General features: G+C 68.5%; 53 protein-coding genes and 2 pseudogenes (1 of these 55 cut by a window edge). 25 read left to right on the top strand and 30 right to left on the bottom strand.

Annotated features, from left to right (window positions below):
• The 4 genes from ACTIE5_RS12585 to ACTIE5_RS12570 all read left to right on the top strand — a co-directional run.
• Positions 1 to 501 carry the end of an ABCB family ABC transporter ATP-binding protein/permease gene (locus ACTIE5_RS12585; protein ID WP_439550050.1) on the top strand. Its footprint begins 1,329 nt before the window's first position, so only the last 501 of its 1,830 coding nucleotides appear in the window; the start codon falls outside the window, past its left edge; the stop codon is at positions 499 to 501.
• 77 nt (positions 502 to 578) lie between these two features.
• A complete protein-coding gene (locus ACTIE5_RS12580; protein ID WP_439550049.1) occupies positions 579 to 851 on the top strand; it encodes a hypothetical protein in 273 nt (90 codons plus the stop codon).
• A 135-nt stretch (positions 852 to 986) separates the two neighbouring features.
• A complete protein-coding gene (gene rpmB / locus ACTIE5_RS12575) occupies positions 987 to 1,286 on the top strand; it encodes a 50S ribosomal protein L28 (RefSeq protein WP_439550048.1) in 300 nt (99 codons plus the stop codon).
• Positions 1,287 to 1,543: 257 nt separating this feature from the next.
• Entirely contained in the window at positions 1,544 to 2,272 is a 729-nt protein-coding gene (locus tag ACTIE5_RS12570) for a sensor histidine kinase (RefSeq protein WP_439550047.1), read from the top strand.
• Here the strand turns inward: ACTIE5_RS12570 and ACTIE5_RS12565 are convergent, their stop codons facing one another.
• From ACTIE5_RS12565 to ACTIE5_RS12545, 5 genes are all read right to left on the bottom strand, one after another.
• Positions 2,273 to 3,229 carry an esterase-like activity of phytase family protein gene (locus ACTIE5_RS12565; RefSeq protein WP_439550046.1) on the bottom strand — a complete coding sequence of 319 codons (957 nt, stop codon included), beginning with the start codon at positions 3,227 to 3,229 and terminating at the stop codon, positions 2,273 to 2,275. It abuts the gene before it with no gap.
• 10 nt (positions 3,230 to 3,239) lie between these two features.
• Positions 3,240 to 5,108, bottom strand: a complete 1,869-nt coding sequence (gene cobT, locus ACTIE5_RS12560; protein WP_439550045.1) for a cobaltochelatase subunit CobT — start codon at positions 5,106 to 5,108, stop codon at positions 3,240 to 3,242.
• Positions 5,109 to 5,119: 11 nt separating this feature from the next.
• Entirely contained in the window at positions 5,120 to 5,587 is a 468-nt protein-coding gene (locus ACTIE5_RS12555) for a DUF29 domain-containing protein (RefSeq protein WP_439550044.1), read from the bottom strand.
• Between the two features lie 20 nt (positions 5,588 to 5,607).
• Positions 5,608 to 6,618, bottom strand: a complete 1,011-nt coding sequence (cobS, locus tag ACTIE5_RS12550) for a cobaltochelatase subunit CobS (RefSeq protein WP_439550043.1) — start codon at positions 6,616 to 6,618, stop codon at positions 5,608 to 5,610.
• Positions 6,619 to 6,680: 62 nt separating this feature from the next.
• On the bottom strand, positions 6,681 to 7,295 hold the full coding sequence (locus ACTIE5_RS12545) for a DnaJ domain-containing protein (RefSeq protein ID WP_439550042.1): 615 nt from the start codon (positions 7,293 to 7,295) through the stop codon (positions 6,681 to 6,683).
• An 88-nt stretch (positions 7,296 to 7,383) separates the two neighbouring features.
• Here ACTIE5_RS12545 and ACTIE5_RS12540 point away from each other — a divergent pair, with 88 nt between their 5' ends.
• Positions 7,384 to 7,680: a BolA family protein gene (locus tag ACTIE5_RS12540; protein WP_439550041.1), complete on the top strand. Its 297-nt coding sequence runs from the start codon at positions 7,384 to 7,386 to the stop codon at positions 7,678 to 7,680.
• A gap of 1 nt (position 7,681) precedes the next feature.
• Here the strand turns inward: ACTIE5_RS12540 and ACTIE5_RS12535 are convergent, their stop codons facing one another.
• Positions 7,682 to 8,260 carry a DUF2889 domain-containing protein gene (locus ACTIE5_RS12535; protein ID WP_439550040.1) on the bottom strand — a complete coding sequence of 193 codons (579 nt, stop codon included), beginning with the start codon at positions 8,258 to 8,260 and terminating at the stop codon, positions 7,682 to 7,684.
• 90 nt (positions 8,261 to 8,350) lie between these two features.
• Entirely contained in the window at positions 8,351 to 10,114 is a 1,764-nt protein-coding gene (gene aroB, locus ACTIE5_RS12530) for a 3-dehydroquinate synthase (RefSeq protein WP_439550388.1), read from the bottom strand.
• Between the two features lie 31 nt (positions 10,115 to 10,145).
• Between aroB and ACTIE5_RS12525 the strand changes: the two genes are divergently transcribed.
• Together ACTIE5_RS12525 and ACTIE5_RS12520 are read left to right on the top strand one after the other, a co-directional pair.
• On the top strand, positions 10,146 to 10,292 hold the full coding sequence (locus tag ACTIE5_RS12525) for a hypothetical protein (protein ID WP_439550039.1): 147 nt from the start codon (positions 10,146 to 10,148) through the stop codon (positions 10,290 to 10,292).
• 10 nt (positions 10,293 to 10,302) lie between these two features.
• Positions 10,303 to 11,193 carry a site-specific tyrosine recombinase XerD gene (locus ACTIE5_RS12520; RefSeq protein WP_439550038.1) on the top strand — a complete coding sequence of 297 codons (891 nt, stop codon included), beginning with the start codon at positions 10,303 to 10,305 and terminating at the stop codon, positions 11,191 to 11,193.
• 7 nt (positions 11,194 to 11,200) lie between these two features.
• On the opposite strand, the gene ACTIE5_RS12515 is transcribed toward ACTIE5_RS12520, so the two are convergent.
• Genes ACTIE5_RS12515 through ACTIE5_RS12505 form a run of 3 tightly spaced genes read right to left on the bottom strand, consistent with a single transcriptional unit; the run spans position 11,201 to position 13,100 of the window.
• Positions 11,201 to 11,575, bottom strand: a complete 375-nt coding sequence (locus ACTIE5_RS12515; RefSeq protein ID WP_439550037.1) for a hypothetical protein — start codon at positions 11,573 to 11,575, stop codon at positions 11,201 to 11,203.
• Positions 11,576 to 11,577: 2 nt separating this feature from the next.
• On the bottom strand, positions 11,578 to 12,336 hold the full coding sequence (locus tag ACTIE5_RS12510) for an SDR family NAD(P)-dependent oxidoreductase (RefSeq protein ID WP_439550036.1): 759 nt from the start codon (positions 12,334 to 12,336) through the stop codon (positions 11,578 to 11,580).
• Between the two features lie 41 nt (positions 12,337 to 12,377).
• Positions 12,378 to 13,100 carry a M48 family metallopeptidase gene (locus ACTIE5_RS12505; protein ID WP_439550035.1) on the bottom strand — a complete coding sequence of 241 codons (723 nt, stop codon included), beginning with the start codon at positions 13,098 to 13,100 and terminating at the stop codon, positions 12,378 to 12,380.
• 75 nt (positions 13,101 to 13,175) lie between these two features.
• On the opposite strand from ACTIE5_RS12505, the gene ACTIE5_RS12500 reads away from it, so the two are divergent.
• Entirely contained in the window at positions 13,176 to 14,060 is an 885-nt protein-coding gene (locus tag ACTIE5_RS12500; protein ID WP_439550034.1) for a DMT family transporter, read from the top strand.
• Here ACTIE5_RS12500 and ACTIE5_RS12495 read toward each other — a convergent pair.
• From ACTIE5_RS12495 to ACTIE5_RS12485, 3 genes are read right to left on the bottom strand one after another with little or no spacing between them, the layout of a single operon-like run.
• Positions 14,048 to 14,362, bottom strand: a complete 315-nt coding sequence (locus ACTIE5_RS12495) for a cupin domain-containing protein (RefSeq protein WP_439550033.1) — start codon at positions 14,360 to 14,362, stop codon at positions 14,048 to 14,050. The two genes, ACTIE5_RS12500 and ACTIE5_RS12495, sit on opposite strands and share 13 nt — an antisense overlap.
• Positions 14,359 to 15,297: a dihydrodipicolinate synthase family protein gene (locus tag ACTIE5_RS12490; RefSeq protein ID WP_439550032.1), complete on the bottom strand. Its 939-nt coding sequence runs from the start codon at positions 15,295 to 15,297 to the stop codon at positions 14,359 to 14,361. Before ACTIE5_RS12490 ends, ACTIE5_RS12495 begins: the two co-directional genes overlap by 4 nt.
• 19 nt (positions 15,298 to 15,316) lie before the next feature.
• On the bottom strand, positions 15,317 to 15,817 hold the full coding sequence (locus tag ACTIE5_RS12485; protein WP_439550031.1) for a YcgN family cysteine cluster protein: 501 nt from the start codon (positions 15,815 to 15,817) through the stop codon (positions 15,317 to 15,319).
• 43 nt (positions 15,818 to 15,860) lie between these two features.
• On the opposite strand from ACTIE5_RS12485, the gene ACTIE5_RS12480 reads away from it, so the two are divergent.
• Together ACTIE5_RS12480 and ACTIE5_RS12475 are read left to right on the top strand one after the other, a co-directional pair.
• Positions 15,861 to 16,415, top strand: coding sequence for a hypothetical protein (locus ACTIE5_RS12480; protein WP_439550030.1), 555 nt, complete (start codon positions 15,861 to 15,863; stop codon positions 16,413 to 16,415).
• A complete protein-coding gene (locus ACTIE5_RS12475) occupies positions 16,415 to 17,530 on the top strand; it encodes a hypothetical protein (protein WP_439550029.1) in 1,116 nt (371 codons plus the stop codon). The genes ACTIE5_RS12480 and ACTIE5_RS12475 overlap by 1 nt, the downstream gene beginning before the upstream one ends.
• Here the strand turns inward: ACTIE5_RS12475 and ACTIE5_RS12470 are convergent.
• Positions 17,514 to 17,768: a DUF3297 family protein gene (locus ACTIE5_RS12470; RefSeq protein WP_439550028.1), complete on the bottom strand. Its 255-nt coding sequence runs from the start codon at positions 17,766 to 17,768 to the stop codon at positions 17,514 to 17,516. The genes ACTIE5_RS12475 and ACTIE5_RS12470 overlap by 17 nt on opposite strands.
• A 39-nt stretch (positions 17,769 to 17,807) precedes the next feature.
• Positions 17,808 to 18,428: a hypothetical protein gene (locus ACTIE5_RS12465; RefSeq protein ID WP_439550027.1), complete on the bottom strand. Its 621-nt coding sequence runs from the start codon at positions 18,426 to 18,428 to the stop codon at positions 17,808 to 17,810.
• A gap of 100 nt (positions 18,429 to 18,528) precedes the next feature.
• Between ACTIE5_RS12465 and ACTIE5_RS12460 the strand changes: the two genes are divergently transcribed.
• From ACTIE5_RS12460 to ACTIE5_RS12440, 5 genes are all read left to right on the top strand, one after another.
• The gene (locus ACTIE5_RS12460) at positions 18,529 to 19,755 is read left to right on the top strand and encodes a metallophosphoesterase family protein (protein WP_439550026.1); all 1,227 of its coding nucleotides are present in this window, start codon (positions 18,529 to 18,531) and stop codon (positions 19,753 to 19,755) included.
• Entirely contained in the window at positions 19,752 to 23,198 is a 3,447-nt protein-coding gene (locus ACTIE5_RS12455; protein ID WP_439550025.1) for an AAA family ATPase, read from the top strand. Before ACTIE5_RS12460 ends, ACTIE5_RS12455 begins: the two co-directional genes overlap by 4 nt.
• Before the next feature lie 60 nt (positions 23,199 to 23,258).
• Positions 23,259 to 24,794 (top strand): UxaA family hydrolase, encoded by a 1,536-nt coding sequence (locus ACTIE5_RS12450; protein ID WP_439550024.1) that lies wholly within the window; start codon positions 23,259 to 23,261, stop codon positions 24,792 to 24,794.
• A 286-nt stretch (positions 24,795 to 25,080) separates the two neighbouring features.
• On the top strand, positions 25,081 to 25,242 hold the full coding sequence (locus ACTIE5_RS12445; protein ID WP_439550023.1) for a hypothetical protein: 162 nt from the start codon (positions 25,081 to 25,083) through the stop codon (positions 25,240 to 25,242).
• Between the two features lie 194 nt (positions 25,243 to 25,436).
• Positions 25,437 to 25,565, top strand: a complete 129-nt coding sequence (locus ACTIE5_RS12440; protein WP_439550022.1) for a hypothetical protein — start codon at positions 25,437 to 25,439, stop codon at positions 25,563 to 25,565.
• On the opposite strand, the gene ACTIE5_RS12435 is transcribed toward ACTIE5_RS12440, so the two are convergent.
• The 6 genes from ACTIE5_RS12435 to ACTIE5_RS12410 form a co-directional block, all read right to left on the bottom strand.
• On the bottom strand, positions 25,562 to 25,879 hold the full coding sequence (locus ACTIE5_RS12435; RefSeq protein ID WP_439550021.1) for a YdhR family protein: 318 nt from the start codon (positions 25,877 to 25,879) through the stop codon (positions 25,562 to 25,564). The genes ACTIE5_RS12440 and ACTIE5_RS12435 overlap by 4 nt on opposite strands.
• 4 nt (positions 25,880 to 25,883) lie before the next feature.
• Entirely contained in the window at positions 25,884 to 26,075 is a 192-nt protein-coding gene (locus ACTIE5_RS12430) for a hypothetical protein (protein ID WP_439550020.1), read from the bottom strand.
• Between the two features lie 16 nt (positions 26,076 to 26,091).
• A complete protein-coding gene (locus tag ACTIE5_RS12425; RefSeq protein ID WP_439550019.1) occupies positions 26,092 to 26,937 on the bottom strand; it encodes a fumarylacetoacetate hydrolase family protein in 846 nt (281 codons plus the stop codon).
• Between the two features lie 41 nt (positions 26,938 to 26,978).
• Positions 26,979 to 27,728 (bottom strand): SDR family oxidoreductase, encoded by a 750-nt coding sequence (locus tag ACTIE5_RS12420; RefSeq protein WP_439550018.1) that lies wholly within the window; start codon positions 27,726 to 27,728, stop codon positions 26,979 to 26,981.
• Between the two features lie 25 nt (positions 27,729 to 27,753).
• Complete coding sequence (locus tag ACTIE5_RS12415; RefSeq protein WP_439550017.1) at positions 27,754 to 29,544, bottom strand: IlvD/Edd family dehydratase; 1,791 nt, start codon at positions 29,542 to 29,544, stop codon at positions 27,754 to 27,756.
• A gap of 159 nt (positions 29,545 to 29,703) precedes the next feature.
• Positions 29,704 to 30,747 (bottom strand): alpha/beta hydrolase, encoded by a 1,044-nt coding sequence (locus tag ACTIE5_RS12410; RefSeq protein WP_439550016.1) that lies wholly within the window; start codon positions 30,745 to 30,747, stop codon positions 29,704 to 29,706.
• 106 nt (positions 30,748 to 30,853) lie between these two features.
• On the opposite strand from ACTIE5_RS12410, the gene ACTIE5_RS12405 reads away from it, so the two are divergent.
• From ACTIE5_RS12405 to ACTIE5_RS12390, 4 genes are all read left to right on the top strand, one after another.
• The gene (locus ACTIE5_RS12405) at positions 30,854 to 32,284 is read left to right on the top strand and encodes an MATE family efflux transporter (RefSeq protein WP_439550015.1); all 1,431 of its coding nucleotides are present in this window, start codon (positions 30,854 to 30,856) and stop codon (positions 32,282 to 32,284) included.
• Positions 32,272 to 32,745 carry a hotdog fold thioesterase gene (locus tag ACTIE5_RS12400; RefSeq protein WP_439550014.1) on the top strand — a complete coding sequence of 158 codons (474 nt, stop codon included), beginning with the start codon at positions 32,272 to 32,274 and terminating at the stop codon, positions 32,743 to 32,745. The genes ACTIE5_RS12405 and ACTIE5_RS12400 overlap by 13 nt, the downstream gene beginning before the upstream one ends.
• Entirely contained in the window at positions 32,742 to 33,746 is a 1,005-nt protein-coding gene (locus ACTIE5_RS12395; protein ID WP_439550013.1) for an asparaginase, read from the top strand. Before ACTIE5_RS12400 ends, ACTIE5_RS12395 begins: the two co-directional genes overlap by 4 nt.
• Positions 33,747 to 33,888: 142 nt before the next feature.
• Complete coding sequence (locus ACTIE5_RS12390; protein ID WP_439550012.1) at positions 33,889 to 35,091, top strand: acyltransferase family protein; 1,203 nt, start codon at positions 33,889 to 33,891, stop codon at positions 35,089 to 35,091.
• Here ACTIE5_RS12390 and ACTIE5_RS12385 read toward each other — a convergent pair whose 3' ends face one another.
• On the bottom strand, positions 35,092 to 35,949 hold the full coding sequence (locus ACTIE5_RS12385; protein ID WP_439550011.1) for an EipB family protein: 858 nt from the start codon (positions 35,947 to 35,949) through the stop codon (positions 35,092 to 35,094). It lies immediately after the preceding gene.
• A 31-nt stretch (positions 35,950 to 35,980) separates the two neighbouring features.
• Positions 35,981 to 37,798 (bottom strand): aspartate--tRNA ligase, encoded by a 1,818-nt coding sequence (gene aspS / locus ACTIE5_RS12380; RefSeq protein ID WP_439550010.1) that lies wholly within the window; start codon positions 37,796 to 37,798, stop codon positions 35,981 to 35,983.
• A 125-nt stretch (positions 37,799 to 37,923) separates the two neighbouring features.
• On the opposite strand from aspS, the gene rnd reads away from it, so the two are divergent.
• A complete protein-coding gene (rnd, locus tag ACTIE5_RS12375; RefSeq protein WP_439550009.1) occupies positions 37,924 to 39,105 on the top strand; it encodes a ribonuclease D in 1,182 nt (393 codons plus the stop codon).
• A gap of 146 nt (positions 39,106 to 39,251) precedes the next feature.
• The gene (locus ACTIE5_RS12370; RefSeq protein ID WP_439550398.1) at positions 39,252 to 39,563 is read left to right on the top strand and encodes a hypothetical protein; all 312 of its coding nucleotides are present in this window, start codon (positions 39,252 to 39,254) and stop codon (positions 39,561 to 39,563) included.
• Positions 39,564 to 39,611: 48 nt separating this feature from the next.
• Here ACTIE5_RS12370 and ACTIE5_RS12365 read toward each other — a convergent pair.
• Positions 39,612 to 39,815: pseudogene (locus ACTIE5_RS12365) on the bottom strand (transposase); the annotation flags it as partial.
• Between the two features lie 69 nt (positions 39,816 to 39,884).
• A complete protein-coding gene (locus ACTIE5_RS12360) occupies positions 39,885 to 43,589 on the bottom strand; it encodes an NACHT domain-containing protein (protein ID WP_439550008.1) in 3,705 nt (1,234 codons plus the stop codon).
• 191 nt (positions 43,590 to 43,780) lie between these two features.
• Between ACTIE5_RS12360 and ACTIE5_RS12355 the strand changes: the two genes are divergently transcribed.
• Positions 43,781 to 44,023: a hypothetical protein gene (locus ACTIE5_RS12355; protein ID WP_439550007.1), complete on the top strand. Its 243-nt coding sequence runs from the start codon at positions 43,781 to 43,783 to the stop codon at positions 44,021 to 44,023.
• Positions 43,977 to 44,291 (top strand): annotated as a pseudogene (locus tag ACTIE5_RS12350) (putative toxin-antitoxin system toxin component, PIN family); the annotation flags it as partial. The gene ACTIE5_RS12355 and the pseudogene ACTIE5_RS12350, both read left to right, overlap by 47 nt.
• A 428-nt stretch (positions 44,292 to 44,719) precedes the next feature.
• Here ACTIE5_RS12350 and ACTIE5_RS12345 read toward each other — a convergent pair.
• Genes ACTIE5_RS12345 through ACTIE5_RS12335 form a run of 3 tightly spaced genes read right to left on the bottom strand, consistent with a single transcriptional unit; the run spans position 44,720 to position 49,146 of the window.
• On the bottom strand, positions 44,720 to 46,225 hold the full coding sequence (locus ACTIE5_RS12345; protein WP_439550006.1) for a Ppx/GppA phosphatase family protein: 1,506 nt from the start codon (positions 46,223 to 46,225) through the stop codon (positions 44,720 to 44,722).
• Between the two features lie 17 nt (positions 46,226 to 46,242).
• Positions 46,243 to 48,402 carry an RNA degradosome polyphosphate kinase gene (locus tag ACTIE5_RS12340; RefSeq protein ID WP_439550005.1) on the bottom strand — a complete coding sequence of 720 codons (2,160 nt, stop codon included), beginning with the start codon at positions 48,400 to 48,402 and terminating at the stop codon, positions 46,243 to 46,245.
• 9 nt (positions 48,403 to 48,411) lie between these two features.
• Positions 48,412 to 49,146 carry an HdaA/DnaA family protein gene (locus ACTIE5_RS12335; protein WP_439550004.1) on the bottom strand — a complete coding sequence of 245 codons (735 nt, stop codon included), beginning with the start codon at positions 49,144 to 49,146 and terminating at the stop codon, positions 48,412 to 48,414.
• A gap of 415 nt (positions 49,147 to 49,561) precedes the next feature.
• Here ACTIE5_RS12335 and ACTIE5_RS12330 point away from each other — a divergent pair, with 415 nt between their 5' ends.
• Complete coding sequence (locus tag ACTIE5_RS12330; RefSeq protein ID WP_439550003.1) at positions 49,562 to 50,491, top strand: thymidylate synthase; 930 nt, start codon at positions 49,562 to 49,564, stop codon at positions 50,489 to 50,491.
• 3 nt (positions 50,492 to 50,494) lie between these two features.
• Complete coding sequence (locus ACTIE5_RS12325; RefSeq protein ID WP_439550002.1) at positions 50,495 to 51,436, top strand: hypothetical protein; 942 nt, start codon at positions 50,495 to 50,497, stop codon at positions 51,434 to 51,436.
• On the opposite strand, the gene ACTIE5_RS12320 is transcribed toward ACTIE5_RS12325, so the two are convergent.
• Complete coding sequence (locus ACTIE5_RS12320; RefSeq protein WP_439550001.1) at positions 51,426 to 52,538, bottom strand: helix-turn-helix transcriptional regulator; 1,113 nt, start codon at positions 52,536 to 52,538, stop codon at positions 51,426 to 51,428. The two genes, ACTIE5_RS12325 and ACTIE5_RS12320, sit on opposite strands and share 11 nt — an antisense overlap.
• A 745-nt stretch (positions 52,539 to 53,283) precedes the next feature.
• On the bottom strand, positions 53,284 to 54,452 hold a 1,169-nt coding region (locus tag ACTIE5_RS12315; protein WP_439550000.1), incomplete at its 5' end, for a hypothetical protein.

Below are 54,452 nucleotides of genomic sequence, written 5' to 3'. Positions count from 1 at the left end.
CGGCCGAGTGCCAGCCAGGAGGAGGTGGAGAACGCCGCCCGCCTGGCGCAGGTGCATGATTTCGTCCTCCGCCTGCCGGATGGCTACGACACCAAGGTGGGCGAACGCGGCCTGAAGCTGTCGGGCGGCGAGAAGCAGCGCGTGGCGATCGCCCGCACCCTGCTGAAGAACCCCCGCCTGCTGATCCTGGACGAGGCCACCAGCGCCCTGGACACGCGGACGGAACAGGACATCCAGGCCGCCTTGCGCGATGCCGCCCGCGGCCGCACCACCCTGGTGATCGCGCATCGCCTGTCCACGGTGGTGGATGCGGATGAGATCCTGGTGCTGCAGGACGGCCAGGTGGCCGAACGAGGGTCGCATGGCCAGCTGATCACGGCGGATGGCCTCTACGCCGCCATGTGGCGCCGGCAGTCGGAGGCGGTGGCGGCGGCGGAAGCCGCAGCGGCGGCCCAGGCTGCGGCGGAAGGCACGGCGGGGGCGCTGGCGGCGCCCGCCTGAGCCACCGCTTTCCCCGGAAGGGCTTTCCCTCGGGCGAGTCCCTGCCTATGTCGCCTTGAACTAAAGGAACCCGCCGCATGCAGTTCGACCCCCAGGGCGTGGCCCCGGAAGACCTCAGCCACGCCGGTTCGGTGGTCGACAAGGCCATCGAGTACATGATCGAGCAGGGCATCGCGCCCATCTCCATCGCCTCTGCCCTGCTGGGCGGGGCGCTCGGCATGCTGTCCCGCACCATGGATGACCGTGCGGTGGCGGGCGTGCTGCGCAGCGCGCTGGCCTCGGTCGAGTCCGGGGAGCTGGAGGAGATGCGCCGCGCGGCCGGCGCGCCGCCCCATGCGGCCAATCTCTGAAGCCCAATCCCTGACTCAGACTTGACGCCGCGGGGCCTATCCGCGATATGGCCCCCTCTCCGGACCACTCCGCGTGCGGCAGCCTGGCCACTCCGTCCCAGGCACCCGTGCGCGCGCTTTCTCGGGATACATGTCATGGCCCGCCGCTGCGGAATCACCGGCAAGGGCGTGCTGACGGGTAACAACGTCAGCCACGCCAACAACAAGACCCGTCGCCGCTTCCTGCCCAACCTGCAGGAAACGTCGTTCTACTCCGATATCCTTGGCACGCCGGTGCGTATGCGCCTGTCCGTCAACGGTATCCGGACGGTGGAGCACAATGGCGGCTTCGACGCCTTCCTGCTCGGCACCCCGAACCGCGACCTGCCGGTCGAGGCCCAGGTGCTGAAGCGTCGTCTGGCTCGTGCCCAGGCGAAGAAGGCCGTCGCCGCCTGACCATCGAAGGGCGCGGCATCACGCCGCGCCATTCACGGCTTGTCCGGTTGCCTTGACGGCGCCGGACCCCGCCGGACCAGAGCGACCGCGGCGTCCTCACGAAAGCGTCAACTCACTTTGACGTTTTTGCGTGACACAGCCCGGGCATAGGGCTCCAACGTTTACCGTTTGGAAACCGAAGCGGTCCCACTCTGGTCGGGATGACGCCCGAGTCCCTCCTTCCGATCGCACTGGTCCTGGTTGTCGTGGCGATAGCCGTGGCACTGCGTGTGCGGTCCGTCCTGATCGACGCGCGCAATCGCGTCGCGGCTTCCGAAAGGCTGGCCGCCGCACGGGGCCGATGCCTCTCCCTCGCCGCGCAGGAACTGCGGGGGCCCGGCCTGGCGCTGATGGCCCAGGCCGCGCAGATGCTGCCGGGACCGCGCCGGGAAGGGGAGGAAACGCCCCTTGAAGGCGTTGCCCAGCAACTGCTCCGGCTGGCGGATGACCTGGCCGATTTCGCCACCGAACCCTCCCCCCGCACACTCCATGAGGCACCGGCCCTGCTCGGCCCGGTGGTGGATGCCGCCATCGCCGCGGTCGCCGCGCAGATCCGCCCGGGCCGCCGCCACTGGCAGGTCGACCCCGGCCTTCGCAGCCTGACCGTGAAGGCGGATCGCCGCGCCCTGGAAGGCGCGCTGGCCGCCCTGCTGCGTCGCGCCGCACGCCATTCCCGCGACGGCGACGTGGTGGCGCTGCGCCATGTGCTGGGCGCCGAGACCGTCGCCATCGTCGTCGAGGATGAGGGCGATGGACTGCCCGCGCATGACCTGGTGATGGACGCCGCCGGCCCGGTCGCCGGGACGCGAGGCCTGGACCTTGGCCTGACCCTTGCGCGGTCCCTGGCCGCGGCCCATGGCGGCGATATCCGGCTGGAAAGCGCGCCGGGCATCGGCGCCCGCGCCTGGCTCACCCTGCCGCGCGAACGCCTGATGGAAGTCGCCTGATCAGCCCAGCAGTTCCAGGACAAGCAGCAGCGTCCGCTGCAGCCGGTTCTCGTTGTCGTCGGAGATGAGGGCCAGCAGCGTCCGGCCATCCCGCCGCAGCACCGCCAGACCCTCGTAATTGTCGCTGGGGATGGGGGCGGACAGGCGCAGCAATTCCTCCCCCTCCAGCACGGCGCCGATGGCGGGGTTGGCGAGTTGCGCAGCCGGCACGCGGACCAGGCGGCCGGAAAAACCGCCGAAGATCGAGAAGCTGCGCTCCACCACCAGCAGTGCCCCATCCGGCAGCGCGGCCGCATCCACGGGCAGCAGGTTGGCGCCGGGGCGATAGGCGATGGGGCGCCAGGCACCGGGTCGGCCGATCCAGGCCGAGGTCAGGCTGGCATCCGGGCCGGGGGGAAACTCCTCCGCGATCGCCACCAGGCGGCCATCCGGCAGCACCGCCAGCGATTCCAGCCCCGCATTGGCCGGCGCCAGTTCCAGCCGCGGCGGCGCCTCCACATAGGTGCCGGGCGATGAAAGCGTCCGGTAGGCGCGGATGCGGTGCCAGCGTTCGAACCCCACCAGCCAGGTGCCGTCGGACAGGCGAACGAGCGACTCGGAATCGCCGGCATGGCCCCGCGCCAGCGGCTGCCCGGCGCCATCGCGCAGCGGCCCGGCCCGCAGCAGGCTCAGCGAGACCGGCCGCAGCCCCGCATCCAGCGCCAGCCGCATCTCCGCGAATCGGCCGAGGTCGGAAACCATCGTCAGGGTGAGGTCATCCGCCAGATGCAGCGCGGACAAGCCGCCGAAGCCCAGCACCCGCGTATCGATCTCAAGCCCGCCCAGGAGGCGGATGGGCCCGCCCGGCGGCAGGGCCGCCAGGTCCAGCGGGCGGCTCAGCGCGCCCGCCTCCGCCCCCGGCATGCAGCCGGGCAGGCAGGCCAGCGCCGAGGCCAGCAGGCCGCGGCGGCTGATCATGCCCGATGCGTCAGGCGACGAGCGGCGAACGCTCCGCCGCGGCCCTCTGCCAGGCCATCGCCGCATCCTCGTCGAAGAGTTCGGCGAGCTTCTTCATCATGGTACCGCCAAGTTCCTCGGCATCCACGATGGTGACGGCGCGGCGGTAGTAGCGGGTGACGTCGTGGCCGATGCCGATGGCGATCAGCTCCACCGCCTCCCGCCCCTCGATCTCCCCGATCACCTTGCGCAGGTGGCGTTCCAGGTAGTTGCCCGGGTTCACCGACAGCGTGCTGTCATCCACCGGCGCGCCATCACTGATCACCATCAGGATGCGGCGGTGTTCGGACCGCTGGAGCAGGCGCTTATAGGCCCATTCCAGCGCCTCGCCGTCGATGTTCTCCTTCAGCAGCCCCTCGCGCAGCATCAGGCCGAGGTTCTTGCGCGCGCGCCGCCAGGGGGCATCGGCCGCCTTGTAGACGACGTGGCGGAGGTCATTCAGGCGCCCCGGGTTGCGCGGCTTGCCTTCCTGCACCCAGCGTTCGCGAGACTGGCCGCCCTTCCAGGCGCGGGTGGTGAAGCCCAGGATTTCCGTCTTCACCGCGCAGCGTTCGAGCGTGCGGGCCAGGATGTCGCAGCACATGGCGGCCACCGTGATCGGCCGGCCGCGCATGGACCCCGAATTGTCGATCAGCAGCGTCACCACCGTATCGCGGAAGTCGGCCTCGCGCTCCCGCTTGTAGGACAGCGAGAGCATCGGGTTGACCACCACGCGGGCGAGGCGGGAGACATCGAGGATCCCCTCCTCGAGGTCGAATTCCCAGGCGCGCTGCTGCTGTGCCATCAGCCGGCGCTGCAGGCGGTTCGCGAGCTTGGAGACGACGCCCTGGAGGTGCGACAGCTGCTGGTCGAGCTGCTGGCGGAGCCTGGCCAGCTCCTCGGCATCGCAGAGGTCGTCGGCGTCCACCACCTCATCGAAATTGCGGTTGTAGGCGCGGTAGACGGAGGCATCGTCGGTCTGCGGCACCTCCTTCCGCTGCTGCGGGCCGCCCGGGCGGTCATCGCCCTCGGCGGCGGCGCCTTCCTCCTCGCCCTCCTCGGTCTCATCCTCGGCGGCGTCGCCCTGCATGGTCTCGGGCTGGGCGCCGAGCATGCTTTCGGTGTCCTGGGCCTGGGCCTCGCCCTCCCCGGACTGGTCCTGCTGGGAGGAGGTCTCGCCCCCCTCCCCTTCTTCCTCATCCTGCTCGGCCTCGGCCTCGACCTCGGCCTCCGCCAGATCGAGCGCCGCCAGCAGCTTGCGCGCGGCCTTGCCGAAGGCGTCCTGGTTGCCCTGGGCGGCGGCCATTTCCGCGAGTGCGGATTCGCCCTTCTCGCCGACCGATTCGCGCCAGAGGTCGAGCACGCGGCGGGCGGCGGCGGGGACGGGTTCGCCGGACAGGCGTTCGCGCGCCAACAGGCCCAGCGCCGCGGGCAGCGGCAGCTGGTCCTTCCGCGTCATGCGGTCGTAGCCCTCGGCCTCGCACTGTTCCGACAGGCGGGCGCGGAGATTGGCGGCGACGCCGGCCATGTGCTGGCTGCCGATGACCTCGACGCGCACATCCTCCAGCGCGTCGAACACCTCCCGCGCCTCACGCCGCTGCGGCACGCGGGCGTTGTGCACGCCTTCGTCGTGGTGGCGGAGCTTGAGGGCGATGGCATCCGCGGCGCCGCGGAGCTTCGCCATCTCGGAAGGCGGCAAAGCGCGCGTCGGCAGCGGCAGGCGGGCGCGCTTGCCGGCCAGGCCCGAAGGGCCGGGCTGGTAGGCCACCTGCACTTCCGGCACCTGCGCCATGGCGCGCAGCGCCCCGGCGGTGGCGCGCTTGAATTCCTCCTGCCGGGTCTGATCCTTGGTATTCGCCATGGGGCTGCCTGTCACTTCACGCGCTGGGGGAGGTCGAAGGGCGGCGTCCAGGCAAGGGCGTCGTCCAGGCTCCACGGGTTCTGGGCGGGGATGGCCGAAAGGTCCATGCGGGTCTCCGCCGCCGCGGATCGCCGCGCCCGTTCCCAGGCGCGGGGCAGTTTCTCCTCCACCGCGCGGCGGAGGGAGGGCGAATCGAGCATGTCCTGCAACTCGTTCTGGGCATTCACCACGCTGATCGCCCAGGAGCTTGTCGCCCGCTGCGGCTGCACGGTGAATTTCAGCATGTGCATGAGAAGGCGCTCCATCTGGGAGAGCGCCTCCCGGACATCACGCTTGGCCATGCCTTCGAGAAGCGCCGCCAGATGGTCACGATCGATCGCGGAGAGGCGTCCGGCCCGCAGCGCCTCCGCCTGGCCGAGAAGCCAGGCGTGCTCATCGGCATCGGGGTCCGTCCCCAGGCCAAAGAGGCGACCGTCCATGACGCTCTCCCTTCAGGCGCCTACCCCGCCTTGCGGAGCAGGCTGCCGCTCGGCAGTTCCTCGTTGAAGCAGCGCTGGTAGTATTCGGCCACCGTGCCGCGCTCGGCCTCGTCGCACTTGTTGAGGAAGCTGAGGCGGAAGGCGAAGCCGATATCGCCGAAGATCTTGGCGTTCTCGGCCCAGGTGATGACGGTGCGCGGCGACATGACGGTGGAGATGTCGCCGGCGATGAAGCCCGCGCGCGTCAGATCGGCCAGCGCCACCATGGCTTCCGTCTGGCGCTTCGCCTTGGCGTCCTTGTCGTCCAGGCCGAGCTTGGCCATGACGATCTGCGTCTCCTGCGCATGCGGCAGGTAGTTCAGCGTCGCGACGATGTTCCAGCGGTCCATCTGGCCCTGGTTGATCTGCTGCGTGCCGTGATAGAGGCCGGTCGTGTCGCCGAGGCCGACGGTGTTGGCCGTGGCGAACAGGCGGAAGCCGCGATGCGGGCGGATGACCTTGTTCTGGTCCAGCAGCGTCAGCTTGCCTTCGACTTCCAGCACGCGCTGGATCACGAACATCACGTCCGGGCGGCCGGCGTCATACTCGTCGAAGACCAGCGCGCAGGGGTGCTGCAGCGCCCAGGGCAGGATGCCTTCGCGGAATTCCGTGATCTGCTTGCCATCCTTCAGGACGATGGCGTCCTTGCCGATCAGGTCGATGCGGCTGATGTGGCTGTCCAGGTTCACGCGGATGCAGGGCCAGTTCAGCCGCGCCGCCACCTGTTCGATATGCGTGGACTTGCCGGTGCCGTGATAGCCCTGGACCATCACGCGGCGGTTATGCGCGAAGCCCGCGAGGATCGCGAGCGTCGTCTCCCGGTCGAAGCGGTAGGAGCTGTCGACCTCGGGCACATGTTCGGTGCGCAGCGAGAAGGCAGGGACCGTGAGGTCGCTGTCGATGCCGAAGACCTCTCGCACATTGACGGTGGTGTCGGGCATGTCGATCGCGGCGGTGGGGCGGCTCTCGGTAGGGCTGGCGACCTTGGTCATCTCTGGGTCCGGCTGTGGCATTAGGTTGATCCTAGGGCGGTGGCGGCGGCGCGGCTACCCACTCAACCCGCCTTGGGAGCGGGGGCAGGGGCGGCGCGGCCCGGCAAGGCGCGACGGAGCAGGCTGTAGGCGCGGCTGATGTCCTTCAGCCGTTCCTCCCCCTGCCGGTCGCCGCCATTGGCGTCGGGGTGGTAGCGCTTGGCGAGTTCCTTGTAGCGCCCGCGCAGGCTCACGGCATCGATGGGCCAAGTGAGGCCGAGAACGTCGAGCGCCGCGCGCAGTTCGGGCGGCGGCTCATCCGGCCGGGGCGCGGCGCGGCGGCGCTGCGCGTGCAGCGGCGTGTCCTTCAGCATCCCGAGCGGGTCGCGGAACATCTCCGGGTGGTCGAAGGGGTTGGCGCCACCGAGGCGGCCGAGCGGCCAGGTGGGGCGCTGCCAGCCGGCATCGCTGCGGATATTCGCCTCGATCTCCCCGGGCGCCATGCCTTTGTAATAGTCCCAGGCACGATTGTATTCGCGCACATGCTCCAGGCAGAACCAGCGGTACTGGTTCAGGGAGGCGCGATCCCGCGGCGCGCGGAAGCCCCCGGGCTCCGCGCAGCCCGGCGATTCACAGGGACGCGCGGGCGCTTCCGGTTCCGCGGTCGCCAATCCGATACGGTCGCCTCGTCGCGCCATGCGGGACTTATGGTCGCGGCATCCGGGGCGCGCAAGGCAGGGCGGACATGCCTTGCGCGGGGCTTTCCGCGGCGGCAGGAAGCACCACATGCAAGCCATGAACGAGCCGAACCGCGCCGCCCGGATCGAGGCCGCGATCCGCAGCGCCTTCGCCCCCACCGACATCACCGTCCAGGACGACAGCGCCCTTCACGCCGGCCATGCCGGGGCGCGGCCGGGGGGGGAGACGCATTACACGCTGCGCATCGTGGCCGACGCCTTCACAGGCCAGAACCGCGTCGCGCGGTCCCGCGCCGTGCATGCCGCGCTGGCGCCGGAGTTCGAGGCCGGTCTGCACGCCCTCTCGCTCCGGCTGCTGACGCCAGAGGAAGCGGCGCGAAGCTAGCCTACTCCTCCATCGCCGCCTGGTGCCGCGCCACCACCGGGCTGTCCGGCGCGTAGGCGAGGCAGGAGCCGATCGGCAGCTTGCGGATGGGGCCAGGGGCGGGCAGGCCCGCCTCCTTCAGGCGCGCCGCTTCCTCCCGCGCCTTGCGCCATTTCAGCGGGCCGATGGTCTGGAACGCGACCGTCGCCATCTGCGCCAGCAATTCGCGAAGGTGGGTGCAGCCGACGCTCCCGCCCACCCTGTCCTTCACCGCGCGATTGAAGCCGACGCCGATGGAAACGCCGGCAAGTGCGGAAAAATTGGGTGCGGCGCCGGGGCAGACGGCGTAGGGGGCGAAGTCGGTGGAGGCTTCGCAGGCGCGGATCACCATGTCCTCCCCCACCACTAGGCGCAGCCACATGCCGTGCAGGGGCTCCCCGGCGGGGATGGCGCCGCGGTCCATGTTCTCGAAGGGGTAGGTCTTGGTGTCCACCAGATGGGCTTCGATGTCGTAGAGGCCGTCCGCGCGCGCGAAACCCTGCATCTCGATCGTTCGGGTGTGGATGAGGCGACGATCGGTTTCGGGCGCGGACAGCGGCATGGGGGTCCCCCGGCGATGGTGCGGTGCGGGATGACCCTAGCGGCTGGGGGACGGGGCGGGAATGCCGGGGTGGGAATAGCGGGACGCCGCCTACTCCCCGCACCCCTCATCCCGCAGCAGCGTCTGCACCGCGAGCGGCGGCACCTCGCTCGTAGTGAAGCAGTCGCCCGGCGCGCGCAGCAGGATGAAGCGCATGGCCCCTTCCCGCGCCTTCTTGTCCTTGCGCATGCGCCCCATCAGCGCCTCCGCCGAGAATTTGCGCTTCAGGTCGCCGATCCGCGCCGGCAGCCCGACTTCCTGTAGGTGGGAGATCACCCGCCCCGGCAGTTCCTGGCTGCAATGGCCGAGGCGCGCGGAGAGCGCGGCGGCGAGGCCGAGGCCGACGGCCACGCCCTCCCCGTGCAGCAATTCGCCGCCATAGCCGCATTCCGCTTCCAGCGCGTGGCCGAAGGTGTGGCCGAGGTTGAGCAGCGCGCGGCCGCCTTCCTCACTCTCCTCCCGTTCATCCGCCGCGACGACGGCGGATTTCAGCCGGCAGGATTCCATCACGGCATGGGCCAGCGCCGCGGGGTCCCCGGCCACGGCGCGGGCGCCCTCGGCCTCGCACCATGCCCAGAGTTCGCCCTGCAGCAGCCCGTGCTTCGCCACTTCCGCGTAGCCCGCGCGGAGTTCGCGGGGCGGCAGGGTGCCCAGCACGCCGGTATCGGCCAGCACCAGGCGGGGCTGGTGGAAGGCGCCGACCAGATTCTTGCCGAGCGAGAGGTTGATGCCCGTCTTGCCGCCCACCGAGCTGTCGACCTGCGCCAGCAGGGTGGTGGGTATCTGGATGAAGGTCAGCCCGCGCAGCGCCACCGCGGCCGCGAAGCCCGCGAGGTCCCCCACCACGCCACCGCCCAGCGCCACCACCGCGGTGCGGCGATCCGCTCCGGCGGCCAGTGCCGCTTCCAGCACGCATTGCAGTTGGCCGAAGGATTTGCTGGCCTCCCCGGGCGGGACGGTGATGGCGGAGACGATGGTGATCCCGGCCTCCGCCAGCCCCGCGGTCAGGGTGGGCAAATGCAGCGCGGCGACGGTTTCGTCAGTGATGACGACGACGCGCCGCGCCGGCAGGACGGGGGCGATCAGCGCCCCGGCGCGGGCCACCAGGCCCTCACCCACCAATATGTCATAGGCCCGGTCGCCGAGCCGCACCGGCAGGCGGGAGGGGTCGCGATGGGCGGCCAGCGCCTCCATCACCCGGCGGGTCGTCGTCTCGGGCGGTTCGTCGGTGCAGTCCACGATCACGGGGGCCTCGGCAAAGGTGGGGTGGCGCGCCGTCATCAGGCGCTCCAGCACCTCACGCGGGTCCTTGTTGAGGAAGAGGGGCCGGTGTTCGCGGCCCGCGACGCGGCGGAGCAGGGTGGCGATGGTGCAGCGCAGCCAGACCGCGACGGCGCCGGAGGAAGCGACCGCCGCCCGCGTGCGGGCATCGGAAAAGGCGCCGCCGCCGGTGGCCAGCACCAAAGGCGGCCCGGCCAGCAGGCGCGCGATGACGCGGCGTTCGCCATCCCTGAAATGCGGCTCCCCGTATCGCGTGAAGATCTCGGTGATCGGCAGGCCGGCGGCGGCCTCGATCTCGGTATCCGCATCGATGAAGGGCAGGCCCAGCTTCGTGGCCAGGCGGCGGCCGATGGAGGATTTGCCGGCCCCGGGCATGCCGACCAGCACAATGCTGCGAGCGGCGGCGGGATGGGGGTCGGCGCGCACGGCATCCTCCGCACCGAAGGGCGCGGCGGGGGCCGGGGGGGCGCTGGCATCCAGGGACGGCCAGGCCGAAAGGGCGGTGTTGCGTGACACGATGCGCGAGGCTAGCACAGCCAAGCCCGCGCGAGGATCCGCCCTTCCGATGTTCCGCCACCCCCTTCTGCTGCTGGTCGTGCTGCTGGTCGGGGTGGTCGTGCTCGGGCTGCTGGCGGTCGGCGCCTTCCCGCCCACCGTGACGCCGCAGCCGGTGGAGCGGACCGTGCCGGCGGAGCGCTTCGGCACACGCTGAGCCGCCTCGGATGGCCTGGGACCGGCACGCGGAAGCGTTCCTGGAGATGCTGGCCGCGGAACGCGGCGCGGCGCGCAACACCATCAGCGCCTATGCGGCGGACCTTGAGGATTTCGGCGTGCATTGCCGGCAGCAGGGCGTCGCGCCGGCGGAAGCGGGGGTGGAGGTGCTGAGGTCCTACCGCCGCGGCATGTCGGACGCCGGCTTGGCGGCGCGGACGGCGGCGCGCCGGCTTTCCGCCCTGCGACAATATTTCCGCTTCCTGGCGCGGGAGGGGGTGCGGGCGGATGACCCGACCGAATTGCTGGAAGGCCCCCGCCTGCCCGCCAGCCTGCCCAAGGCGCTGAGCGAGGCCGATGTGACGGCGCTGCTGGAGGGTGCCGCGGGGCTGCCCGGCGCGCGGGGATACCTGGCCGTGGCGCTGGTGGAACTTCTCTACAGCAGCGGGCTGCGCGTCAGCGAATTGATCGCACTCCCCGCCAATGCGCTGCGGCCGGGCCAGCCGCTGGTGGCGGTGACGGGCAAGGGCAACAAGGAAAGGCTGGTGCCGATTTCCGCCCGCGCGCGGGAAGCGGCGCTGGCGACGATGAAGGAACTGCCGAAGGGCGCGAAGCCTTCGCGCTGGCTGTTTCCCTCCCGCGCCGCGGGTGGGCACATCACGCGGCAGAATGTCGGGCTGATCCTGAAGGATGCGGCGATCGCGGCGGGGCTGGACCAGGACAGGGTCAGCCCGCATGTGCTGCGCCACAGCTTCGCCTCCCACCTGCTGGGGAACGGCGCCGACCTCCGAAGCCTGCAGATCCTGCTGGGCCACGCGGATATCGCGACGACGCAGATCTACACCAAGGTGCTGGAGGAAAGGCTGAAGCGCCTGGTGGAGGAACACCACCCGCTGGCGTGAGGGAGCCTCACAGCCGCCCGATCAGGTCCCCGAAGCCCCAGATCAGCGTGCCCAAGATCAGCAGCGCGAAGCCCGCCTTTTCCATGATCTGGCGGTCGAGGTCGCGTTGCAGGCGCTTGAAGCTTTCCAGCCGCACGGTGCGTTCCGCGCCGTCCACGCGCTCCATGTCCTGCAGCAGCGCCATCAAATCGGCCCGCGCAATCAGCACCTTCCGGCTGGCCAGCACCAGGCCGAGTGCGGTGATGATGGCGCCCGATCGCGCGAACCACATCCAATCCGTCGTCGCGATCGACAGCCAGATGCCGGCGGCCATGGCGGCGATGGTGGCGGCCGTGAAGCCGCGCACCACACGCCGCAGCGCGCGGGATCCCTGTTCGGTCACCCTCAGCCCTTGTGGACGCGGAGCGGCCCGAAACTCTGCGCCACCGGCATCAGCTGCATCGTGTTGATGTTGACGCGGGCGGGGCGGGAGACGGACCAGTGGACGGCATCCGCGATATCCTCCGGCGTCAGCGGATCCGTGCCCGCATAGGGGGCGGCGGCCTTGGCGGCATCGCCCTTGAAGCGCACGGCGCTGAATTCCGTGCCGCCCACCAGGCCGGGCTCGATCTCCGTCACGCGGATCTGCGTGCCGAAGAGATCGGCGCGGAGGTTGTGGCTGAACTGGCGGACGAAGGCCTTGGTGGCGCCATAGACGTTGCCGCCGGGATAGGGCCATTCGCCGGCGGTGGAGCCGATATTGACGATGTGCCCGCGATCCCGCGCCACCATCCCCGGCAGCACGGCGCGCGTCACATACATCAGCCCCTTGCAGTTGGTGTCGACCATCGCGTCCCAGTCATCGAGGTCGGCGCCCTGCGCGAGGTCGAGCCCCGCGGCCAGGCCGGCATTGTTCACCACCACGTCGATCGTCCGGAAGCTGCCGGGCAGCGCCTCGATTTCCGCCAGCACGGCCTTCCGGTCCCGCACATCCAGCGGCACGGAATGGCAGCGTGTGGGCCCCAGTTCCTCCACCAGCGAGGCCAGGCGATCGCCGCGCCGGCCGGTCGCGATGATGCGCCAGCCATCGGCGGCGAAGCGGCGGGCGATGGCCAGGCCGAAGCCCGCGGTCGCGCCGGTGACGAGGATGGTGCGCTCGGTCATGGCCGTTCCCTGTCGTTGCGGCGACCGATGTCGCCCCGGTTTCAGCCGACGCGCAAGAGCGCCGGCCCCTCCTGCCGCAGCCATTCAACCGCATCGTCGCGATTGGGCGTGAGGCGCGAGACATGCGCCCAGAAGCGGGCGGAGTGGTTGAGTTCCTTCAGATGCGCGACCTCATGCGCCACGACGTAGTCCAGCACCCATTCCGGGGCCATCACCAGGCGCCAGGAGAAGGCGAGCGTGCCATCCGGCGCGCAGCTGCCCCAGCGGCTGCGCGTGTCCTTCAGCCGCAGCGCGCGCGGCTTGACGCCGAGTGCCGCGGCATGCGGGCCGATGAGGCTGCGGATGCGCCGCCTTGCCTCCGCCCGCATGAAGTCGCCGACGCGGCGGCGCAGGAAGGCGGGATCGCCGGCGACGATGATGCTGTGACCATCGAGGAAGGCGCCGCCCAGCGCCGCGGGATCATGGCGGATGCGATGCGGCGCGCCGCCCAGCAGCACCGTGGCATCGGCCTCGAACGGCACGGCCGGGGCCAGGGCGGCCAGGCGTTCCATCACCCAGTCGCCGTGTTCCCGCAGCAGCGCCAGGCCGGCGCGGCGGCCCTTGCCCGGCGGCAGGATGACGACGACGGCGCCATGCTTCGGGCAGATGCGCATGGAGACGCGGCGCGCGCGGGTGGAAGCCTGCCAGCGCACCAGGCAACGGGCAGGCAGCGCCAGGTGGCCCTTCGCGGCGGGCAGCGTGATCAATTCCGATTCGGGGAGCATCGAACCACCATGGCGCGAAGGGCCTTCGCGATTCAACCGCTTGACATACTTCGCTGCACTACTGTGTTGACGGGCATGCCCCAACGCCTTTCCATCGCGCTCGCGCTCCTCGCCCTCGGCGCCATCTGGGGGCTGACACCGGCGATGGCGAAACTCGCGATGGCGCAAGGGATGAAGCCACTCGGCGTCGCCACCATCGCGGCGGTGATCAGCGCCATCACGCTGCTGGCGGTCTGCGCGCGCAGTCGCGACATGCCGCGATGGACCCGGCCGCATTGGGTGCATTACGTCAGCGGCGGCTTCATCGGGCTGGCCTGCGCGAACCTCTTCGCCTTCACGGGGCTGAGCCGCGCGCCGGCCGGATTGTTCGCGCTGCTGGTGCCGCTGTCGGGGCTGCTCAGCACGCTGTTCTTCGCCATGGCGGGGATAGAGCGCGCGACGCCGCGCATCATGCTGGGCGCGGCGCTTTGCGTGGCGGGCGTCGGGCTGGCGATGGCGCCGGGCGCCGCGCTGCCCGATCCCGCGCTGCTGCCCTGGGCGGCGCTGATGGTGCTGACGCCGGTCTGCTACGCGCTGTCCAACCTGCTGTCGGTGAAGCTCGCCGTGCCGGGAAGCTCGCCACTGGCGCAGGCGGCGGGGACGCTGGTGGGTGCGTCGGGATCGGTGCTGCTGATGGCGCTGGCCCTCGGCCATCTGGGTCCGCCGCCGAGCGCGGGCATCGCGATGCTGCTGCTGGTGCAGGGCGTGATCACGGCGGTGGCCTACCTGATCTATTTCCGCCTGCTGGTCAGCGCGGGGGGCATGGTGACCAGCCAGGTCTCCTACCTCATCACGCTGGCCGGCCTGATCTACGGCTTCCTGCTGTTCGACGAGGTGCCGGGCTGGCTGACCCTGCCGGCCGCGGCGCTCATCTTCTCAGGGCTGGCGCTGGTGACGCTCACGAAGCGTCAGCCGGCATAGGCCTTCAGCTCGACCTCGACGAAGGACAGCTTCGCGGTGCCGGCATTGACCACGTTGTGCTCGGTGCCGAAGGCGCGGGCGTAGCTGACGCCGGCCTTGAGTTCCGCCGTCATCGTCTGGCCGCCCGGCAGTTCCAGCAGCAGCGTGCCGTCGGTGACGGGCGTGACCACATAGGACATGCCGTGGCGGTGCCAGCCGGTCTCCGCGCCGGGATCGAAATCCCAGCGCGTGACCTTCACCTTGTCGTCGTCGATCTGCACCGTGCCGGTGGCCGGCGCGCGGCAGGTGAGCGGCGTGCTCATTCAGCCGCGGCCTTCATGCCCATGCCCGCCAGCGGCAGCGCGCCGGCGGCCTGCATCGCATCCCATGCCTTCTGACCTTCATCGCCGGCGAGCGGCAGGTGCGGCGGGCGGATGGTGCGCCAGCCATCATGGCCGGTGCTGCGGGCGATGATCTCACGCAGGCCGGGGATCAGCGCCACGGCCGTCGCGGCCTTGCGGGTCGCGTCCAGCACGGCCTGCGCCGCATCAGCCTCGGCGCCCGTGCGCTTCTGGTAGACGATCTGGCCGAAGCGGGCGTTGACGTTGGCGGCGGCGGTGATGCAGCCGGCGCCGCCCTCGGCCAGGATCTTCTGCACGAAATTGTCGGCGCCCGAATAGACCTCGAACCCGTCCTTCGCGAAGTGGTCGATCATCGCCTTCATGTTGGCGTAGTCGCCCGACGAATCCTTCACGCCCTTGATGACACCCGGGAAGGCCTTCAGCAGGCGGCCGATCAGGTCGAGGCTGAAGGGCACCGCCGATTGCTGCGGGAAGTGATAGAGATAGAGGGCGATGCCGCCGCCGACGCGGTTCACGACCTCGGAGAAATAGGCGAAGAGCCCGTCATCCGTCGGCGCCTTGTAGTAGAAGGGCGGCAGCACCAGCACGCCGCGGCAGCCCTGCGCCTTCGCATGCTTGGTCAGTTCGACGGTATCCATGAGCGAGGCGCAGCCGGTGCCCGGCATCAGGCGCGTCGCGGGCACGCCGCGGGCCACGATGCCTTCCAGGATCATCTTGCGCTCATCGAAGCCGAAGCTGTTGGCCTCGCCGGTGGTGCCGAGGATGCCGAGGCCGTTGCAGCCATTGGCCAGCAGCCACTTGCAATGCGCGGCATAGGTATCGAGGTCCGGCGAGAGGTCGGGGTTCATCGCCGTCAGGGCGGCGGCGTTGATGCCGCCGAAAAGCGCGTCCTTCATGATATCCGGGTCCTTCCCTTCAAAGTTCGGTATCCGATCCGCCTCGAAGTGGCGGAATCGGCCGCGCCGCCTTGGGCACGCGGCCCGGCCAGGCGACGATGTGGTCTTCCAGCGCGCCGGCCTCCCGTTCCGCGAGCGCGCGGCCGCGGACGGAAACCCCGGCCTTGTGCACCGTCTCCGGATCGCCGGAGACGAGGGGGTGCCACCAGGGCAGGTCGCGGCCTTCCGCCAGCAGGCGATAGGCACAGGTCGGCGGCAGCCAGTCGATCGTCGCCACCTTGGCCGGCGTCAGCTTCACGCAGTCAGGCACACGGGCCTTGCGGTTCGCGTAGTCGCTGCACTGGCAGGACTGGCTGTCCAGCAGGCGGCAGGCGACATGAGTCCAGAGGAGTTCTTCCGTCTCCCCGTCCCGCAACTTGTGCAGGCAGCAGCGGCCGCAGCCATCGCACAGGCTTTCCCATTCCGGGCGCGTCATCGCGCCGAGGGTCTTCCTGCGCCAGAAGGGATCGGTGGCCGCCATCGGGGCACCCTAGCCCGAATGGTCGCGCTGGCAAGGCCGCTGCTTGACGGCAGCCGCCCGGCGCGGGCAGGTCTCCCCTGCGATGACGGCGCCCAATCCCTGGACGGCCCGGCCCGGAGGCGGGGCCACCTGGCCGCCGCCCCATTTCCGCAAGCGCTTCGCGCTGGCGCTGCTGGCCTGTCTGCTGATGCTGGCGTCCAGCCTGGCGGAGAAGGTGACGATCTGGCAGGGCACCGAAACCACGGTCGCGACCGTCGTGCCGCTGCGCAAGGCGAATGGAGAGCCGGTCACGCGGGACGAGGATCTGCCCGCCTGGCTGCCCGTTCCGCTGTTCACGCTGCGCTTCGAAACGCGCGACGGCGCGGTGGTGGAGGCGGAGAACGCATCGCTCCGGCACTGGCCGTCGCTCGGTGCCCGGATATCGATCCGCTACGACCCGCGCGCCCCGGTGCGGAGCGTGGTGCAGGGCTCCCACTGGGACCTGCTGGTGGAGGCGATCGGGATCCTCGGCCTGGGCTGGATCCTGGTCCCGCCGCTGTGGCGGGCGATGTGGGGCGCGCGGCTGCGCTTCTGGCCGCTCTGGCCCTGGCGCGACTGATGCTGGCCCGCCGCGCGCTGCTGGCGGGGCTGGGGGGCCTCGCGATGCCGGCCCAGGCGCAGGCGCGGCCGGTTGCCATCGGTGCCATCCGCTGGGATGCCTGGTATGCGCCGGGTTCCGTGCCGACCATGGCGGTGGAACGCGCGCTGAGCCCGCCCGCCTGGCGCCACCGCGCGCCCTTCTTCGCGGAGGTGCCGGAGGATGGCGGGCCGGTGCGGATGCCGCCGCCGGACCAGGCGGTGATGGACCGGCAGATCGACTGGGCCGCGGAAGCCGGGATCGATTACTGGGCCTTCGTCAGCTACCCCGAAGCCGCGTCGATGAGCGCGGGATTCCAGCTGTATCGCGCCAGCGCGCGACGCCACCGCGTGAAGTTCGCCCTGGTCTGCGAGGCCGTGCGCTGGGGGCGGCGCGATGCGCCCGGGGAGGCGCTGTCCACCCATCCCGCCCTGCTGGCGGACCCCGACTGCCAGCGCGTGGCCGGGAGGCCGCTGTATTTCCTGGGCTTCCTCTCGGATGAGTTGATCGTCGAGGCCTGGGGCGGGATCGCGGGGCTGCGCGCGGCGGTGGACGGCTTCCGCCAGCGGGCGCGCGCGGCGGGCGCGGGGGATCCCTTCATCGTGCTGATGACGCCGGTGCCCGACCAGGCGCGGCGCTGGGTGAGGCTGCTCGGCCTGGATGGCGTCTCCGCCTATGCCTGGCAGGCCGGGGCGCGGGCGGCACCCTATGCGGCGCTGGCGCAGGTGGCGGAACGCGGCTGGGCGGCGCAGGCGGCACTCGGCCTGCCCGTGGTGCCGACGGCGATGACGGGCTGGGACCGGCGGCCGAGGGTGCAGAACCCCGTGCCGTGGGAAGCCTGGCAACGGCCCGGAGAGGGCATGGAAAGGTTCTACGCACCGCCGACGCCGGCGGAACTGACGGCGCATTTGCGGCGCGCCATCGCCTTCGCGGCGACGCAGGCCCCGCGCACGGCGCTGATCTATGCCTGGAACGAGAATGACGAGGGCGGGTGGCTGGCGCCGACCCATCCCCTCGATGCCTCCCGCCTGCGGGCGCTGCGGGACGCGGCCTGCCGGCCGGCGCCCGCGGATCGCTGCGTCAGGCTTCCGGGGTAGGGGCGTCGCGGAAATAGGGCTCGACGGTGCCCTTGAGCTTGAGGGTCAGCGGCATGCCGCGACGGTCCACGGCCTTGCCGACGGATACCCGCACCCAGCCTTCGCTGACGCAGTATTCCTCGACATTGGTCTTCTCGGCACCGTTGAACTTGATGCCGACGCCGCGGGCCAGCAGCGCCTCCTGGTAGAAGGGGCTGCGCGGATCGACGGAGAGGCGGTCGGGCAGGGTATCGGTCATGCCGCCCCACTAACCCCGCGGGCGCCTGATGCCAAGGGCTCAGGCCACGCGGCGGAGTTCGGCCAGGAAGCGTTCGGCCGCCAGTTCGGGCGGCCAGGGGCGCCAGGGATCGCCGCCATGGATCGCGGCCAGGGGGTCCGTTGCCATCACGGCGGCGCGGATGCCAAGCGTGTCGCGCACCTCCGCCACCGACCAGCCCGCGACATGCACCGCCTCCGCCGCCGCCATCGTGATGTCGAGCTTCTTGTGGAGCTTCTTCTGCTCGGGCTCCCAGGCCGGCAGGGCGTAGCGGGTGGCGATCACCGCCGACAGACGCTCCTGCAACTCATGAAAACCGGGGCCGAGGAAGGGCTTGAGGGGGGAGATGCAGTCGAAATTGGTCAGCCCCTCCTCCGCGTCATGCAGCAATTCGCGCCTGGCCTCCGCGCGGGTCGGCGCGGGTTTCGCGGCCCGGCGCAGCGCCAGCACGGCCAGCGAATGCTGTGCGACGGAAAGCGGCGCGCCGGGCCACACCGAATGCCCGCCCCAGCGGAAGGTGCGCGCCAGGCCGGTGGCCAGATCCTCATCCGTCCAGTCGAAGGGGGTGGGCGCCAGCAAATCCAGCCGCCGGCCAGATGGCAGGCGGACCCAGGCGCGCGCCTCCTTCACCTTCGAAATCATGCGGAGCTCCCGTGCCGATGCCGGCCCTTGATAGCGGGGTTGCACCAGCCGCCAAGCCGCGCGATGAAAACACAAGAAAATCCACCGTAACGGGGCCGGCATGAAATTCCTGCACGCGGCCGATATCCACCTCGACTCGCCGCTCGCCGGCCTGCACGCACGGCAGGACCTGCCCGCCGGCCTGCTGCGCGACAGCACGCGCCGCGCCTTCATCGCCCTGGTCGACCTGGCGATCGCGGAGGACGTGGCCTTCATCGTCATCGCCGGCGATCTCTATGACGGGGACTGGAAGGATTTCTCCACCGGGCTGTTCTTCGCCGAGCAGATGAAGCGCCTGGCGCCGCGCCCGTGTTTCCTGCTGCGCGGCAATCACGACGCGAAGTCGATCATCACCAAGGACCTCCGCCTGCCCGGCAATGTCCGCGAATTCTCCACGCGCACCTGCCAGACGCATGATGTGGCGGAGCTCGGCGTGGCACTGCACGGCCATTCCTTCCCGAACCGCGCGGTGCCGGAGGATATTTCCGCGGGCTACTGCGAACCCCTCCGCGGGCGCCTCAACATCGGCGTGCTGCACACCTCCGCCCAGGATGCCGGGGAGCACGAGACCTATGCCCCCTGCGAACCCGGGCAGTTGCGGCTGAAGGGCTATGACTACTGGGCGCTCGGCCACATCCATGCGCGGCGGGTGCTGCATGAACGCCCCTGGATCGTCTTCCCCGGCAACACCCAGGGCCGCCACATCAGGGAGACCGGCGCCAAGGGATGCAGCCTGGTGACGGTGGAGGATGGGCGCGTGGTGGCGGTGGAGCACCGCAACCTCGACACGCTGCGCTGGGCGCTGCTCGACGTGGATGCGGAAGGCGCCGACATCGTCACGCTGACCGGGCGGATCGGCGATGCGGTGCAGGAAGCGATCGCCGCGGCCGATGACCTGCCCGTGCTGGCCCGCCTGGTTCTGCGGGGGGAAACCGACCTGCACGCCGCGCTGGCGAGCGATGGCGAACGCCTGGCCGCGGAATGCCGCGGTGCCGCCATCGCGGCGGGCGGGCGCTTGTGGGTGGAGGCGGTGCGGGTGCGGACCTCGGCGCCGAAAAGCCGGGCGGAGGGGATGCTCGACCCGCTGCGCGCCGCCTTCGCGGCGGGGCTGTCCGACCCCACCCGGGTGCAGGCGCTGCTGGCGGAAATGGCGGCGCTGCGCGCCAAGGTGCCGCCGCCGGGGCGGGACGCGCTGGACGTGCCGGCCGATGAGGAAGGGCTTGGCCGATTGCTGGAGGAAGCCTGGCAGGTGGCGGAAGCCGCCATCACGGCGGAGGAACGGGGATGAGGCTCCTCACGCTCGACCTGCTGCGCTACGGACATTTATCCGATGTGCGGATCGACTTCCCGGCGGATGCGGCGCTGACCGTGGTGCTGGGCGCCAACGAGGCGGGCAAATCCACCGCGCTGTCGGCGATCGGCGATGCGCTGTTCGGCTTCCCCGAACGGTCCCCCTTCGCCTTCCTTCACCAGGGCACGGCGCTGCGCATCGGCTTCACCGTGGCGGCGCGGGACGGGCGGCGCGGCGCCTTCATCCGCCGCAAGGGACGGCGCGACACGCTGCTGGATTCCGATGGCACGGCGGCGCCGGAGGAAGCGCTGCTGCGCCTGATGGGCGGCGCCGACCGCAAGCTGTTCGAGACCGCCCATGGCCTGGACAGCGCCACGCTCCGTCGGGGCGCGGAAGCGCTGCTGGGCAGCGGCGGGGAGGCCGGGGAGAGCCTGCTGGCCGGCATGGGCCTGCCGCATCTCCGCAACGCGCTCAAGCGCCTCGATGACGAAGCCAAGGCCCTGCATGGCGATGGCCGCGGCCGCCGCGCGCTGTCCGTCGCCACCGAGGCCTGGAACGAGGCCCGCCGCCAGGCCGAGGAAGCCGCCATCCGCCCGCGCGAATGGGCGGAGGCGGAGGCGGCGCTGGCCAATATCCGCGCGCGGATCGAGGCCGACACGACAGCCGCCGCCGCCCTGGCGGCGGAGGCCGCGCGGCTGCAACGGCTGCGGCGCGTGCTGCCGATCCTGGCGCCCCTCGCCCGGCAGCGGCAGGACCTGGCCCTGGTCGCCGATGCCCCCCGCCTGCCCGCCGATGCCGCCACCCGCCTGGCCGCCGGCCAGGACGCGCTGCGCCAGGGGGCGGAGGATGCGCGGCGGGAAGCGGCGGAGGGCGCGCGCCTGCGGGCGGAACGCGACGCCATCGCGCCCGATGCCGCGGTGCTGGCCCTGCAGGACCGGATCGATGCCCTGGCCGCGCAGCGGGTGGCGATGACGGAGGCCGAACGCGACCTGCCTGGCGTGCTGCGCCAAGTGGCGGGGTATCGCGCCGCGGTGGCGGAGGCCGCGGGGACGATCGGCAGCGAAGCGCCGCCGGAAGCCCTGCGCGATGCCCTGCCCTCCCCCGCCGCGCGGGACCGCGCGCAGAAGTTGATCCGCCGCCGCACCGAATACGCCACCGCGCTGCGCAGCGCGGAGGATGCGCTGCGGGAGGCGACGCGCCGGCGGGACCTGGTGGCGGCGCAGTTGGCCGCAGCACCGGCGCCGCCCACCGCCGGGCCGCTGAAGCGCGCGATCGAGGCCGCTCAGGCCGAGGGCAAGGTGGAACAGGAATGGCTGGCGGCGGAGCGCGCGCTGGCAGCGGCCACAGCCCAGGCAAGCGCCGCGCTGGCCGCGCTGCCGCTGTGGTCCGGCGATGCCGCCGCCCTCGCCGCCTGCCCGCTGCCACTGCGGCCGATGGCGGAAGCCGCGAGCGCGCGGCTGCAATCCACCGCGGAGGCGCTGGACGCCGCGCGCCGCGCCGCCACCGCCCTGGCGGCGGAGGTGGCGGCGCTGGAGGAGGCGGTGGAGCATCTGGCGAGGGGCGAGGTGGTGCCGACGCGGGACGTGATCGCCGCCGCCCGTGCGCGCCGCGACGCGGCCTGGGTGGAATTCCGCGACGGCGCCGCCGATGAAGCGCCACGCTACGAAACCCTGCGCGACGAGGCTGACCGCCTGGCCGATGCCCGCGCCGACGACGCACAACGCGTGAACGATTACGCGGCCAAGCAGGCCCGCCTGGCGCTGCTGCGCGGCCGCCAGGCGGAAGCCGCCGCGGCGATCGAGGCCGCCGGCACGGAGGCCACGGCCGCGCAGGCCGCCTGGGCCGCGCTGTGGTCCCCCGCCGGCATCACCCCCGACACCCCCGCCGCCATGGCGGAATGGCGACGGGCGCGGGAGGAGGTGTTGCGCCTGGCGGCGCTGCGGGCCGAGGCCCTGGCGCGCCGGGACGGGCTGGCCGAACGCCGCGACCAGGCCCGCGCCGCGCTGCGGCCCCTGCTGCCGGGCGCCGCGCCGGATGCCTCCCTCTCCGCGCTGCTGGCGCTGTCACTCGATGCGATGGAACAGGCGGAGGCGGCGGCGCAGGCGCATCGGCGCCTGTCGGACCGGCTGTCCCAGGCCGGGGACCAGGTGACGGAGGCGCAATCACGGCTGCGCGCCGCGACGGCCGATTTGGCGGGGTTCGAGCCCGAATGGGGCGCCGCCGCGCAGGCGCTCTCCCTGCCCGAGGGTTCGGGGGCGGAGGCGGTGGAGGCGGCACTCGGCGCCTGGACCCGGATCGCGGAGGCCGCGCGGGCCTGGCGGAACGATGAGGCGCGCGTCGCGGCCATGCAGGCGGCCCTCTCCGCCTTCGGGCAGGAAGCGGCGGCGCTGGGCGCGGCGGCGGGGGAGGCAGCGGAAGCCACATCGATCCTCGCCGCCCGGCTGGCACGACGCCTGGCGGAAGCGCGGCTGGCAGCGGGCAGCGTGGCGGCACTCGGCAAGCGCATCGCCGAACGGGATGAAGCGGTGACGAAGGCGCTGGCGCGGCAGGAGGCGGCAGGGGCGGCGCTGCGGGACCTCGGCGACCAGGCGGGCACGGAGGAGATCCCGGCGCTGGAGGAGGCGATCCGCCGCGCCGCCGCGCGGGATGCGCTGGCTGCCTCCGTCGTGGGGCTGGAGGCAGAGTTGCTGCGCCAGGGCGACGGGCAGCCCGAGGAGGCGCTGCGGGCGGAGGCCGAGGCGGTGGACCCCGACCAGGCAGCGGCGCGGATCGCGGCCATCGAGGCGGAGCAAGCGGCGCTGCGCGACCGGCTGACGGCATCGGGCGCCGCGCGGCAGGAGGCGGAAAGCCGCCGCGCCGCCCTGGAAGCGGGGCGGGACGCGGCGGCCCATGCGCAGGAGGCCAGGCACCATTTGGCGGAGGCGCAGCACGCCGCGGAACGCTACGCCCGGCTGCATGTGGCGCGCACGCTGCTCCAGGCGGGGATCGAGCGCATCCGGCAGGAAAGCCAGGGCCCGCTGCTGCGCGCGGCCAGCGCGCATTTCGCCCAGCTGACGGAAGGCCGCTACGCCGGCCTGACGGTGGATGAGGATGAGGCGCGCCGGACCCTGATCCGTGCCCGGCGCGGCGATGGCAGCGAATGCCCGGTGGACGGGCTGAGCGAGGGCACCCGGGACCAGCTGTTCCTGGCGCTGCGCGTCGCGGCGGTGGAAGCCCAGGCCGCGCGGGCGGAGCCCCTGCCCTTCATCGCGGACGATCTGCTGGCCACCTTCGATGACCGCCGGGCCAGCGCGGGCTTGGCGCTGCTGGCGGGGCTGGGCGCCACGACCCAGGCCATCCTGTTCACCCACCACGCGCATCTGGCGGCGCTGGCCGCGCGGCTGCCTGGGGTGGTGGTGCGGGAATTGCCATCACCGGAAGGGATGCGGCCGGCGGCGTGACACGGGACGCTTGGCGTCCGGCCCCGCTGGCGTAAGCTGGCGCCAAAGAGGAACGCTGCCATGGACGCTCGCACCCTGCCCCCCGTCATCCGCCTCGGCGACGATGATACCGTCCTGATCGCCCGCATCGGCCTGCCCCCCGGCACGCCGGTGATGGAAGGCGTCGCGGTGCGGGACCGGCGGGTCCCACCCGGCCACAAGGTGGCGGTGCGCGCCCATGCCGTGGGGGATGCGATCCGGCGCTACGGCCAGATCATCGGCTTCGCGACGGAGGTGATCCAGCCCGGGGATTGGGTGCACACCCATAACTGCGCCATGGGCGACTTCGCCAAGGATTACGGCTGGGGCGTGGATGCGAAGCCGACGGCGCTGATCACCCCCGCCGCCACCTTCCAGGGCTTCCGCCGCGCGGATGGGCGGGCGGCGACGCGGAACTACATCGGCATCGTGACCAGCGTGAACTGCTCCGCCCATGTGGCGGAGCTGATCGCGGATGCCTTCAAGAAGAACCCGTTCACCGGCACGGACCCGCTGGCCGATTTCCCCAATGTGGACGGGGTGGTGGCGCTGACCCACAAGACGGGCTGCGGCATGACGATGGGGGAGCCGCTGAAGCTGCTGCGCCGGACACTCGCCGGCTTCGCGCGGCACGTGAATTTCAGCCACGTCATCGCCATCGGCCTGGGCTGCGAGGTCAACCAGCTCGGCCCGATGCTGGAGGAACAGCGCCTGGCCGGCCGGTTGCGGAACATGGACATCCAGGAGATGGGCGGCACGCGGAAGACCGTGGAAGCCGGCATCGCCTTCGTCCGCGAAGTCCTGGCCGAGGCCAACCAGGCGGTGCGGGAGACGATCCCCGCCAGCGAACTGACCATCGCCCTGCAATGCGGGGGATCGGACGGCTATTCCGGCATCACGGCCAACCCCGCGCTGGGCGTGGCATCGGACCTGCTGGTGCGCCATGGCGGCACGGTGATCCTGTCCGAGACGCCGGAGACCTATGGCGCCGAGCACCTGCTGACGCGCCGCGCCGTGTCGCGCGAAGTGGGGGAGAAGCTGGTCGGCCTGATGCGCTGGTGGGAGGAATACACGGAGCGCGAGGGCGCCGAGATGAACGCCAACCCCTCGCCCGGGAACAAGGCGGGCGGGCTGACGACCATCCTGGAGAAGTCGCTCGGCGCCATGGCCAAGGCGGGCAGCACCAACCTGGTTGAAGTCTATCGCTATGCGGAGCCAGTGACCGCGAAGGGCTTCGTCTTCATGGACACGCCGGGCTACGACCCGGTGGCGGCAACGGGCCAGGTGGCGGGGGGTGCCAACCTGGTCTGCTTCACCACCGGGCGCGGGAGCGTCTTCGGCTGCAAGCCGGCACCCTCCATCAAGCTCGCGACCAACTCCGCGATGTATGAGCGCATGTCGGAAGACATGGACATCAATTGCGGCGGCATCGTCACGGGGGAGGAGAGCGTCGCGGAATGCGGCCAGCGCATCTTCGAGCTGATCCTGCGGGTGGCGAGCGGGGAGCGGACGATGAGCGAGGCGTACGACTTCGGGGGGGCCGAGTTCGCGCCCTGGACACTGGGTGCGACCATGTGAGCGCGGCAGGCCGCTACAGGCCGGAATTCCTCGCGGCGCTTGACCTGCTGGCGAAGGCCTCCGCCCTGATGCTGGCCGAGGGCCGTTCCCCGCCCATCCTGGTAGGCGGCGCGGTAGTGGAGTTCGACACACTCGGCGCCATCACTTCCGGGGAGCTCGAGCTGGTTTCGGCGGATGATGGGCGCTGGACAAGGCGCTGCACGCCGTTGGTTTCCGGCGGGAGGATCGGCCGGGCCGGCGCCTGGGCGGCTACTTCCACCCAGACATCCCGATTGCCGTCGATTGCGTGTCCTCCCGCTACTATGACGGGCTCGGGGACCGCACGCGCATCCGCCTGATCGGCATGCCGTCCGGGGAGGTGATGATGGCCCCGATCGAGGAGATCATCATCGATCGCTACGGCCAGTGGGAGGCATCGGACCGGCGGGATCGCGACATGGCGGAGTAGCTTCGCGCCCTGATGTCGCTTGCACTCAGCCTTGACGAAATCTACGTGAAACGCCGCATTGTGCAGGATACGGGCGGCGAGCCTGATTTTGCCGCTCTAACCCACCCCGGCCCCATGGAAGGGGAGACGCCATGAACCGAATCACCCCCGCCGAACGCCGGGCGTAGATCCTGCAGAAGCTGGCCGAGGGCGTCGTGATCCCGCCCGCGGAGGCGATGATGAATTCCGGGCGTCGCCGCACGCCGGAGAAGCGGGAGATGCTCCAGCTCCTCAAGGAACTGGCGGAGGAACGCGGGCAGAAGCCCTGGCCGGCGAAGTTCTAGCCCGGCGGCACCGGCGCGCCGTTGATGGCACTCAGCGTCGCGTTGATGGTGCGGTATTCCGCGACCATCTCCTGCACGCCGCGCTTCGCGAGGCGCACCCGGTGCGCCTCGACATAGGTTTCCGCCAGGGCGCGGCTTTCGAACAGGTAGACGCCGCCGGCGCGGCCGGCCGCACGGTCCTCGGTCCAGATCTTCCACAGGAAGCCGGGAGCCCGGCCGATCTCCTCCGCCATCGGCTTCAGCGCCGCCGTTCGTTCGGCGCTGAAGTCGTGGTTGGCGAAGTCGACGAAGATGACGACCGGGCCGTCAGCCATGGGATCAGGGTGCCGGCGGCGCTGCCGGCGCGTTGAGGTCGAGGAACTTCATCGGCCGCCAGCCGGAGACGTTGTTCGCCTCGAAGCTCAGCTTCCAGGAACGGCCATTCACGCTGTCCACCAGGACGACGAACATCCCCGTGCCCACCGGGCAGGCGACGACCTGGTAACGCCCGTTCTCGCTGTTGTCGGCCATGCTCTCAATTCCCCTGTCAGCTGTAGGCGATGGTGCGCTGGGTCTGCTCGCCCAGGCCCTGGATGGACAGCTTCATCGTCTGCCCCGCCTTCAGGAACATCGGCGGCTTCTTGCCGAGCCCCACGCCGGGCGGCGTGCCGGTGGAGATGACATCGCCGGGATGCAGCGTGATGAAGTGGGAGACGTAGTGCACGAGGTGCCGGACGCCGAAGATCATGGTCCGGGTGGACCCGTCCTGCATGCGGACGCCGTCCACATCCAGCGTCATCGCCAGATCCTGCGGATCGGCCACTTCGTCCTTCGTCACCAGCCAGGGGCCAAGGGGGCCGAAGGTGTCGCAGCCCTTGCCCTTGTCCCAGGACCCGCCGCGCTCGATCTGCCATTCGCGCTCGGAGACGTCGTTGCAGACGGCATAGCCGGCGACATGGTTCATCGCCTCATCTTCCGACACGCACTTGGCGGTGCTGCCGATGATGATGGCGAGTTCGACCTCCCAATCCGTCTTCACGGAGTTCTTCGGGATCATCACGTCGTCATTCGGACCGCAGAGCGCGCCGAGGGACTTCAGGAAGACGATCGGCTCCTTCGGGATGGCGGCCCCCGTCTCCGCCGCATGGTCGGCGTAGTTCAGCCCGATGCAGACGAAGTTCTTCATGCCGGAGACCGGCGGGCCGAGGCGCGGGCTGCCGGAAACCGCCGGCAGGCTGGCCGGGTCCAGCGCGGCCAGCTTCGAGAGACCGGCGGGGGAGAGCGCATCCCCCGCCAGGTCCGGGATCACGCCCGACAGGTCGCGGATGGTGCCCGAGGCATCGAGCAGGCCGGGTTTTTCCTGGCCCATGGGGCCGTAGCGGAGGAGCTTCATGGGGGACGCCTATAGAAGAAAGTTGCGGGGGCGCGAAGAGGCTACAGGGTCCAGCCGCCATCGATGACGATGGCCTGGCCGGTCACGAAGGCGCTTTCGTCGCTGGCGAGGTAGGTGGCCAGCGCCGCCATCTCCTCCGCCGTCGCCAGCCTGCCCATGGCCTGGCGGGCCACGAAGGCCGCGCGCGCGGCCTCCACGCTGCCGGCCACCGCGGCATTGGCGGCGATGCGGTCACCGAGGCTCGGCGTATCCACCGTGCCGGGGCAGATCGCGTTGCAGCGGATGCCCTGGGTCACGTACTCCGTCGCCACCGACTTGGTCAGCCCGATCACCGCGGCCTTGGTGGTGCCATAGAGGAACCGGTTCGGCGCCCCTTTGATCGACGAGCAGGCCGAAGACATGTTGACGATGGTGCCGCGGCTTCGCGCCAGCATCCCCGGCAGCACCGCCTTCACCATCCGCCACATCGACCGGACATTGAGGTCGAAGGCGAAATCCCATTCCTCATCGGTCGCGGTCAGCACCGTGTTCTGATGCACGAAGCCCGCGCAGTTGAAGAGGATGTCGACCTCCCCCATCGCCGCCACCGCATCGGTGATGGCGGCGGGGTCGAGCACATCGAGCGCGCGGGTCGTCAGCCCCGGCGCCTTGAGGTCCGCGAGCTTGGCCGCGTCCTTGTCCGTCGCGACCACCATCGCGCCTTCCGCGGCGAAGGCGAGCGCGGTGGCGCGCCCGATCCCCTGCGCCGCCGCCGTCACCAGGCAGCGTTTTCCCGAGAGCCGTCCAGCCATGTCCGTTAATCCCCAGCCCGTGCCATCAGTGGTTGTGGCGTGATTCGCCGCGTGTTTCGAGGATGTTGAGGAACAGCGTCGCCGGTTCCAGGCAGCCGCCGGTGCCGAGCTGGCCGACCATGGAGCGGTAGATCTCCTCCCACGGCGTCTTGTGCAGCAGGTCCGGCGCCTTCCAGGCGGCGCGGCGGGCTTCCATCTCCTCGGCCGGGATCAGCACATCCACGCGGCGGGTCTTCAGGTCGATGCGGATGGGGTCGCCATGCTTCAGCAGCGCGAGCCCCCCGCCCACCGCCGCTTCCGGCGTGACGTTGAGGATCGACGGGCTGCCGGAGGTGCCGGATTGCCGCCCGTCACCCATGGTCGGCAGCGCCATGATGCCCTGTTTGATCAGGGCGGCCGGCGGCTGCATGTTCACGACCTCCGCCGCACCCGGGTAGCCCACGGCGCCGCAATTGCGGACCACGAGCACCGTCTTGTCGTCGATGCCGAGCGAGGGGTCCTCGATCCGGGCGTGGTAGTCCTCCGGCCCCTCGAACACCGCCACCTTGCCTTCGAAGACGTCGGGGGTCTCGGACAGGAAGCGCTCGCGGAAGGCCTTGTCGATGACGCTGATCTTCATCACGGCGCTGTCGAACAGATTGCCCGTCAGCACGATGAAGCCGGCGTGCTCCTTCATCGGCTTGCCGAAGCTGCGGATCACCTCGCGGTCGGGTTCGCCGACGCCTTCCAGGTTCTCGGCGACGGTCTTGCCGGTGACGGTCATGACATCGCCATGCAGGATGCCGGCGTTCAGCAGTTCCTTCATCACGGCCGGCACGCCGCCGGCGCGGTAGAAGGCCTCGCCCAGGAAGCGCCCGGCGGGCTGGCAATCCACCAGCAGCGGCACGGCGGCGCCGGCGCGCTGCCAGTCGGCCAAATCATGCTCCACGCCCATGTGGCGGGCGATGGCGATCATGTGGATGGGGCAGTTGGAGGACGCGCCGATGGCGGAGGCCACCATCACCGCATTCTCGAACGCCTTCTTCGTCATGACGTCGGAGGGGCGGAGATTCTCGCGCACCATGTCCACCGCGCGCACGCCGGTCATGTAGGCCATCTGCGCGCGCTGGCGGTACGGGCCGGGGATGGCGGCACTCCCCGTCAGCGTCATGCCGACAGCCTCGGCCAGCGAGTTCATCGACAGCGCCGTCCCCATGGTCGAGCAATGCCCGACCGAGGTGGAGGACGCCGCCACCATTTCAATGAAACCCTCATAGTCGATCTCGCCGGCGGCCAGGCGCTTGCGCGCTTCCCAGACGATGGTGCCGGAACCGGCCAGGCGACCATGCCACCAGCCATCCAGCATCGGCCCGCCCGGCAGCGCCACGGCCGGGATGTTCATGGTGGCCGCGCCCATCAGCATGGCGGGGGTGGTCTTGTCGCAGCCCGTCGTCAGCACGACGCCGTCGATGGGATAGCCATGCAGGATTTCCACCAGCGACAGGTATTGCAGGTTCCGGTCCAGCGAAGCCGTGGGGCGCTTCAGCGTTTCCTGGATGGGGTGGACCGGGAATTCCAGGGGCACGCCACCGGCGTCCCGGATGCCGGCCTTCACGCGTTCCGCCAGTGCGATGTGGTGGCGGTTGCAGGGGGAGATGTCGGACCCCGTCTGCGCGATGCCGATCATCGGGCGACCGGACTGCAATTCGGCCCGCGTCATGCCGAAATTCAGCTGCCGCTCGATGTAGAGGGAGGTCATCCCCGGGTCCTGGGGATCGTCGAACCAGCGCTGGCTGCGCAGCTTGAACGGCTTCTTGGTCTGGTCGTGATCGTCCATGGCCGGGTCCCTCCTGCGGCATCAGCCGCCCTTGATGCGGAGTGAGCGGCCCGTGCGCGCGCCTGTCAACGCCACGGGCCGCGGCGCGGTGGCGTCATGCGCGGCGGAACGGTACCCCGTTCCGCCGCGGCACCGTTACGGCCCGCCCCGCGGCATTCGTCAGGCCGCGGCTTCCTCCAGAAAGACCTGCACGGCCTGGAACAGCGCGCCGCGGTTGCGCTCCATCAGCATGGTGTGCGTCCCCTCGCCGAGCAGCACCAGGCGCTTGCCCGGGCTCGCCGTCAGCAGCGGGAAGATGGTGGTGGCCATGCCGGGGGGCGTGTCGCGGTCCCATTCCGCCACCACCAGCAGGGTGGGCACGGTGACGCGCGCGGGGTCCCAGAAGGGCCGGCCCGCCTGCCAGAACTCCGCGCTGTCGGCCAGCACGCCGTTGGGCGCGCGCAACACCGACGGGTTGCGCCGCATGCCCTCCGGGTCCGTCGCCCAGGTCACGCCGGACCAATGTTCGAACCAGCCGGGCGGGATGAGCCCGGCGCGCGCCGCCTCCGGCACGCCGGCCATCCAGCGGTCGCGGGCCTGGGCCTGCGTCACGCTCCGATAGGCGCCGAGCTGCGCGCCCGCCCCCACGCCGGCCGGGCTCGCGCTTTCGCGCAGCCATTGCGGCGCGAACAGGACCAGGCGGTCCACCATGCCGGGGTTGTCGGTGGCGTAGCGCGCCATCAGCGAGCAGCCCCAGGACCAGGCCATGTGCACCATCCGGGGCACCGCGCGGCGCTGGCGGATGAAGGCGGCCACGGCGGCGACATCGGCTACCGCGGCATCGCCGCGCATCAGGGGCGGGTTGGCTTCCGGCGGCTCGGCCATCACGGCGGGGCGCGTGCTGCGGCCATAGCCACGCAGATCCATGCACCACACGTCGAAGCCGCGGCCGGCGATGTAGTCCATCCAGGACAAGCCGCCCAACGGCAGGTCGAAGGCGGAATGCGCGGGATAGGTCGCGCCATGGACAAAGAGCAGGGTGCGGCTGGCGGAGGCCGCCAGCCCCTCCGGCCGCTTGCTGCGGACGAAGATCTCCCCCTGGCCATCGGTGGCCGGCACCATGAATTCCTCGGTGACGATGCGGGGCTGTGCCTGGGCGGCCGCCGGCAGGGCGGCGGCGCCGGCCACGAGGGCGGGCGCGGCCAGGATGTTGCGTCGCTTCATGGGGGGCGTCTCTCCGGGTCTCGGTTGGCGTATCCTACGCCGAGGCACCGCCCCGCCCCAAGCGTGGTCCACATACCGTCATGCGACAGGCGGTGGCGGAGCGGCTATGCCCCGCCGCATGGACGGGAATGCCGGCGGGAAACAGGCGGGTGGGAAGCCGGGGGCCGCGTGGTCCGCCGAATGGCGGGCGATGCTGGCGCTGGCCTGGCCGCTGGTGCTGACCAATCTCAGCCAGTTCGCGCTCGGGCTGACCGATTCGCTGTTCCTCGGACGGGTCGGCACGCTGGAACTGGCGGCGGCGACGCTGGGCAGCAACCTCTATTTCGCCGCCCTGGCGCCGACCTTCGGCCTGGCGCTGGCCGCGGCGCCGCTCTGCGCGCAGACGCGCGGGCGGGGGCGCGGGCATCTGCGGGGCATGCGGCGGGATGTCCGCGCCGCCTTCTGGGCCGTGGCCGCGGGCACCCTCCCCACCTGGCTGCTGCTGTGGAACACGGAAGCCGTGCTGCTGGCGCTGGGGCAGGAGGCAGCGCTGGCGGCGCTCGCGGCCGAGTATGTCGGCGCCATGATGTGGGGCATGCCGCTATTCTGCGGCTTCATCGTGCTGCGCGGCTTCCTGGCGGCCGAACAGCGGCCGAACGCCGCGCTCCTCGTCTCGGGCTTCGGCATCGCGCTGAACGTGCCGCTGAACTGGTGGCTGATCCATGGCGGGCTCGGCCTGCCGCCGCTCGGCGTGGCGGGGGCGGGGATCGCCTCCGCGCTCTGCAACCTGGCGATGCTGGCGGGTCTGGTTGCGATGATCGCACGGGACCGGCGGCTGCGGCGCTATCATCTGTTCGGCCGACTCTGGCGCTTCGATGCGGCCAGGCTGAGGGAGGTGGCGGCGATCGGCCTGCCCATCGCCGGGGCCATGGCGCTGGAGATCACGGTCTTCTCCGCCGCCGCCATCGCCATGGGCTGGATGGGCGCGCTGGCCGTCGCGGCGCATGCCATCGCCGTGCAGGTGGCGGCAATGACCTTCATGGTGCCGATGGGCGTCGGCCAGGCCGCCACGGCGCGGGTCGGGCTGGCGACGGGTGCCGGGCGCGCCAGCGCCGCGTCCCGCGCCGGCTGGGTCGCGATCGGCTTCGGGGCGGGGTTCATGGCCTTCGCGGCCACGCTGCTGCTGCTGGCGGGCGGGCCGATCGCCTGGCTGTTCCTGGATGCCGCCAATCCGGGCGCGGCGGAGACGGCGGCGCTGGCCACGACGCTGCTGCTGGTGGCGGGGCTGTTCCAGCTGGCGGATGGCGTGCAGGCGGTGGCGGCGGGGGCGCTGCGCGGGCTGAAGGATACGCGCGTGCCGATGCTGCTGGCGGGCCTCGGCTACTGGGTCATCGGCCTGCCCTGTGGCCTGGTGCTGGCCTTCCCGGCCGGGCTCGGGCCCATCGGCATCTGGCTCGGCCTCGCCATCGGGCTGTTCATCGTGGCGGGGCTGATGCTGGCGCGCTGGGTGCGGTTGTCGGCCTCGGGTGGGTTGACCACGCGCCGGTGGCCGCGCTGACTTCCCGCCTCAACGAGGCGGGTATCGGCATGGCTCTCTGGAAGCGCGACTGGACGGCGGAACAGATCAATGCGCGGATGGTGGGCAACATGTCCGGCCATCTCGGCATCCGCATCACCGCCATCACGGAGGATGCGCTGCATGCGGAGATGCCGGTGGATGAACGCACGGCCCAGCCCTTCGGCCTGCTGCATGGCGGCGCCAGCGTGGTGCTGTCCGAATCCCTCGGCACCCTGGCCAGCATCATGACCCTGCCCGAAGGCCAGCTGGCCGTGGGGATCGAGGTGAATGCCAACCACATGGCGGGCGTGCCGAAGGGCCAGACCGTGACCGCCATCTGCCGTCCGCTCCATACCGGCCGCCGCACCCAGGTGTGGCAGACGGAAATCCGCCGCGCGGACGGCAAGCTCGCCTGCGTCTCACGCCTCACCACCGCTGTCGTAGAAGGAAACGCCGCATGAGCCGGCTGCCCAAGGTTGCCGTCATCGGGACGGGGGGGACCATCGCCTCCCAGGGCCTCGATCCGCTGGATGTGCAGGACTACGCCTCCTCCGGCCGCCCGATCCTGAATGCCGAGGAGCTGGTCGCGGGCATCCCCGCGCTGAAGCAGGTGGCGGAGGTGATCCCGGTGCTGCACAGCGCCATCCCCTCCACCGCCGTCGGCTGGTCGGACTGGCAGGCGCTGCTGGGGCGGATCGCGGCGCTGCAGGCGGCGCATCCCGACCTCGATGGCATCGTCGTCACCCACGGGACGGCGACGCTGGAGGAGACGGCCTATTTCCTGTCGCTCACCGTCCCCAGCGACATCCCCATCGTCGTCACCGGCGCGCAGCGGCCCTTCACCGGCCTGTCCACCGACGGCCACATGAACCTGGTGAAGGCGGTGCGCGTGGCGGGCCACCCGGACAGCCGCGGCATGGGCGCGCTGGTGGTGCTGAACGATGAGATCCAGGCGGCGCGGGAGGTGACCAAGACCTCCACCGGCAGGATGCAGACCTTCCGCAGCCCCGATGTCGGCGTGCTCGGCCATGCGGATGCCGACCGCATCACCTATTGGCGGCGCCCGATGCGCGTGCTGCCGGTGGCGGATCGCTTCGCCGTGGCGGGGATGGCGACGCCGCCGCGCGTCGACGTGATCTATTCGGTGGCCGGCGGCGATGGCGTGGCGGTGAAGGCGTTCCTCCAGGCGGGCGCGCGAGGCATCGTGGCGGCCGCCTTCGCGCCAGGCTTCACCACCCCCGCGGAACGCGTCGCGCTGGTGGAGGCGATGGAGGCGGGTTGCCAGGTGGTCCTCTCCTCCCGCGCCATGTCGGGGCGCACCTTCCCCGCGAAGCGCTACCAGCAGGAAGGCTTCCTGAACGCGGATAATTTGACACCTCAGAAGGCCCGCGTGCTGCTGATGCTGGCCCTGACCCGCACGCGGGAACGCGGCGCCATCCAGGCGATCTTCGACGCTTGTTGAAGTAGGAAGTTGAGCATGGCGGGGAACCGCCGGGCGGCGCCGGGGCTTCTCCCGGACAGCCGTTCCGGACGACAGCCCGCCATGCCGCCGCCCTAGACCCCATCGGCCTGCCCCGCTGTGACGAAACCCTGGGGAGACGCCGATGCAACGAGACATCCGTGCCGGCCAGCCATCCGACCGGCTGGAGGAACTCGACGCGCTGCGCGGCCTGGCCGCCTTCGCGGTATTGGTCCATCACGCGCTGCAGCTCATTCCGCGCTACGAGACGCCCGCCATCGCGGGGGCGGGGTGGCTGCGCTACACGATGACGCAGCTGACGCCGCTGCGGATCGTGGAGATGGGGCGGCCCGCCGTCCTCTTCTTCTTCGTGCTGTCGGGCTACGTGCTGGTGCGGGCGCTGCTGCGCAACGGGTCGCCGGGGCTCGGCGCCTTCGCCGCGCAGCGCACCATCCGGCTGGGCCTGCCCGTCGCGGTGTCGGTCCTTCTGTCGGTCGTGCTCTACGCCGCTTTCGCGGAGCCGGCGCTGCCGGCGGAATGGCGGGAACGCAGCCTGTTCACCTGGCTGGAGCCGCCGACGGCGGGGCAGATCGTCTCCAACATCGCGCTGATGGCCGATAATGACGACATGCGGCTGAACGTCGTGTTGTGGTCGCTGGTGCATGAATGGCGGATGTCGCTGCTGCTGCCGCTGGTGCTGCTGTTCCGCGGCCGCGTCGCGCTGTTCATCGCCGCGGTGCTGGCGCTGATGGCGATCGGCATCATGGGCGGCGCCACGGAAAACCGTGTTCTGCTGGGGCCGCAGCTGCACAGTACCGTCGCGGCCAGCTTCTACTTCGCCGGCGGGATCGGCACCGGCGCCGCGCTGGCGCTGGCCCTCGGGCAGGATGTGCCGCGGCTGTCGCCGCAGGCGATGATCGCGGCTGGCATGGCGACGCTGGCGCTGTTCAGCATGTCCTCCGACCTGCCGGTCTATGCGGCCTCCGCGCTGCTGATCGTCATCGCGCGGCAGCCCGGCTGGCTGCGGGATGCGCTGCGGTCGCCGGTGCTGGTGGGGCTGGGCGCGATCTCCTTCAGCCTCTACCTTGTCCATGTGCCGGTGCTGGTGGCGACGATGCACGCGCTGCACGATGAGTGGCCGCCGGAGGCGATGGCCGCCTTCGCGACGCTGCTGGCCCTGGCGGCGGCGCTGCCGATGTATCGCTTCGTGGAGGTGCCGTCGCGCCGCCTGGCGCGGCGGGTGGAGAAGCGGCTGGGGCGCCGATCCTTCGCCGCGCCGGTGCCGCGCTGCCCTGCCCCGGCGCCGGATTGGGCGCCGGAGGGGGGGATGCCGAGCCGCGTTGCGTGATCAGCAGCCCGCGGGCAGCGCGGCCAGTTCCAGCACCTGGCCGGAGACGGAGAATTCGCCGAAATCCATGATGATCTCGTCCGCCACGCCATTCTCGAAGTAGCGCAGCCCGACCTCGTATTCCGGCTGGGAGGCGCCGTTCGCGCCGGCGCCGCGCTCGAAGAAGGCGATGCGCATGCGGCCGGAGGCCTGGTCCGCCATCAGCGGGAAGCGCGGCTGGGCGGCGGCGGGGGACCAGGCCGCGATGATCGTCGTCGTGTCCTGCGGGCCTTCGTCGGAGGTGCCGTCGAAGAGCGGCGCGGCCAGCAGGCGGCGGCCGGCGCGGGCGGTCTCCACGGCCAGGACGGTGTGGCGCATCGGCAGCAGGGTGCCGGCGGGCAGCGCCTCCTCCTTCCCCGCGGGTTCGGCGTAGCGGATGGTGCCGGAACCGTCGGGCTTGAGCTCCGCCTCGCCAGAGACGCGCGAGCTGACGGCGCCCTGCGTGGTCTGGGTGAGGGAGAAGCGGAGGCGCGAATTGTCCTTCGCCTCATAGGTCGCGTAGTCGGAGACGGTCTCGATCTCCTGCCCATCGCGATCCGTGACGGTCATGGTCATGCGCTGGCGGGTGGCCCAGCCCTCGCAGGCATCGGCCACGTCGAAGACCATGGCGCCGCGGACGGAGGCGATGCCGGAATTCCGCGCCTCCCCCAGATCCAGCCGGTAGGCGGCGCGGTGGGCCGCCATGCGGGCGATGCCGGCCGAGAGCGCTTCCTCGCCCACCCCGGCGCGGGGGCCGGTGGTCACGGGCCCCTGCGCGAAGGCGGGAGCCGCCAGCAGGCAGAAGGCGGCGGCGAGCGAGAGGCGGCGGGTCTGGGCCATGGATGCTCCTGGAGGCGCTGGCCCCCGGTATCTAGGACGCCTTGGGCCCGGCCGCACCCGTCTTGGCGGGGGGGATGTCGAGTTTGATCGACAGCTCCTTCAGGCGGGCCGGCTCCACCGCCGCGGGGGCGCCCATCATCAGGTCTTCCGCCTGCTGATTCATAGGAAACAAAATTACTTCACGAATATTCGGCTCATCGGCCAGGAGCATGACGATGCGGTCGATGCCGGGGGCGGAGCCGCCGTGGGGGGGGGCGCCGTAGCGGAAGGCGTTGAGCATGCCGCCGAAGCGGCTTTCCACGACGTCGGGGCCGTAGCCCGCGATTTCGAAGGCGCGGAGCATGATGTCGGGGCGGTGGTTACGGATGGCACCTGAGCTCAGCTCGATGCCGTTGCAGACGATGTCGTACTGGTAGGCCTTGATATCCAACGGGTTCATCGTGTTCAGCGCCTCCAGCTCCCCCTGCGGCATGGAGAAGGGGTTGTGGCTGAAGTCGATCTGGCCGGTTTCCTCGTTCAGCTCGTACATGGGGAAGTTCGTCACCCAGCAGAAGCGGTAGACATCCTTCTCGATCAGGCCCAGGTCGGTGCCGATGCGGGTGCGGGCCTTGCCGGCGAGCTTGGCGGCGTCCTCCACCTTGCCGGCGGCGAAGAAGACGGCGTCTCCGTCCTTCAGGCCCATCGCGTCGCGGAGCGCGGCGGCGCGGGCGGGTTCCAGGTTCTTGGCGATGGGGCCGGCGCCGACACCGGCCTCGAACGTCATGTAGCCGAGGCCGCCGGCGCCCTCGCTGCGGGCCCATTCGTTCAGCTGGTCGAAGAAGCGGCGGGGCTGGCTGGCGGCGCCCGGGGCCGGGATGGCGCGGACGACGCCGCCGGAGGCCGCGATCTTGGCGAAGAGGCCGAAGGAGCCGCCGGCGAAGTGTTCCGTCACATCGGCGATGCGCAGCGGGTTGCGCAGGTCCGGCTTGTCGGAGCCGAATTCCAGCATCGCCTGGTCATAGGGGATGCGGGGGAAGGGCGCGGGCGTGACGGCGCGGCGGGTGCCGGAATAGTCGGCGAATTCCTCGAACACGCCGGCCAGGACGGGCTCGATCGCGGCGAAGACGTCTTCCTGGGTGACGAAGCTCATTTCGAAATCAAGCTGGTAGAACTCCCCCGGGGAGCGGTCCGCGCGGCTGGCCTCGTCCCGGAAGCAGGGGGCGATCTGGAAATAACGGTCGAAGCCGGCGACCATCGCCAGCTGCTTGAACTGCTGGGGGGCCTGGGGGAGGGCGTAGAACTTGCCGGGGTGGTTGCGGGCGGGGACGAGGAAGTCCCGCGCACCCTCCGGGCTGCTGGCCGTCAGGATGGGGGTCTGGAACTCGGTAAACCCTTGATCGATCATGCGGCGGCGGATGCTGGCGATGACGCTGGCGCGGAGCATCAGGTTGCGGTGCTGACGTTCGCGCCGCAGGTCGATGAAGCGGTAGCGGAGGCGCAGATCCTCGGGGAATTCCTGTTCGCCGGCGACCTGGATGGGCAGGACCTCCGCCGCGGACTGGACGGTGACCTCGCGGACGCGGAGCTCGATTTCGCCGGTGGGGAGCTTGGGGTTGATGGTGGTGCCCTCACGCGGCACGACCTCACCGGTCACGGTCACCACGCTTTCGGGGCGGGCGTTGTCCAGCGTCTCGAAGCCCGGGGCGCCTTGGGCCACCACGCATTGGGTCAGGCCGTAATGGTCGCGCAGGTCGATGAACAGCAGGCTGCCGTGGTCGCGCTTGCGGTGCACCCAGCCGGAGAGGCGGACGGTCTTGCCGGCATCGGTGGCGCGGAGGGCGCCGCAGGTATGGGTGCGGTAGGCGTGCATGGGTATGGGCCTGCGAGCAAATGAGGATTCCGGGGCGAAAGCGCCGCACGGGGCCCCTCCTGTCAAGGGGCCAAGGGGAGCAGCATGGCTTCCCCCCGCCCCCGCGCGGGTCTACACGGGTTGGCATGAGCCGCCGCACCCCGGGCGCCGACGCGTCGCCTGACCTGATCACGGATACCGAGACCCTCACCGCGCTGTGCACCCGGCTTCGTGCCGAGTCCTTCGTGACGGTCGACACCGAATTCATGCGGGAACGGACCTACTGGCCCGAACTCTGCGTCGTCCAGCTTGCGGGCGACCATGAGGTCGCGGTGGTGGATGCGCTGGCGCCGGGGCTCGACCTGGCACCACTCGGGGAGCTTCTGGCGGACCCGGCCGTGGTGAAGGTGTTCCACGCGGCCCGGCAGGACGTGGAAATCTTCCTGCTGAAGTTCGGGGCGGTGCCGACGCCGCTATATGACACGCAGGTGGCGGCGACCGTCGCCGGCTTCGGCGACCAGGTGAGCTACGACCAACTGGCGCGGTCACTCGCCAATGCGCAGATCGACAAGGCGCATCGCTTCAGCGACTGGGCGGCGCGGCCGCTTTCCCCCGCCCAGATCAACTATGCCGCGGCCGATGTGACGCACCTCCGCCGCATCTATACCGGCCTGACGTCCAAGCTGGCGCGCGAAGGCCGCGACGGGTGGGTGGGGGAGGAGATGGGGGAGCTGGCGAACCCGGCGACCTATCGCCAGGACCCCGAGACGGCGTGGGAGCGGCTGCGGCCGCGGACGCATAACCGCCGGTTTCTCGGCATCCTGCGCGCCGCGGCTTCGTGGCGGGAGAAGGAGGCGCAGCGCGTCAACATCCCCCGCCAGCGCCTGGTGAAGGATGAGACGCTGCTGGAGATCGCGGCCACGGCGCCGGAGACGGTGAACGACCTGGCGCGGGCGCGCGGCATCTCCGAGGGTTTTGCGAAAGGCAAGTCCGGCGCGAGCCTGCTGGCGGCGATCACGGCGGCGAAGGGGCTGCCGGAAAGCGCCCTGCCGGAAGCACCGCGGGAGCGGAGCGGGGCCGCCCCCTCCCCCGCCCTGGTGCAACTGCTGAAGGTGCTGCTGGCGGCGAAGAGCGAGGAGCACCATGTGGCGCCTCGACTGCTGGCCAATACGGATGAGCTGGAACGCCTGGCGGCCGGGGAGACGGATGTGCCGGCGCTGGTCGGCTGGCGGCGGGACGTGTTCGGGGAGGCGGCGCTGTCGCTGAAGGCGGGCAAGGTGGCGCTGGGCGTGGACGGGAAGAAGATCCGTCTGATCTCAGCGGGTTAGCGGGTGGGTGTGGCTTTTTAGCCTCAGTATCCGTTTAGAGGATTTTAGATTTGAGGGCCCGCTCGCGGGCCCTTTTTTTTTCAAGGGCTTGGGCGCGATTCTAAAGCGCATTTAGCCGTTTTAGCACCTTTAGCACCGTTTTCAGCGTGGCCGGCCGGAAGGCGGGGCGCCGGTTGCGGCCTGGTGCCGGGCGCGCGGCGTTGCGGCCGTGGTGGGGCCGGCGGCGGGAGGCCGCGAAGCGCATGGGCGGGGATGGCGAGGGCGCCATCCGGCGGCGGCAGATCAGCGGGATCCACGGGCAGCGCGGTGGCCATGCCGAGGGTGCGGGCGAGGAGCAGATCCTCCGGCGGGAGAATACGCGCGGCGCGCCGGAAGGTGGCGGCGATGCGGTATTCCAGGGAGGCGAGGGCCGGGTCCGCGAAGGGATGGCGGGAGACGGCGAGGAGGAGACGGGATAGGACGCCGGTCCTGGCCGTGGTGGCGAGCGCGCTGTGGGCGTTGCCCTTGGTGACGTGCCGATTGGCCTGGATGGCGGACCAGGGGGCGTTGGTGACGGCGAGCCAGAAGATGGCGTCCCAGGTGGCGCGGCGGTCCCTCGGCGGGCGGCCGGTGCGCTTGTTGGTGGGGCGGAGGTAGGGTTCTAGGGCGTGCCACTCCGCATCGGTCAGGGGGGACCAAGGGTGGGAGGGGGTGGGGTGGAGGGGGAGCATTCACAAGGACTAGCATCCAAACCGCGCGCCATCAAGACAATTTTCCTATCACAGCCAGGACTTTTTCCGTTACTGTGTCATCATGCCCGAAACAGTGACTTCAATTTTCTGGCTCAGCTTGGAAAAAGCATCGTGGTTTGCAGACCCAAATATGAAAGCGCGCTTTAAGAGCGGAAGATCAGAGAGAAGCTGAGCCGCCCGCATATCCAAATTCGGAAGAGTTACATACTCTAATTTCTTAAGCTCACGCAATTCTTCGATTCCATCGAGCGCGCCCCGGTGAATCTGAAGATGTTTGAGCGCTCGCAACTTTTCAATCCCCGCGACCGACTGGATAGGCGACGATATAATCAAAGTGGTCAGATTTTCTGACTGAGAAAGAGACTTCAAATCATTTAGATTGCAGTCAACAATACCAAGAGTTTCAAGCTTTAGAAGCGAAGTGATGTCCGTAAGCGCGCCCGCATCAGCGGCGACCACGCGCAGCGTTTTCAACCCAGCCAAGGAACACACGACGGCGAGGCTCTTTTTGTCGATACTGAGCCCGCTAAGTGCGCGAAGTCGCGGAAGGCGCCGCAACACCGAAATATCATCTGGAATTGTGCCGTGCATCACAATCTCGACCAACGCCGAATATCCATCAAGATAGTCGATCGCCTTATGCTCTAGAGCCGAAATATTCAAATATTCCAGCCCTGGCAGGCGCGGCATCGCTGAAGCGTCAAGCTGCTTGCATGAAGAAATATTCAAACTAATGAGATCAGGAGACAACGCAACCGCACTGATGTCTGCAATACCTGTCCAACTCAGATCCAACATCGATAATTTTTTCAGTCTAGATACAGCAGATATGTCTTGAACGCGAGTACCCTCTAAATCCAAATGAGTTAGATTATCCAGACCGGAAAGCAACCCGAGTGTCGCGACGTCACTATGCATCGCGTCAAGGCGGACTAGCGTTCGTATGTTTTGCAACTCCTCAAATGACTGCACGCTTGAATTATGAAGCACTAAATGTTGAAGGCCGTGGATTTGCGTCAGCGGCTCGAGACTCATGCTCCGAATGCCCGGAAGCCGGATTGTCCCTGCCGCACATCCACGCAGCGGACCAAGATCTGATATTTGACGCAGCGTTCGATAATCGAGAACCTCGCCAGCCAATACTGCTTTACGCAGGACTGATATTTTTAATGGATTAACCGCCAACGCAAGCTCTGAAACTACGGCTTGCCTGTCATCAATCATGTAATCGTCCAAAGCGCGAGCAGCAAGCTTGCTTTTTATGAGTCGCAAAGCCCGTACGCAAGCGGCAGCTGTCCGCGCTTTCATTCTAGTGTAGCGCAAAAGTGGCACCACATGATCGCCGCCCGCCGCCAAAACCTCCGCCTCACTAAATGTTTTGGGGGGAAACAGCGAACGCTCCAAAGCCTTAAGTTTTCCAATCAACTCGGGCTCCAGCTGCACAGCTGCTGAACGGCAATAAACAGCCGCAAGCTTATAATGGTGAGACGCGCGGGCGCTCATGTTTGCCTGGGACAGAGAAATCATTTCCTGGAATATTCTGGTCGCAAAAGCCATATTGGAAGCAGCAACCGCAAACAGTACCACTTGGCGCCATGCATCATCTACGGCTCGAAGTGCCAACAAATGCACATCGCCCCCCCTACAAAACGCCTCAGCAGCAAGGAATTCTTTAATTGTATTGTGAACAAAGTCAACTTTTCCGCCTGGCTGCTCCCTTAAAACACCACTCCGCTCGACAAGAGCAATGAGTGATCGCCTAGCATCTTGGTGAGCGTATGTCGGAAATGTACGCAGCGTTCTGTCTACCACTGGGACGAGGTCGCTATCCAGAGCAGAAGACAGCTCATTGCGAACCATAAAATGCGCAATCTCTAGAATGATTGTCCGCTTCTGCATATAGCTTAGGAGGCGATATTCAACTGGAAATTCGGCGATCGATAATCCGGCTTCGACTTCCCGCCTATGCAGCAGCAAATGACACATCGCCTCACAAAGATCGCTCTGACTCTCGGGCAAATTACGGTGACGGTCTCGATGAAGCGAACAAACTACAGCGCACAAGAGCGGATTAGATGCCACACGCGCGATAGCCGGCGCCTCCGTCAATTTTAGAATAAGATCCTCAGCAAGCTGATGAGTGTCTGACGGACGCCCTTGAAGCTTAAGCTCTTCTGCGATAGCCGCGTGCCACCGACGAATAAACTCGCTCTGATCAACGTCGCTCATTGGCGAGACTGAAGCTTCTGTAAAGCCCACCCTGGCAAGCCAATTATCAGGGACGGCAGTGGGCCTGGTTGTAACTACACACCAAATATCCGGAAATTGCTGCACGATTGCCTCAATCGCACTCCGGATTTGATTTCGATTTGCATTAGGAATTTCATCAACACCATCGAGGAGAAGTAACCCTTGGCCTGCCTCTAGCACTGATCTAACCCAGTGCTCTGGGGGAGCCCCAATTTCTGAAGCTATGAGCGCGGGGAGGTCGTCCGGCGTGGGCAGTTTTCCACCCTGGCATTCGCGCAATCTTACGAGGAAGGGCACACGGTGCCGACCGAAGAGAGTTGTATGCATCCACGCGTGCGCTATCGCCACGTCAGAGGCAGTCGCAGAAATTACACCTGAGATGCCTTTAGTCAGGATTGTTTGAAGGCGGCCACGATCAAATGGTGTGCCGAGTGACTTAAGGCGCAAATAGGACGCATCTGTTGATGCAACGAGTTCGCCGCTGACAGATTTATCTCCCCCTGATGCTGCGTCAAGCATAAGCGCAAGCTGGCGTGGATTAACATCAGGCATTTCGTATGAAGCGGCAGCTATAGCTATCCATCGCATAAGCGTGCTCTTGCCGCTGCCGGCATGCCCCCGAATTAGCGCACGCCCCTTAGCCTTTGACAAAAAAACGAACACATTGTCCCCAGAAAATGCCGCGACTGAAGATGCGGACGAAGCAACGTTAAGCGAGACATAACCAACGGTGAGTGCATGGCGTTGCGCCTCCGCGCTAATATCAACACCAAATAATTCCAGATAATCAAGGTTTCGCATAACCGCCTGCCGATAATCCGCCTCATATCTTGCACTGCGATGAGTACGCTCGTCTTGCGCACGGGCTGCAAACGCTTCGATACGAGCAACGCGATCTAAAATCTTCTCGATATCGGCACCCAAACGGCTAATGCGCCCAAGCACGGCCGCCGCACTTCGACTTTGGAACTCCGGCAATGCCTCGGCTGTAGCCACGATAAATCGAACCACCTCTTCAAGTGCGCGCGCGTAAAGCGCATCTTCAGAAGCACCGAAATGTCGGCGCGACTCGGCGCGCACGGCAAACAACTCCGCACTTAGTTTGGCAACATCGAGGTCATTGCGAATAATAAACTCCGCAGTTATCGCTTGGGACAGAACTTCGCCCAGTTCCACGGTCACAGCTTCCGCGACAATATCTTGAGCACCGCTAAATGCGGGCAAAAGACGCTTGACGATTCGATCTGACAAATCTTCAAAAGTGCGAGCAGCTATCCGCTGATCCTCTATGGATTTTAGTTTTGCACCTGCTAGGTCCAGCAAGCTTCCGCCCACAGTGGCCGCTGGTTCATTGAAAAATTTATTCAGCAGAAGCTTCGCGATCGGCATACCCAACTGCGCGACGGCCGTCGTAAACGAGAGCGCCATAGCGATAAATCTCCACAATCGCTGAGATAGCAGCACAACCTTAACATATGACTTGGCGCGATCAACAAATGACATCAGACCACGCTGCCAATGATCTTGACGGCAATTTCTGTTGACCAGGAAGGGGGGTGTAGGGCGCACGGCTTAGGCGGCCGGGCTAGCGGAGGTGGATGTGAATGCTGAGCTTGCCGCCTGGAACGCCGAGCGGCGTAGATTCGCGTGAAGGTCGCGCGCCCTGGCGGTATGCTGGGGCGCAGGAGGTTCCGATGAACCAGGTGGTGATGGTGCCGATCCCGTTGTCGCCGGAGGCGGCGGAGGCGTTGCGGGGTGATCCGACGAAGCTCTCCTTGATTGGGGGCTTGGTGGATGATGTGCTGCGCGCCTCCGCGCCGGCCGATCCGCTGCTGGCGATGATCGAGGCCGTCGGGCGCAAGGCCCAGGCGGCCGGGCTGACCGAGGCGGATGTGGATGCCGAGCTTGCCGCCTGGAACGCCGAGCGTCGTTCTTGATACCAGCGCGGTTGTCAGGGCGCTGCTGAAGCCGGGTTCGGTGCCGGCGCGGGCGGTAGCGGTGGCCTTCACGCGCTGTGATGTCTGTGCGTCCGACGCGATGGAGGCGGAGTTGGTCGGCGTGCTGGCGCGGCCGAAGCTCCGGCGTTTCATGGATGAAGGGGCGGTGCTGGGTTTTCTCAGCCTGATGCGCGGGCGGGCGCGGCGCGTGGTGCCTGCGGTGCGGGTGACGGATTGCCGGGATGCCAAGGACAACATGGTGCTGGAGGCAGCGCTGGCGGGTGGGGCGGTGGTGATCGTGTCGTGGGATGCGGACCTGCTGGTGTTGCATCCGTGGCGGTGGTGTCGGCGGGGGAGTTTCTGGCGGGGTTTGGGGGGTAGGGTTTCGGCGAGGGGCGCGTGGGTGGGGAGGGGGGGGGGGGGCCCCCCCCCCCCCCACCCCCCCCCACCCCCCCCCCGAGGGGCGGGGGGGGGGGGGGGGGGGGGGCTTTGGGGGGGGGGGGTGGGGGGCCCGGTTTCCGGCGCGGGGCGGGGGGGGGGGGAGGCCCCCCTCACCCAACCCTCTCCCCCCAAGAGGGTGGAGAGGGCTATGCGCGGGTGGCGCGGGGGCGCGGGTTCTGCGAGGGGCGCCAATTTGGGTGGGGTCTGGGGACGATCATCGTCCCCAGCGGGGTTCGGGGCGGCGCCCCGATCTTTTCACCCTGCCGCTGACACTTCCACTGTCGCCGTCAGGCCCAGGGCGGCGGCCAGGGCGTCCAGGCGGCGTTGGACGCTTTCGCCGGCGAAGACGCCGGTGCCCTCCACCAGTCTCAACTGCAGTTCGCCGCCGTGGCGGCGCAGGGACGTTCCCCTCAGAAGCACCGGCGTTCCCCCGGACAGGGTGAAGGCCAGGCGCAGGGCGGCGCCCAGGATTTCGGCGCGCTTCACGGCGGCGGCGTCCAGCAGGACGCGGGCGGTGGCCAGGAATCCCATACTCGTGTCGGCTTCGTAGCGCAGGGCGACGACCATCGCGAGGAAGGCGCGCTGGTGGTGGTCCAGGCCGACGCCGGGCTGACGGAGTACGCGGTAGAAGGCTTGCTCGGCGCGGTAGTCCGGGTGGTCGTGGCTGCCGATGTCGGCGATCCAGCAGGAGGCTTCGCGGAGGTCCTGTTGTTCGGGGGCTTCATCCTCGAACAGGGGGTGGGTCCAGGCGAGAAGGGCGGGGGCGAGGGCCGTGTCGCGGCCCCAGCGCTGGGCGAGTTCGCGGCCGGCGGCGAGGAGGGGTTCCTCCTGCCGGATGGGGGTGGGGAGGAGGTTGGCGTACCAGCCTTCGCGGAGGCCGTTGGCGGAGAAGACGACGCGGCGGGCGCCGGTGGCGCGGAGGAGGCGCCGCAGGGTGATGGCGGCGAAGGGCATGTCGCCGAGGCGCTTGGCGGGCGCGCCGGGGATTTTCTCCAGCACCTTGCGGGGGGATTGGGCGACGAGGCCGGCGAGGTCGCGGGCTTCCTCACGTCTCAACACGTAGTGGTGGACGATGGAGAGGGGGTAGGCGGTCTGGGCGATGTGCATCCGGGCCAAAGCGCGCCAGGCGCCGCCGACGAGGTAGAGGTCCCTGCCCTCCCCCTGCTTGAGCCACGGCACGCGGGCGAGTTCGGATTCGACGATGGTGCGGGCGCGGATGGGGTCTCCGCCGGCGCGGTCGGCCAGGCGGATGGCGCCGATGGGGAGGGAGGCGGCGGGGCCCGCGGTGCCGTGCTGGAGGTCCACGAGTTCGAGGGAGCCGCCGCCGAGGTCGCCGAGGATGCCATCGGCCTCGGGGAAGCCGAGGAGGACGCCGTCGGCGGAGAGGCGGCCTTCTTCCTCTCCGGTCAGGACGCGGACGGGCATGTCGGGCAGGCGGGTGCGGATGGCGTCGATGAAGGCGGGGCCGTTTTCCGCGTCTCGTGCGGCGGCGGTGGCGATGACCTGGACGGGGTTGGCGCCCATGGCGCGGGCGACGGCGGCGTAGCGGGCCATGACGGTCAGCGCGGGGTCGATGGCGGCTTCATTCAGGCGGCCGGTGAGTTGGAGGCCGCGGCCGAGGCCGAGGACTGCTTTCTCGTTGAAGATGGTGAGGGGGTTGCGGGTCAGGCCTTCGAAGATGACCAGGCGGACGGAGTTGGAGCCGAGGTCCACGACGCCGAGGCGGGGCGGGTGGCTGGTGCGGGCGGGGGGGAGGTCCAAGCGGGGTATGTCCTGGTTCAATCCTGGGCCACGCGGTCCTGTCGGGACCGGCGGGATGGGGCGGCGGGGCGTTGCTGAAGCGCGCTGCCGCGGCCGGAGAGGGAGGGGTTGGTCATGAAGTATTCGTGTGCGGAGACGGGTTTGGCGCCTGGCGGCAGGCGGCGATAGGTGCCGTCGGCCAGCAATTGCCAGCTTTGCATGCTGTCCTGGAGGTTCACCACCATGACCTGGTCGAGGATCTGGGCGTGGACGGTCGGATTCTCGATCGGGACCATGGTTTCGACGCGCCAGTCCATGTTGCGGGCCATGAGGTCCGCGCTGCTGATGAAGACTCGGGCGCGGCGGGATGGCAGGCGGTGGCCGTTGCCGAAGACGTAGATGCGGGAGTGTTCGAGGAAGCGGCCGACGATGGATTTGACGCGGATGGATTCGGAAAGGCCGGGGATGCCGGGGCGGAGGCAGCAGATGCCGCGGACGACGCAATCGACTTTCACCCCGGCCTGGGAGGCGCGGTAGAGCGCGTCGATGAGTTGTTCGTCGACGAGGGAGTTGAGCTTGAGCCAGATGGCGGCGGGCTTGCCTTCGCGGGCGAAGGCGATCTCCCGGTCGATGAGGCCGAGGAGGGCGGGGCGGATCGTCAGGGGGGCGAAGGCCAGGCCTTCCATCGTCTCGGGCCGGGCGTAGCCGGTCATGTAGTTGAAGAGCTTGGCGGCGTCGCGCGTCAAAGCGGGGTCGGCGGTGAAGAAGCTGAGGTCCGTGTAGATGCGGGCAGTGATGGGGTGGTAGTTGCCGGTGCCGAAATGGGCGTAGCTGCGGAGGGCGTCTCGTTCGCGGCGGACGACGAGGGAGACCTTGGCGTGGGTCTTCAGTTCGACGAAGCCGTAGACGACCTGGACGCCGGCGGCTTCGAGTTCGCGGGCGAGGGCGATGTTCCGTTCCTCATCGAAGCGGGCCTTGATCTCGACGATGCCGGTGACGGATTTGCCGGATTCCGCGGCCTCAATCAGGGCCTTGGCGATGGGGCTGTCGCGGGTGGTGCGGTAGAGCGTCTGCTTGATGGCGACGACGTTGGGGTCTCGCGCAGCCTGGCGGAGGAACTGCACCACCACGTCGAATGATTCATAGGGGTGGTGGACGACGATGTCCTTGGCGGCGATGGCGGCGAAGCAGTCTCCGCCGAAGTCGAGGATGCGTTCGGGAAAGCGCGGCGTGTAGGGGGTGAAGAGCAGGTCGGGGCGGTCGTCGACGATGAGCTGCTTGAGGTCCGTCACGCCCAGGAGGCCGTCGAGGGTGAAGACGTTGTGGCGGTCGGCGTCGAGTTCGCGGGCGACGAGGTCGATCATGTCGGGGGACATGCGGGCATCGACGGAGAGCAGGATGGCGCGGCCGCGGCGGCGGCGCTTGAGGGCGGTTTCGTAGCTGCGGACCAGGTCCTCGGCCTCTTCCTCGAACTCCACATCGGTGTCGCGGATCAGGCGGAACAGGCCGTGCTCGGCGGTGATGAAGCCGGGGAAGAGGCGGCGGAGGAAGAGGACGATCAGATCCTCCAGCATCACGAAGCGGATGGCGCGATCGGGCTGGGGGGGGAGGCGGATGAAGCGCTCGATCTGGGGGGGGACGGGGAGAAGGGCGCGCATGGTGCCGCCGTCTTCCTCCCGCACCAGCTTCAGGACCATGCAGAGGGCGAGGTTCTGGATGAAGGGGAAGGGGTGGGCGGGGTCCACCGCGAGCGGCGTCAGGACGGGGAAGACGCGGTCCATGAACCAGCCCTCCAGCCATTCGCGGTCGGGGGCGGGGAGGGTTTCGGGGTCGCAGACGACCAGGCCGGCGGTGGCGAGGAGGCCGCGGAGCTCATGCCAGGCGGATTGCTGGGCGGCGATGAGGCCCTGGGCGGTGCCGTGGATGGCGGAAAGCTGCTGGGCGGGGGTCAGGCCATCGGGGGATGGGGTGGAGATGCCGGCTCGGTCCTGGCCGATGAGGCCGGCGACGCGGACGGAATAGAACTCGTCCAGGTTGGAGGCGCTGATGGCGACGAAGCGCAGGCGTTCCAGCAGGGGGTGGCGGGGGTTGGCCGCTTCCTCCAGCACCCGCGTGTTGAAGGCGAGCCAGGACAGTTCGCGGTTGATGAACCGCTGCGGGCTGTCGGCGGCGAGGGTCGCGGGGGCGTGCGTGTCCATGCGCGGAGACTAACCCGGGTTGCCGGCATCCGGGGAGGTTTCGGGGAAATCATTCCCGAAACGGTCATCATCGGCATCGTCCAGGCCGAGCTGGGGGCCCAGGATCTGGCGGGCGAAGGGGCGGGTGATGGGGGCGGATTGGGCCAGCGCGGCCTCATCCAGCGTCGCGATGGCGGCGGCCAGGCTGGCGGCGTCCCTCGGCAGGCGGGCGAGGAGCCAGGATTGGACGGGGGCGTCGAGGCGGAGCTGGCGATCGGCCAGGTGCTTCGCGAGCAGGGCGGCGAGGAGGGCGTCCGTCGGCCCCGCCAGCGCGACGGCGTGGGTGGCGCGGAGGCGGCTGGCGAGGTCGGGCAAGGTGGTGGCCCAGCGGGCGGGGGGCTGGCGGGCGGCCAGCAGCAGGGGCGCGCCGGTGGCGGCGGCCTGGTTGATGAGGTGGAAGAGCGCGTGCTGGTCCGCAGCCTCCGCCGCATCGAGCGCGGTGCCGGGCGCGGGGGCCACGGCGAGGTCGGGCGTCAGCGCGGCGCCGTCGATCAGGCGCCAGCCGTGATCCGCCACCGCGATGTGCAGCAGATGGGTCTTGCCGGTGCCGGGGGGGCCGAAGAGGGCCAGGCGATGCAGCGGCCAGGTGGCGGGATCGGCGAGCCAGGCCAGGGCCTCGGCATTGGAGGCATCGGGCACCCAATCCGCGCGGGCGGAGGAGGGCGGGCGCGCGAGGGGGAGTGGGAGCTGGGCGGGGGGGAGCATGTGGGGGGAAGCGATAGGGCAGATGGGGGCGGGGGGGGAGTGGGTGGGACACTCCAATATCTCAACCAGGATAGTAGAAATCAGGCACTATCGGGCGCCACTTCAAGCGCGCGCAGTGTCTGCTGTGTCATGGAGACAGGCGGTCGTACACGGCCGTCTTCGGTCGGCGCTGCGGCACGGCACAATGCCGATTGGCATACGGCTACTGTGAACGCCCCAGGCCGACCCGCGCGACAAGATACGGGAGCGACAACGAGCAGCAAACAATCGTTTCATTCAGCTGCATTTCGGCTTATGTTCCGCCGCCATGCGCTTCAAAGCTGACACACTGGATGATGCGCTAGGCGCAATAATCCGTCGCCTTCTTTCTTCCGGACAAAGAATCCGAGCCGGGAAAGGAGCCGCGAGAGAGTTCATGAGCGTTCTCGTCGAGATATCGGACCCGCGAGCGCGGTTCAGCCGCACCGAAGATCGAGCGACGCTATTTAGCTGTCTCGGGGAAACACTTTGGTATCTTTCTGGAGCTGATGATCTTAGACACATAGAATACTACATCCCCAATTATAGGAAATTTATCGGCGCATCAACACGCGCGACACGAGCACCAGGCGCGTACGGACCTAGGCTGTTTGGCGGCGGCCAAGAAAGCCAAATGGCGAATTTGATAGGTACCCTAAAGGAAAAACTAGGAAAATCAGATACTCGCCAAGCTGTTGCTCAAATATTTGATAAAGCCGATCTGAGAATGAGCAGGGGGGATGTCCCTTGCACAACGACGATTCAATTTCTTCCACGCCGAGATAGATTACACATCGCAGTAACCATGAGATCAAACGATATATATCGAGGTTTCCCACACGACGTTTTCGCATTTACATTCCTACAAGAAATTGTGGCACGACAGCTCGGCCTCGAATTGGGCACCTATAGCCATTTTGTTGGCAGCTTACACTTGTATGAAGATGATATCGCGCGCGCTCGTGATTATCTCGCGGAAGGTTGGCAAACGCCGATGAGTATGCCGCCTATGCCATCAGGAGATCCGCAAACTGGGCTTGGATGGCTGCTGAAAGCAGAGGCTGCAATACGATCAGGAAGCGAAATCCCACCCGTCAAAAGCGTTGATCCGTATTGGATCGACCTGGCCCGCATCCTAAGCATTAAGGCTCTAGTGCGTCGGCGGGCACTACGCGAAATCGTCCAGATCAAGCAGGAAATGGCCAGCGATGTGTACGCCGCATTTATTCGCGGCAGAGAGATTGCGTTACAAAAGCGCGTTTCAGCACAAGCCGACCTGCCTGGGCTCGACCTAACGGCAACCAAACATACAGCAGGAAGCAACTAAAAAATGAGCCCAAAAGACATAGCCCGCGCTCAGGTTCTACAAAATTCGATTATTTATTTTGACGCAAGAATTTTGAAGCTTCCCGGAACAAAGCCCTCAGGCCATCTGGACTGCTTAGTCCGGCAGTTCATCGATAGCCTGCGCAGGGTGGAGTATGCGGTCCACCTTAGTCAGGCAAAACACGACCCGCGCCGAATGGACCCTTCGTCCGACATTTTTGACCCGCTGCGCGCAGCAGTCCTAAAGAATCGGAAGGGAGAAATAGACGAGGCTTGGTGGCTTGTCTTTCTGGCAACTCACTTTGGGAAGCACCATCACGACGGCTGGCGACTGGTTCGTGACATTTACGGACGCATGGGCCAGACTGGACTTTGGGACTGGAAGGCAATTTCCAAAAGCCCAGCAGCATTCAAAACATGGCTTAATTTGAACTACAGCGCCCTGCGTGGCGGCGGCACACGTAGACGCTTCAGCAACCACCGAAAATACGAAACGCTAGACCCAAACTCACCTAAAGGTACATCAGCGGTATTTGAGTCCTACGTTGCCTGGATCGCGAACCGAGGCACACACACGTCTCTCGTGCAAGCGTTGCACAAGCAGGTTGGACAAAACCCGGAGGCACTATTTGAAGCGCTATACCACGAAATGGACCAAGTCCAGCGGTTTGGCCGCTTGGGTAAGTTTGATTTTTTAGCCATGCTCGGCAAACTCGGCATCGCTCCAGTTCACCCAGGCTCGACATTCTTAGTAGGAGCTACAGGCCCCCTTGCGGGAGCGCGGTTACTATTGACTGGCAATTCTCAAGGCCGGCGCAGGGCGAAGACACTGGATGCAGAACTTCACGCCTTTGGACAATCAACAGGCTTAGGCATGCAAGTTCTTGAAGATGCGCTCTGCAACTGGCAGAAATCTCCCGCAGTATATCGGCGGTTCACGGGATAAGGCGATCCATCCCTATCTCGCCCCAGTCATACCTCCGCTTTAGGTGTGGTAGCCGATCATGCCCAATGCGGCCTCTATGCTGTAGCTGCCCCACAACAATACCTGGAGCAACCCCGATATGACGACTAAAGCTGATCACTTCATTTGCCGTCGGACGCAGCTTTGAGAAAGCATCCGAGTATTCGGCTGGGATCAAGATGCTTTCAGCAAACTCATTCGCTTCAGCTTCTTCGACGGAGGTCACCTCGCTGCCGTCCTCCAGGAATAATGCATCCGGTCCATGCAGGAGCAAATGGCCGGCCTCGTGGAAGAAGGTAAACCAGAACTGGTCGTCGGTCTTGTAGCGGAAGCTCAGCACCATTAGTGCCTTCGAAGGCGACACGAATCGAGTCGCCCCGCTTGCGGGACATCCCTTGGGGGCGCGCGCAACTACAATTCCAACACCGGCAGCCGCACAAATGCGACGTAGCGCTGGGAGAAACACGGCTGGACGTCTTTGCCACGTGAGTCGGCGGATTTCGCTCAAGCTATTTCTGAACTGCTCTGCATTCCAAGGTGCGGTAGGGGTGCGGCTTGCAACTAGCTCGGCCCAGCGCAGCCATGCGCATACTGCGCCAGGGTCGGTCCTGACCGCCGATGAAATCCGGAAAGCGGCTGCGCTGGCACTCCCAGCATAGCGCTGGTGCCAGCTTGGTACATCTTGAACGTCAAAAAATTGCAGACAAAGGTGGGCCGCCTCGGATAGCGAGTGAAATTTTGCGATCCAGCCAAGATCAGCCATTTCCTTAACTGGAAACTGCTTTACCCAGATTTCTTGGGAGCTATTGACCTCGGCTTGACGAATGCGTCTTAGATCGGCGCGGTACTGGGCTTCTCTACGCAGCCAAAACTGAGGCGAAGAACCAAGATATGCGGAAAGCTTCTCTGCAAGCAGCGCATCAATTGCCTCCAGGCCAAGCAAGAGCCTATGAATGGCGTCAACAGGAAGGTCGATTTCTTGTGCAAGTGTTTCGCGGGGAAGCGCACGGGCATTTAGGATACCGGCGATCGTAGCTCCGGGTGGCGATGTCCAATCCGGTTCAAAGGGCAGCGCATCAAGCATGCGAGACCTCAATCCGCTGAATTATCACCCGGTCCAGCCCCTCCCAATCCACGGCACCATCCGCCCGTACAGGCGGCTCCAGGGACCCTGGCCTCAAGATCAACTGCACACCGGTTCCTAAATCCAAGGTCACATCCCTTTCCAGAATAGCCGCCGGCTCAACTATTCGGGCAAGCGGGACGTCGGAAAGGGTTTCTGCGGCACGCATGTCCGCAAAGCGCTCGCGAAGCAGTTCCGCGCGTTCGGGGCCGAACCGTTCATTCATTAGGTCCCTGCTCAAGCATAAGGTTCGCAGAGCCTTCGTTCGGAAGGCAAGTTCCATTGGCCTCGGACAGACTGCCGTGAACACCACCTGATCTAGACGCACGCCGCTCGATTCGGAAACGGTGTATTTTGAGGCGCAACTGTAAGTTTGGCATAGGCCGATGCTCGTATCACTGGTCGCATCCCCGCTTGTCCGCTCACGCCCGTGCCGTTCCGCACCGCCGCGGCCTTCTAAGCACCGCGGCGAGCCATCTGATGCCCTGCTCGGCCAGTAGTAGAGCCGTTGGCTGAGGCGAAGTGCCGCCCCATACGTCTGGTCGATCATCGGCGCTAAGCCAGCGGCGAAGCCGTACGCGCGCTTTCTCCCTGCTTCGGCGCAACGGGTCTAGTCCACCATCGTGCACCGGGCCAACCGTCGGGCTGCGAACCCCGCGCCTTCGCAGTGGAAAGCACCGCCTTTCTAGGAACGGAGATGGAACACTTATCTTGCTCGGCGACAAGGACCATGAAGCCGAATCCCAACAGCGCAGGCTGATACGCCCCACCCCAACCGCCCCCTCACCTCCTCCGCCTCCCCTGCCCGGTTCGTCGCGTCCAGCGCATCAGCCAGCGCCACCAGCGCCACGCGGTCGGGGTGCGGGGCTTCCAGCAGCCAGGACAGGGCGATCACCGCTTCCTCCGCCCGGCCGGCGGCCAGCAGGGCCTGGGACAGGGCGCGGCAGAAGCGGATGGAGCGGGGGTTGTGGCGGTGGCTGTCGAAGAAGGCCTCGACGGCGGCGGGGATGTTGCGGAGTTCGGTATGGGCCCAGCCGCGCAGGAAACCCACCGTGGCGTGGCCGGGGGCGGTGGCGTCCAGCGGGGCCAGGCGGCCGATGGCGCGGGCGAAGCGGCCCAGGCGGCAATCATGGTAGGCGCGCAGCATCGCCATGGTGGATGCCAAGGGCGGGGCGTGGTGGTGGCCGCGGTGGCAATCCCACAGGCGCGTGTCGGCGGGCGCGCCGAACAGAAGAAAATCCAGCCGGCCGCTGGCGGCCAGGTGGTCCGCCAGGGGCTGGTCCCGGCCGGGGAACAGCAGCAGGTCCACGGGCATCAGCGCCGCCAGTGCGGCCATGGTCACCGCATCCACCGCATCGGCATCGCTGACCAGGGCGCGGATGCGCCGCGGGCGGGAGGTACGGAGGCCCGCCAGGCCAGCGCGCGCCTCGCGGGATTGCGCCGCGGTCAGGTCCAGCACGCTCTGCGAATAGCGCAGGCCGAGGCGGATCTCGGGGCTGATGGCGGTGATGCGGTCCGCGCCGTATTCGATGCCGAGGCGGATGGCCGCCGTGCCGCCCCTGGAGGCGCCGAGGAATTCGACCTGGCTCGCCTTGATGCGCCGGGCCAGGCGGTTGATCCGCCCGAGAAGCGCTGGCGTGTCATCCGCGAAGCCCGGCACGCCGCGGAGGTACCAGCTGTTCGGGCAGTTCAGGAACAGCACCGGCCCGCCGCGGCGGGTCAGGACATCCCACATCGCGCAGCGGCCCGCCGGCAGGTCCCGGGAAGCCAGCGAGACATGGAGGGTGGCGCCGGTGCCGGTGCCGGGATGGAACAGGGCGCAGGGCGCAGGGCGCAGGGCGCAGGGCGCAGGGCGCAGGGCGCAGGGCGCAGGGC

It is taken from the genome of Falsiroseomonas sp., from assembly GCF_051859025.1.
GTDB lineage: Bacteria > Pseudomonadota > Alphaproteobacteria > Acetobacterales > Acetobacteraceae > Falsiroseomonas.
Note: the sequence above shows the minus strand (reverse complement) of the source record. Positions and strands in the feature narration are given on the sequence as shown.

Excerpts from the sequence above, each read along its gene's own strand:
- ACTIE5_RS12580 (WP_439550049.1), top strand. The coding sequence starts at position 579 with ATGCAGTTCGACCCCCAGGGCGTGGCCCCGGAAGACCTCAGCCACGCC.
- rpmB (WP_439550048.1), top strand. The coding sequence starts at position 987 with ATGGCCCGCCGCTGCGGAATCACCGGCAAGGGCGTGCTGACGGGTAAC.
- ACTIE5_RS12565 (WP_439550046.1), bottom strand. The coding sequence starts at position 3,229 with ATGATCAGCCGCCGCGGCCTGCTGGCCTCGGCGCTGGCCTGCCTGCCC.
- cobT (WP_439550045.1), bottom strand. The coding sequence starts at position 5,108 with ATGGCGAATACCAAGGATCAGACCCGGCAGGAGGAATTCAAGCGCGCC.
- ACTIE5_RS12555 (WP_439550044.1), bottom strand. The coding sequence starts at position 5,587 with ATGGACGGTCGCCTCTTTGGCCTGGGGACGGACCCCGATGCCGATGAG.
- cobS (WP_439550043.1), bottom strand. The coding sequence starts at position 6,618 with ATGACCAAGGTCGCCAGCCCTACCGAGAGCCGCCCCACCGCCGCGATC.
- ACTIE5_RS12545 (WP_439550042.1), bottom strand. The coding sequence starts at position 7,295 with ATGGCGCGACGAGGCGACCGTATCGGATTGGCGACCGCGGAACCGGAA.
- ACTIE5_RS12540 (WP_439550041.1), top strand. The coding sequence starts at position 7,384 with ATGCAAGCCATGAACGAGCCGAACCGCGCCGCCCGGATCGAGGCCGCG.
- ACTIE5_RS12535 (WP_439550040.1), bottom strand. The coding sequence starts at position 8,260 with ATGCCGCTGTCCGCGCCCGAAACCGATCGTCGCCTCATCCACACCCGA.
- ACTIE5_RS12525 (WP_439550039.1), top strand. The coding sequence starts at position 10,146 with ATGTTCCGCCACCCCCTTCTGCTGCTGGTCGTGCTGCTGGTCGGGGTG.
- ACTIE5_RS12520 (WP_439550038.1), top strand. The coding sequence starts at position 10,303 with ATGGCCTGGGACCGGCACGCGGAAGCGTTCCTGGAGATGCTGGCCGCG.
- ACTIE5_RS12510 (WP_439550036.1), bottom strand. The coding sequence starts at position 12,336 with ATGACCGAGCGCACCATCCTCGTCACCGGCGCGACCGCGGGCTTCGGC.
- ACTIE5_RS12505 (WP_439550035.1), bottom strand. The coding sequence starts at position 13,100 with ATGCTCCCCGAATCGGAATTGATCACGCTGCCCGCCGCGAAGGGCCAC.
- ACTIE5_RS12500 (WP_439550034.1), top strand. The coding sequence starts at position 13,176 with ATGCCCCAACGCCTTTCCATCGCGCTCGCGCTCCTCGCCCTCGGCGCC.
- ACTIE5_RS12495 (WP_439550033.1), bottom strand. The coding sequence starts at position 14,362 with ATGAGCACGCCGCTCACCTGCCGCGCGCCGGCCACCGGCACGGTGCAG.
- ACTIE5_RS12490 (WP_439550032.1), bottom strand. The coding sequence starts at position 15,297 with ATGAAGGACGCGCTTTTCGGCGGCATCAACGCCGCCGCCCTGACGGCG.
- ACTIE5_RS12485 (WP_439550031.1), bottom strand. The coding sequence starts at position 15,817 with ATGGCGGCCACCGATCCCTTCTGGCGCAGGAAGACCCTCGGCGCGATG.
- ACTIE5_RS12475 (WP_439550029.1), top strand. The coding sequence starts at position 16,415 with ATGCTGGCCCGCCGCGCGCTGCTGGCGGGGCTGGGGGGCCTCGCGATG.
- ACTIE5_RS12470 (WP_439550028.1), bottom strand. The coding sequence starts at position 17,768 with ATGACCGATACCCTGCCCGACCGCCTCTCCGTCGATCCGCGCAGCCCC.
- ACTIE5_RS12465 (WP_439550027.1), bottom strand. The coding sequence starts at position 18,428 with ATGATTTCGAAGGTGAAGGAGGCGCGCGCCTGGGTCCGCCTGCCATCT.
- ACTIE5_RS12460 (WP_439550026.1), top strand. The coding sequence starts at position 18,529 with ATGAAATTCCTGCACGCGGCCGATATCCACCTCGACTCGCCGCTCGCC.
- ACTIE5_RS12455 (WP_439550025.1), top strand. The coding sequence starts at position 19,752 with ATGAGGCTCCTCACGCTCGACCTGCTGCGCTACGGACATTTATCCGAT.
- ACTIE5_RS12450 (WP_439550024.1), top strand. The coding sequence starts at position 23,259 with ATGGACGCTCGCACCCTGCCCCCCGTCATCCGCCTCGGCGACGATGAT.
- ACTIE5_RS12435 (WP_439550021.1), bottom strand. The coding sequence starts at position 25,879 with ATGGCTGACGGCCCGGTCGTCATCTTCGTCGACTTCGCCAACCACGAC.
- ACTIE5_RS12430 (WP_439550020.1), bottom strand. The coding sequence starts at position 26,075 with ATGGCCGACAACAGCGAGAACGGGCGTTACCAGGTCGTCGCCTGCCCG.
- ACTIE5_RS12425 (WP_439550019.1), bottom strand. The coding sequence starts at position 26,937 with ATGAAGCTCCTCCGCTACGGCCCCATGGGCCAGGAAAAACCCGGCCTG.
- ACTIE5_RS12420 (WP_439550018.1), bottom strand. The coding sequence starts at position 27,728 with ATGGCTGGACGGCTCTCGGGAAAACGCTGCCTGGTGACGGCGGCGGCG.
- ACTIE5_RS12415 (WP_439550017.1), bottom strand. The coding sequence starts at position 29,544 with ATGGACGATCACGACCAGACCAAGAAGCCGTTCAAGCTGCGCAGCCAG.
- ACTIE5_RS12410 (WP_439550016.1), bottom strand. The coding sequence starts at position 30,747 with ATGAAGCGACGCAACATCCTGGCCGCGCCCGCCCTCGTGGCCGGCGCC.
- ACTIE5_RS12405 (WP_439550015.1), top strand. The coding sequence starts at position 30,854 with ATGCCCCGCCGCATGGACGGGAATGCCGGCGGGAAACAGGCGGGTGGG.
- ACTIE5_RS12395 (WP_439550013.1), top strand. The coding sequence starts at position 32,742 with ATGAGCCGGCTGCCCAAGGTTGCCGTCATCGGGACGGGGGGGACCATC.
- ACTIE5_RS12390 (WP_439550012.1), top strand. The coding sequence starts at position 33,889 with ATGCAACGAGACATCCGTGCCGGCCAGCCATCCGACCGGCTGGAGGAA.
- ACTIE5_RS12385 (WP_439550011.1), bottom strand. The coding sequence starts at position 35,949 with ATGGCCCAGACCCGCCGCCTCTCGCTCGCCGCCGCCTTCTGCCTGCTG.
- aspS (WP_439550010.1), bottom strand. The coding sequence starts at position 37,798 with ATGCACGCCTACCGCACCCATACCTGCGGCGCCCTCCGCGCCACCGAT.
- rnd (WP_439550009.1), top strand. The coding sequence starts at position 37,924 with ATGAGCCGCCGCACCCCGGGCGCCGACGCGTCGCCTGACCTGATCACG.
- ACTIE5_RS12360 (WP_439550008.1), bottom strand. The coding sequence starts at position 43,589 with ATGTCATTTGTTGATCGCGCCAAGTCATATGTTAAGGTTGTGCTGCTA.
- ACTIE5_RS12355 (WP_439550007.1), top strand. The coding sequence starts at position 43,781 with ATGAACCAGGTGGTGATGGTGCCGATCCCGTTGTCGCCGGAGGCGGCG.
- ACTIE5_RS12340 (WP_439550005.1), bottom strand. The coding sequence starts at position 48,402 with ATGGACACGCACGCCCCCGCGACCCTCGCCGCCGACAGCCCGCAGCGG.
- ACTIE5_RS12335 (WP_439550004.1), bottom strand. The coding sequence starts at position 49,146 with ATGCTCCCCCCCGCCCAGCTCCCACTCCCCCTCGCGCGCCCGCCCTCC.
- ACTIE5_RS12330 (WP_439550003.1), top strand. The coding sequence starts at position 49,562 with ATGAGCGTTCTCGTCGAGATATCGGACCCGCGAGCGCGGTTCAGCCGC.
- ACTIE5_RS12325 (WP_439550002.1), top strand. The coding sequence starts at position 50,495 with ATGAGCCCAAAAGACATAGCCCGCGCTCAGGTTCTACAAAATTCGATT.
- ACTIE5_RS12320 (WP_439550001.1), bottom strand. The coding sequence starts at position 52,538 with ATGCTTGATGCGCTGCCCTTTGAACCGGATTGGACATCGCCACCCGGA.